This window comes from Blautia sp. NSJ-140, assembly GCF_022868965.1.
GTDB lineage: Bacteria > Bacillota > Clostridia > Lachnospirales > Lachnospiraceae > Blautia_A.
In genome coordinates, this window is sequence record NZ_JALIFS010000001.1 from 1 (window position 1) to 57,671 (window position 57,671).

48 protein-coding genes, 2 tRNA genes, 1 rRNA gene and 1 riboswitch (1 of these 52 running past the window's edge) are annotated in these 57,671 nt (G+C 46.2%); of the genes, 6 read left to right on the forward strand and 45 right to left on the reverse strand.

All coding sequences use genetic code 11. The features are described from left to right. The 9 genes from MUB50_RS00005 to tsaE form a co-directional block, all read right to left on the reverse strand. Positions 1-117, reverse strand: a 16S ribosomal RNA gene (locus tag MUB50_RS00005); the annotation flags it as partial. Between the two features lie 244 nt (positions 118-361). Further along, a tRNA-Ser gene (locus MUB50_RS00010) sits at positions 362-450 on the reverse strand. A 138-nt stretch (positions 451-588) separates the two neighbouring features. Beyond that, a tRNA-Ser gene (locus MUB50_RS00015) sits at positions 589-674 on the reverse strand. A 167-nt stretch (positions 675-841) separates the two neighbouring features. After that, positions 842-1,546: a 2-C-methyl-D-erythritol 4-phosphate cytidylyltransferase gene (gene ispD, locus MUB50_RS00020; RefSeq protein ID WP_244791335.1), complete on the reverse strand. Its 705-nt coding sequence runs from the start codon at positions 1,544-1,546 to the stop codon at positions 842-844. A 21-nt stretch (positions 1,547-1,567) separates the two neighbouring features. Beyond that, positions 1,568-2,587 carry a tRNA (adenosine(37)-N6)-threonylcarbamoyltransferase complex transferase subunit TsaD gene (gene tsaD / locus MUB50_RS00025; protein WP_244791337.1) on the reverse strand — a complete coding sequence of 340 codons (1,020 nt, stop codon included), beginning with the start codon at positions 2,585-2,587 and terminating at the stop codon, positions 1,568-1,570. Between the two features lie 5 nt (positions 2,588-2,592). Continuing rightward, positions 2,593-3,504, reverse strand: a complete 912-nt coding sequence (locus tag MUB50_RS00030; RefSeq protein ID WP_118513248.1) for a ribonuclease Z — start codon at positions 3,502-3,504, stop codon at positions 2,593-2,595. Positions 3,505-3,581: 77 nt separating this feature from the next. Beyond that, positions 3,582-4,025 carry a ribosomal protein S18-alanine N-acetyltransferase gene (gene rimI / locus MUB50_RS00035; protein ID WP_015525920.1) on the reverse strand — a complete coding sequence of 148 codons (444 nt, stop codon included), beginning with the start codon at positions 4,023-4,025 and terminating at the stop codon, positions 3,582-3,584. Further along, the gene (gene tsaB, locus MUB50_RS00040; protein ID WP_118623614.1) at positions 4,022-4,747 is read right to left on the reverse strand and encodes a tRNA (adenosine(37)-N6)-threonylcarbamoyltransferase complex dimerization subunit type 1 TsaB; all 726 of its coding nucleotides are present in this window, start codon (positions 4,745-4,747) and stop codon (positions 4,022-4,024) included. Before tsaB ends, rimI begins: the two co-directional genes overlap by 4 nt. Then, a complete protein-coding gene (tsaE, locus tag MUB50_RS00045) occupies positions 4,744-5,184 on the reverse strand; it encodes a tRNA (adenosine(37)-N6)-threonylcarbamoyltransferase complex ATPase subunit type 1 TsaE (protein WP_015525922.1) in 441 nt (146 codons plus the stop codon). The genes tsaB and tsaE overlap by 4 nt, the downstream gene beginning before the upstream one ends. Before the next feature lie 93 nt (positions 5,185-5,277). Here tsaE and MUB50_RS00050 point away from each other — a divergent pair, with 93 nt between their 5' ends. Further along, positions 5,278-5,796 carry a peptidylprolyl isomerase gene (locus MUB50_RS00050; RefSeq protein WP_118623612.1) on the forward strand — a complete coding sequence of 173 codons (519 nt, stop codon included), beginning with the start codon at positions 5,278-5,280 and terminating at the stop codon, positions 5,794-5,796. Between the two features lie 105 nt (positions 5,797-5,901). On the opposite strand, the gene MUB50_RS00055 is transcribed toward MUB50_RS00050, so the two are convergent. Continuing rightward, positions 5,902-6,558, reverse strand: a complete 657-nt coding sequence (locus MUB50_RS00055) for a YigZ family protein (protein WP_118513143.1) — start codon at positions 6,556-6,558, stop codon at positions 5,902-5,904. A gap of 179 nt (positions 6,559-6,737) precedes the next feature. Between MUB50_RS00055 and MUB50_RS00060 the strand changes: the two genes are divergently transcribed. After that, a complete protein-coding gene (locus tag MUB50_RS00060) occupies positions 6,738-9,347 on the forward strand; it encodes a transglycosylase domain-containing protein (RefSeq protein WP_118623610.1) in 2,610 nt (869 codons plus the stop codon). Positions 9,348-9,524: 177 nt separating this feature from the next. Here MUB50_RS00060 and MUB50_RS00065 read toward each other — a convergent pair whose 3' ends face one another. The 4 genes from MUB50_RS00065 to ftsH all read right to left on the reverse strand — a co-directional run bounded on the left by MUB50_RS00065 (position 9,525) and on the right by ftsH (position 15,590). Then, the gene (locus MUB50_RS00065) at positions 9,525-10,460 is read right to left on the reverse strand and encodes an ROK family glucokinase (protein ID WP_118623608.1); all 936 of its coding nucleotides are present in this window, start codon (positions 10,458-10,460) and stop codon (positions 9,525-9,527) included. Positions 10,461-10,473: 13 nt separating this feature from the next. After that, entirely contained in the window at positions 10,474-11,421 is a 948-nt protein-coding gene (hprK, locus tag MUB50_RS00070; protein ID WP_021651515.1) for an HPr(Ser) kinase/phosphatase, read from the reverse strand. A gap of 110 nt (positions 11,422-11,531) precedes the next feature. Beyond that, complete coding sequence (gene uvrC / locus MUB50_RS00075; protein ID WP_118513146.1) at positions 11,532-13,379, reverse strand: excinuclease ABC subunit UvrC; 1,848 nt, start codon at positions 13,377-13,379, stop codon at positions 11,532-11,534. A gap of 72 nt (positions 13,380-13,451) precedes the next feature. After that, positions 13,452-15,590, reverse strand: coding sequence for an ATP-dependent zinc metalloprotease FtsH (gene ftsH, locus MUB50_RS00080; RefSeq protein ID WP_244791339.1), 2,139 nt, complete (start codon positions 15,588-15,590; stop codon positions 13,452-13,454). A gap of 175 nt (positions 15,591-15,765) precedes the next feature. On the opposite strand from ftsH, the gene MUB50_RS00085 reads away from it, so the two are divergent. Further along, positions 15,766-17,250 (forward strand): DUF1846 domain-containing protein, encoded by a 1,485-nt coding sequence (locus MUB50_RS00085; protein WP_244791342.1) that lies wholly within the window; start codon positions 15,766-15,768, stop codon positions 17,248-17,250. A 130-nt stretch (positions 17,251-17,380) separates the two neighbouring features. Here MUB50_RS00085 and MUB50_RS00090 read toward each other — a convergent pair whose 3' ends face one another. The 4 genes from MUB50_RS00090 to MUB50_RS00105 form a co-directional block, all read right to left on the reverse strand. Continuing rightward, complete coding sequence (locus MUB50_RS00090; protein WP_244791344.1) at positions 17,381-20,665, reverse strand: SbcC/MukB-like Walker B domain-containing protein; 3,285 nt, start codon at positions 20,663-20,665, stop codon at positions 17,381-17,383. Beyond that, the gene (locus MUB50_RS00095; protein WP_244791346.1) at positions 20,662-21,810 is read right to left on the reverse strand and encodes an exonuclease SbcCD subunit D; all 1,149 of its coding nucleotides are present in this window, start codon (positions 21,808-21,810) and stop codon (positions 20,662-20,664) included. The genes MUB50_RS00090 and MUB50_RS00095 overlap by 4 nt, the downstream gene beginning before the upstream one ends. Further along, on the reverse strand, positions 21,807-22,847 hold the full coding sequence (locus tag MUB50_RS00100) for an aldo/keto reductase (RefSeq protein WP_138277118.1): 1,041 nt from the start codon (positions 22,845-22,847) through the stop codon (positions 21,807-21,809). Before MUB50_RS00100 ends, MUB50_RS00095 begins: the two co-directional genes overlap by 4 nt. Before the next feature lie 161 nt (positions 22,848-23,008). After that, positions 23,009-24,805 carry an L-fucose isomerase gene (locus tag MUB50_RS00105; protein ID WP_015525941.1) on the reverse strand — a complete coding sequence of 599 codons (1,797 nt, stop codon included), beginning with the start codon at positions 24,803-24,805 and terminating at the stop codon, positions 23,009-23,011. Positions 24,806-25,163: 358 nt separating this feature from the next. On the opposite strand from MUB50_RS00105, the gene MUB50_RS00110 reads away from it, so the two are divergent. Further along, positions 25,164-26,012 carry an AraC family transcriptional regulator gene (locus MUB50_RS00110; RefSeq protein ID WP_118513156.1) on the forward strand — a complete coding sequence of 283 codons (849 nt, stop codon included), beginning with the start codon at positions 25,164-25,166 and terminating at the stop codon, positions 26,010-26,012. Positions 26,013-26,625: 613 nt separating this feature from the next. Here MUB50_RS00110 and recQ read toward each other — a convergent pair. After that, on the reverse strand, positions 26,626-28,455 hold the full coding sequence (recQ, locus tag MUB50_RS00115; protein ID WP_244791348.1) for a DNA helicase RecQ: 1,830 nt from the start codon (positions 28,453-28,455) through the stop codon (positions 26,626-26,628). Between the two features lie 435 nt (positions 28,456-28,890). On the opposite strand from recQ, the gene MUB50_RS00120 reads away from it, so the two are divergent. After that, positions 28,891-29,217 carry a hypothetical protein gene (locus tag MUB50_RS00120; protein WP_118623596.1) on the forward strand — a complete coding sequence of 109 codons (327 nt, stop codon included), beginning with the start codon at positions 28,891-28,893 and terminating at the stop codon, positions 29,215-29,217. A gap of 111 nt (positions 29,218-29,328) precedes the next feature. Here MUB50_RS00120 and MUB50_RS00125 read toward each other — a convergent pair whose 3' ends face one another. The 16 genes from MUB50_RS00125 to MUB50_RS00200 all read right to left on the reverse strand — a co-directional run bounded on the left by MUB50_RS00125 (position 29,329) and on the right by MUB50_RS00200 (position 44,651). Then, positions 29,329-30,552: a cob(I)yrinic acid a,c-diamide adenosyltransferase gene (locus MUB50_RS00125; RefSeq protein ID WP_118623594.1), complete on the reverse strand. Its 1,224-nt coding sequence runs from the start codon at positions 30,550-30,552 to the stop codon at positions 29,329-29,331. Between the two features lie 487 nt (positions 30,553-31,039). Then, a complete protein-coding gene (locus MUB50_RS00130; protein ID WP_244791350.1) occupies positions 31,040-32,191 on the reverse strand; it encodes a 1-propanol dehydrogenase PduQ in 1,152 nt (383 codons plus the stop codon). Between the two features lie 136 nt (positions 32,192-32,327). Beyond that, positions 32,328-33,092, reverse strand: a complete 765-nt coding sequence (locus MUB50_RS00135) for a DeoR/GlpR family DNA-binding transcription regulator (RefSeq protein WP_244791352.1) — start codon at positions 33,090-33,092, stop codon at positions 32,328-32,330. Between the two features lie 72 nt (positions 33,093-33,164). After that, complete coding sequence (locus MUB50_RS00140) at positions 33,165-33,713, reverse strand: BMC domain-containing protein (RefSeq protein ID WP_015525948.1); 549 nt, start codon at positions 33,711-33,713, stop codon at positions 33,165-33,167. A 16-nt stretch (positions 33,714-33,729) separates the two neighbouring features. Then, a complete protein-coding gene (locus MUB50_RS00145; protein ID WP_244791354.1) occupies positions 33,730-35,058 on the reverse strand; it encodes a 4Fe-4S dicluster domain-containing protein in 1,329 nt (442 codons plus the stop codon). Positions 35,059-35,062: 4 nt separating this feature from the next. Beyond that, positions 35,063-35,329, reverse strand: coding sequence for a EutN/CcmL family microcompartment protein (locus MUB50_RS00150; protein WP_015525950.1), 267 nt, complete (start codon positions 35,327-35,329; stop codon positions 35,063-35,065). 67 nt (positions 35,330-35,396) lie between these two features. Beyond that, positions 35,397-36,008: a phosphate propanoyltransferase gene (locus MUB50_RS00155; protein WP_373152625.1), complete on the reverse strand. Its 612-nt coding sequence runs from the start codon at positions 36,006-36,008 to the stop codon at positions 35,397-35,399. Positions 36,009-36,149: 141 nt separating this feature from the next. Then, positions 36,150-36,428, reverse strand: a complete 279-nt coding sequence (locus tag MUB50_RS00160; protein ID WP_005427721.1) for a BMC domain-containing protein — start codon at positions 36,426-36,428, stop codon at positions 36,150-36,152. 72 nt (positions 36,429-36,500) lie between these two features. Further along, positions 36,501-36,842 carry a BMC domain-containing protein gene (locus MUB50_RS00165; protein WP_021651544.1) on the reverse strand — a complete coding sequence of 114 codons (342 nt, stop codon included), beginning with the start codon at positions 36,840-36,842 and terminating at the stop codon, positions 36,501-36,503. 43 nt (positions 36,843-36,885) lie between these two features. Beyond that, positions 36,886-37,161: a propanediol utilization microcompartment protein PduA gene (gene pduA, locus MUB50_RS00170; protein WP_015525952.1), complete on the reverse strand. Its 276-nt coding sequence runs from the start codon at positions 37,159-37,161 to the stop codon at positions 36,886-36,888. 84 nt (positions 37,162-37,245) lie between these two features. Next, positions 37,246-37,560 (reverse strand): BMC domain-containing protein, encoded by a 315-nt coding sequence (locus MUB50_RS00175; protein ID WP_015525953.1) that lies wholly within the window; start codon positions 37,558-37,560, stop codon positions 37,246-37,248. Positions 37,561-37,584: 24 nt separating this feature from the next. Further along, positions 37,585-38,814 (reverse strand): zinc-binding dehydrogenase, encoded by a 1,230-nt coding sequence (locus MUB50_RS00180; RefSeq protein WP_118513162.1) that lies wholly within the window; start codon positions 38,812-38,814, stop codon positions 37,585-37,587. 18 nt (positions 38,815-38,832) lie between these two features. Continuing rightward, positions 38,833-40,221 carry an aldehyde dehydrogenase family protein gene (locus MUB50_RS00185; protein ID WP_021651547.1) on the reverse strand — a complete coding sequence of 463 codons (1,389 nt, stop codon included), beginning with the start codon at positions 40,219-40,221 and terminating at the stop codon, positions 38,833-38,835. 33 nt (positions 40,222-40,254) lie between these two features. Beyond that, positions 40,255-41,136 (reverse strand): class II aldolase/adducin family protein, encoded by an 882-nt coding sequence (locus MUB50_RS00190; RefSeq protein WP_118368607.1) that lies wholly within the window; start codon positions 41,134-41,136, stop codon positions 40,255-40,257. A 186-nt stretch (positions 41,137-41,322) separates the two neighbouring features. Continuing rightward, complete coding sequence (locus tag MUB50_RS00195) at positions 41,323-42,114, reverse strand: glycyl-radical enzyme activating protein (protein WP_118513164.1); 792 nt, start codon at positions 42,112-42,114, stop codon at positions 41,323-41,325. 11 nt (positions 42,115-42,125) lie between these two features. Continuing rightward, positions 42,126-44,651, reverse strand: a complete 2,526-nt coding sequence (locus MUB50_RS00200) for a glycyl radical protein (RefSeq protein ID WP_118623588.1) — start codon at positions 44,649-44,651, stop codon at positions 42,126-42,128. A gap of 354 nt (positions 44,652-45,005) precedes the next feature. On the opposite strand from MUB50_RS00200, the gene MUB50_RS00205 reads away from it, so the two are divergent. After that, positions 45,006-45,722, forward strand: coding sequence for a phosphatase (locus tag MUB50_RS00205; protein WP_118623586.1), 717 nt, complete (start codon positions 45,006-45,008; stop codon positions 45,720-45,722). A 108-nt stretch (positions 45,723-45,830) separates the two neighbouring features. On the opposite strand, the gene MUB50_RS00210 is transcribed toward MUB50_RS00205, so the two are convergent. From MUB50_RS00210 to MUB50_RS00255, 10 genes are all read right to left on the reverse strand, one after another. Beyond that, the gene (locus MUB50_RS00210; RefSeq protein WP_173723397.1) at positions 45,831-46,118 is read right to left on the reverse strand and encodes a cysteine-rich small domain-containing protein; all 288 of its coding nucleotides are present in this window, start codon (positions 46,116-46,118) and stop codon (positions 45,831-45,833) included. A gap of 267 nt (positions 46,119-46,385) precedes the next feature. Then, a riboswitch (cobalamin riboswitch) is annotated at positions 46,386-46,555 on the reverse strand. Between the two features lie 231 nt (positions 46,556-46,786). Next, positions 46,787-48,229, reverse strand: coding sequence for a C40 family peptidase (locus MUB50_RS00215; RefSeq protein ID WP_118513167.1), 1,443 nt, complete (start codon positions 48,227-48,229; stop codon positions 46,787-46,789). Between the two features lie 282 nt (positions 48,230-48,511). Beyond that, positions 48,512-50,002, reverse strand: coding sequence for an N-acetylmuramoyl-L-alanine amidase family protein (locus MUB50_RS00220; RefSeq protein ID WP_118623584.1), 1,491 nt, complete (start codon positions 50,000-50,002; stop codon positions 48,512-48,514). Positions 50,003-50,286: 284 nt separating this feature from the next. Continuing rightward, entirely contained in the window at positions 50,287-51,273 is a 987-nt protein-coding gene (locus tag MUB50_RS00225; RefSeq protein WP_110104065.1) for a diaminopimelate dehydrogenase, read from the reverse strand. A 193-nt stretch (positions 51,274-51,466) separates the two neighbouring features. After that, entirely contained in the window at positions 51,467-52,114 is a 648-nt protein-coding gene (locus MUB50_RS00230; protein WP_021651556.1) for a J domain-containing protein, read from the reverse strand. Next, positions 52,108-52,956, reverse strand: coding sequence for a DUF5685 family protein (locus tag MUB50_RS00235; protein ID WP_118623582.1), 849 nt, complete (start codon positions 52,954-52,956; stop codon positions 52,108-52,110). Before MUB50_RS00235 ends, MUB50_RS00230 begins: the two co-directional genes overlap by 7 nt. A gap of 1 nt (position 52,957) precedes the next feature. After that, the gene (locus tag MUB50_RS00240; protein ID WP_118623580.1) at positions 52,958-53,371 is read right to left on the reverse strand and encodes a hypothetical protein; all 414 of its coding nucleotides are present in this window, start codon (positions 53,369-53,371) and stop codon (positions 52,958-52,960) included. 73 nt (positions 53,372-53,444) lie between these two features. Beyond that, positions 53,445-54,647: a class I SAM-dependent rRNA methyltransferase gene (locus MUB50_RS00245; protein ID WP_015525970.1), complete on the reverse strand. Its 1,203-nt coding sequence runs from the start codon at positions 54,645-54,647 to the stop codon at positions 53,445-53,447. A 232-nt stretch (positions 54,648-54,879) separates the two neighbouring features. Beyond that, positions 54,880-56,568: a DUF1002 domain-containing protein gene (locus tag MUB50_RS00250; protein ID WP_118623578.1), complete on the reverse strand. Its 1,689-nt coding sequence runs from the start codon at positions 56,566-56,568 to the stop codon at positions 54,880-54,882. A 247-nt stretch (positions 56,569-56,815) separates the two neighbouring features. Continuing rightward, positions 56,816-57,671, reverse strand: the 3' portion of a protein-coding gene (locus tag MUB50_RS00255) for an ABC transporter ATP-binding protein (RefSeq protein ID WP_118623576.1). Its footprint extends 248 nt past the window's final position; 856 of the gene's 1,104 nt are visible here — the last part of the coding sequence; its start codon lies beyond the right edge, outside the window; it ends in the stop codon at positions 56,816-56,818.

The window sequence follows — 57,671 nt, forward strand, 5'->3', positions numbered from 1 at the left end:
CGCCACTAGAATTAAATTAAATCGACCGAAGTTTCAATAAAGTAATTCCCGTTCGACTTGCATGTGTTAAGCACGCCGCCAGCGTTCATCCTGAGCCAGGATCAAACTCTCTGATAAAACGTTTGATTCATTTACCCAAGACAACCGTTTGGCTATCTCTCGTTTTTACTGATTTTGGTTCGTTAGAACCGTTCTTAAAAATGTAAAGAAATTTTCGAGAATCGTATGTGTTTCACTGTTTAGTTATCAAGGTTTGTTGTGTCTGCCTCTCAGGCAGCTCGCTTATTTTATCTCATTCTTAACTGTTTGTCAAGAACTTTTTTAATTTTTTTGAAGTATTCAGTCTCCAGAAAAATTAAAACGGAGAAGGAGGGATTTGAACCCTCGCGCCGCGTTAACGACCTACTCCCTTTCCAGGGGAGCCCCTTCGGCCAGCTTGGGTACTTCTCCAAATTGCCCTACTTACTAAGTAGTTCTGATATTCATCTCTGTCATTCTCAGCGACAGGTGATATTATATCTCGTATGTTTTATATTGTCAAGTACTTTTTTAACTTTTTTAAAAAGTTTTTATTTTGTATTTGACAAGCGGAGAGAGTGGGATTCGAACCCACGCGCCCTTGCGGACAAACGGTTTTCAAGACCGCCTCGTTATGACCACTTCGATATCTCTCCATATAATGTTTTTCAACATTTTTTGTGCTGTTTTGTCAGCGCATGTTGTATTCTATCATCAAATATCCCCCCCTGTCAATAACAAATTTGATATTTTTTTCAAAAAATTGGACATATAGCTTCAATTTCTGCTATATGTCCATATTTACTGGGATTTTCACCCGGTTCTACTCTCTGTTTTCCTTCAAAAATGCCTCCGCAACCACCAGATCTTCCGGTGTTGTGATCTTGATATTGCGATAAGAACCTTCTGAAAAGCGGATCTTCACCCCGGTCTCATGTTCTGCTACCATGGCATCATCTGTGATTCCGGTCATTTCCTTCTGCCGAATACTGGTATATGCGCCATAGATCAGCGAGTACTGAAAGATCTGCGGAGTCTGGACGATCCATACACTGCTGCGATCCGGAGTTTCACTGACATTCCCATCCTCATCTGCGATCTTAACTGTATCCTTGGAAGGCATGCCTGTAACACTGGCACCTGTCTGTGCCGCTGCCATAAGTCCTCTTTCAATGATCCCATGATCAATAAACGGTCTGGCACCGTCATGGATCAGTACATACTCTGTGTCTTTACACGCACAAAGTCCTTCATAAACGGAATCGTACCGTTCTTTTCCGCCGGATACTACAGCAGAAACCTTTGTAAAACCATATTTTTTCACGATTTCTTCTCTGCACCAGGAAACATACTCTTCCCCTGTTACCAGGATCACATCCCTGATCAACGGACTTTCCTGGAAACAGCGCAGAGAATAACAGAGCACCGGCATCCCGTCAAGCTCTATAAACTGCTTCTGTATTTTACTGTGCATTCTCTTTCCCTGACCTGCTGCCAGAACAATAGCTGTATTTCTGCACTCTCCCATGATCAATTACCCCGGATTCTTTTATCTTTCGCCAAGCTTCAGGTTCGGAACCGCATTCAGATCCCAGCTGTGGCGTGTTCCCCTGATATATTCATAGTAAGCTGCCACTCCGATCATCGCTGCGTTATCCGTACAGAAGATCGGTGACGGACGGTAAAATTTGTATCCATGTTCTGTACACGCTTTTTCCATAGCAGTGCGAAGTGCTCCGTTGGAAGCAACACCTCCTGCAATAGCAACCTTTTTCATGCCAAAATCAGCTGCTGCCTGCATGGTATGCTCTACCAGTACATCAACAACCGCCTTCTGGAAGGATGCCGCGATATCTGCACGGTTTACTTCCTCACCTTTCATTTTTGCCCCGTTTAAATAATTAAGAACTGCGGACTTCACGCCGCTGAAGCTGAAATCATATGGATTTTCACCGATTTTTGCACGTGGAAACTCAATAGCATCCGGATTTCCTTCCTTTGCCAGCCTGTCGATCTTCGGACCTCCTGGATATCCGAGCCCAATGGCACGTGCAACCTTATCAAATGCCTCTCCTGCCGCATCGTCTCTGGTTCGGCCCAGGATCTCAAACTGACCGTAATCCTTCACAATAACAAGATGGGTGTGTCCACCGGATACAATGGCACAGAGAAACGGCGGTTCCAGATCCGGATGCTCAATATAGTTGGCAGAAACATGTCCTTCTATATGATGCACGCCTACCAGCGGCAAGTTTCTTGCATAGGCAATGGCCTTGGCTTCTGCCACACCTACAAGAAGTGCACCGACAAGCCCCGGTCCATAGGTTACACCGATAGCATCAATATCATCCAGAGTGACGTTTGCCTCGTCCAGTGCTTCCTGGATGACCTGATTGATCCTTTCTATATGATTTCTGGAGGCGATCTCCGGTACAACACCTCCATACAGTTTATGGATCTCGATCTGTGAAGAAATCACATTTGATAAGACAGTCCTTCCGTTTTTTACAACGGAGGCTGCCGTTTCATCACAGGAGCTCTCAATACCAAGAATTAATGTATCTTTCATTTTTTTCAGTCCTCTTCAAAATTCAGTTCCACACTCTTCCCGTCTTTTCCCGGCCATGCCTTCGGAAAGATCTCACGTACTGTATCCATGTAATCATCCGGACGTACCAGAGAAGGGCTGTAATGGGTCAGCCACATTTCCCCCACTTCCGCATCACGGGCAAGAGTAGCCGCTTCACGAAACGTCATGTGTTTGTAGCCTTTTGCCTTTTCGATCTTGTCATCTTCACCGTACATTCCCTCACAGATAAAAAGATCGGAGTCTTTTGCATTACGTAAAATAGACTCTGTCGGTCTGGTATCTGTGGTATAGGTAAGCTTGATCCCTTTTCTCGGCGGACCAAGCACCATATCCGGTGTGTAGATCCTTCCTTCATCCTCAACGGTCTGTCCCTTCTGCAGCGGATTCCAGAATTTCAACGGGATCTCATGCTCTCTGGCACTGTCAGGAGAAAATTTTCCCTGACGCAGGATCTCAAGGGTATATCCATAGCATGTAACATTATGGTTCACCCGAAATGCAGTGATCCGGTAACCATTCAGTTCCAGAACTTCCTCCGGTTTCGTGATCTCGATAAATTTAATTTCAAAGGGCAGCTCCGGTGCGATCACACGAAGTGCGCTTACCACACGTTCCAGTCCTCTTGGGCCTACCAGAGTCAGCGGTTCTGTGCGGTCTGCATTTCCCATAGTCAGAAGGAGTCCCGGAAGTCCGCTGATATGATCCCCATGATAATGGGTAAAACAGATCACATCAATAGGCTTGAAGCTCCAGCCCTTTTCTTTAATGGCCACCTGGGTGCCTTCCCCGCAATCGATCATCAGACTGCTGCCGTTATAACGGGTCATCAGTGCAGTAAGCCATCTGCGTGGCAGCGGCATCATTCCTCCGCAGCCAAGTAAACAAACATCTAACATATTTTTCCTCTTTTCCTGTTCTGTGGCAAAGTTTAGCATACTTATCCCGTACAGACAAGTACCTCTCCCGGGTAAGCCTATTCAGAAACTGCAGTGCGTGTCATAAGAACAGCATCCTCTGTGGGATCTGTATAGTATCCCTTTCGCAGGCCATCCCGCACAAATCCCTGACGTTCATAAAGCCGGATCGCAGTCTCATTTCCTGCCCGGACCTCCAGATGGATCATGGTGATCCCACGCTCTTCTGCCAGACGGATCATGCTTTCCATAAGGAAATTTCCGATTCCCTCTCTCTGACGGTCTCTGCGGACAGCCACATTGGTCACATCCCCCTCATCCAGCACCGTAAGAAGACCGCAATATCCCAGGATCCGGCCCTTTTCTTCCACAACAAGAAACATCCCATTCTCTTTCATAAGAAATGTCAGAAATCCCTCTTTTGTCCAGGGGACTGAAAAAAGCTCCTCTTCGATCTCCATAACCTGATCCAGGTCATCCACAAGCATTTCTCTTAAGATCATGCGTTTTCCCCTTCTGATCCTTTTTTCAATTTCTGGGCACGCTCCCGCTCAGCCTGTGAGACGCGGAGATAATCCGGTTTATGCTCAGCCGCTGTCTCGGTTCTGCCTTCTTTATAATAAAGGATACCTAGTGCACCTACAGCACCTGCTCTCTGTCTGGAAAGATGAGCCGGTGCAAAAGAAAACGGTACAGTAAGCTTATCTGCGATGGTATTTTTAAATACCGGGACTCCGTCTCCGAGGAATGTTACGGCTTCTCCCATATCATTCAGCATGGAAAGAAGCTCCTCGATTCCCACTGCCATCTGATCCTTTACCGTCATGAGCCTGTGATCCTCGTAACGGTAGATTCCCGTATAAACCTGCTTTCTTCTGGCATCCATGATCGGACAGATCAGCCCGTTTACATCATAAAGATTATAGGCCAGTGCCTCCACTGTCGGAATCCCGACCAGTGGTTTGTCAAGGGCAAGTCCAAGTCCCTTGGCTGTGGCAGAGCCAATACGGAGTCCGGTGAAAGAGCCCGGTCCCTTGGCTACCGCAATAGCGTCAATAGTCTTCAGATCCAGCTCTGTCATCTTCACGATCTCATCCAGCATGGGAAGAAGAGTCTGGGAATGTGTTTTCTTATAATTAACTGTATATTCCGCTACCAGTGTATCATCCTCCACAACGGCTACAGATGCCACGATTCCGGAACTGTCCAGTGCCAAAACTCTCATTCTGTCTTTTCTCCTCTCTCCTCAATGGTGATCTTTCTGTATTCAAAACCCTTCTCAAGATCTTTTTCAATGGTAACTTCGATCCTTTTTTCCGGCAGGATCTCCTCAATGAGCTCCGCCCATTCGATCAGACAGATTCCCTGCCCGAAAAAATAATCATCGTATCCGATCTCTTCCATTTCTTCCAGATCCCCGATACGATATACATCAAAATGATAAAATGGCAGACGTCCGTCTTCATATTCCTGGATAATGGTAAATGTAGGGCTGTTTACAGGTTCTGTAATTCCAAGACCTGCTGCCACTCCCTGTGTAAACACGGTTTTTCCAACTCCGAGATCGCCTGTCAGTGTGTAGATTTGTCCCGGTTTCGCATTCATTCCGATCGTTCTTCCGACCTCGAATGTTTCCTCAGGATCATGCGTTTCTATGACCATATTTTCCACCTTTTTCTTGCACAATTATTCTTTGCATATTATAATAGAGCGAACAGCGAAATACAATACTTTTTGAAAAGGAGTGCGAAAACTATGGCAAATCCTATCGTTACCATCACAATGGATAATGGCGATGTAATGAAAGCGGAATTATATCCGGAAGTTGCCCCAAACACAGTAAATAACTTCATCAGCCTTATTAAAAAAGGCTTTTATGATGGCCTGATCTTCCACCGTGTCATCAACGGCTTTATGATCCAGGGTGGATGCCCGGACGGAACCGGTATGGGTGGCCCGGGATACAGCATCAAGGGTGAGTTCTCTCAGAACCGTTTCAAAAACGACCTGAAGCATACACCAGGTGTTCTCTCCATGGCAAGAGCCATGAATCCGAACTCTGCCGGAAGCCAGTTCTTTATCATGCACAAGGCTGCTCCGCATCTTGACGGAAGCTATGCTGCATTCGGTCAGATCATTGAGGGTATGGATGTTGTAAATGCTATCGCAGAGACAGACACGGACTACAGTGACCGTCCTCTTGACGAGCAGAAGATCAGCTCCGTGACTGTTGATACCTTTGGTGTGGATTATCCGGAACCGGAGAAATGCTGACAGGCATAATTTTCTGAAATAAAAAAAGCCCCGCGAAGAGCAGACTGTAACGCAGATCCTCTGACCTCTTCCCGGGGTATTTTTATACCGACATTCTCTTTTCTTTTACTTTTCGAAGGTTTTCACTTCTCCGTTTACTTTTGCAAAATACAGCTCTGCATCCTTCTCAAGTCCGGCTCTTCCGTTTGTTCCCTCTGTGATCGTCTTCTTTACCTCTTCGATCTGGTCATCCGGCACCAAAAGTTTCAGGACAACCTTATCGGTATATTCGGAATCCAGGATCGGCAGACTTCTTTCTCCTGCGATATACTGGATCTTTCCGATTCCTGTATAATCCGTCGTCACCTGAAGGGATATCCCATGATGCTTTTCAATGACGGTACTTGCCGCCAGTCCTGCCTGGACTGCACCGGAATATGCCCGCACAAGCCCTCCTGTCCCAAGAAGGACACCTCCAAAATATCTGGTCACCACAATGGCCGCATTATAGATCCCAGCTCCCAGCATCACATCCAGCATAGGCCTTCCGGCTGTTCCGGATGGTTCTCCGTCATCACTGCATCGGGTGGCTTCCCGGTTCATCCCTACGGAATATACATAGCAGTTATGACGTGCATCCCAGTATTTTTTTTTCATTTCTTCAATAAAGGCAAGGGCCTCTTCTTCAGTTTCCACAGGACGGACGGTTGCGATAAAACGGGATTTTTTTTCCACAAGTTCGCCTTCGCCGCCTTCGTATATGGTTTTATAATGTTCCAGCATGGTTTACGCCTCCGTTATCTGTATCCAACCCCTCTGTTTCAGGCAGAGTTTTCTTCATTGTATAATAATTATCTTCATTGCACAATGTATAAGATATCATGAATTGTGAAATTTTTTTTAAGGCTTTATTTGGCTTTCCATATTTGTTATAATAAAACGGATTATAAAGGAGGAATATTATGAACTACGGAAAAAGATCCACTTCCAAGAAGCGGAATGCTCTGATCTCCCGTACTTCCATGCTGGAAAAAAGAGCACATGTTTCGTTTATCCGGGTTTTATTTACAGCTCTGATCGCAGTCTGCGTCATGGTTGTCTGCCTTGGTATCGGCTCCTTCCGGGGCGTGATCGCCGGAGCACCTGACGTCAACGATGTGGATATTTCACCTCTCGGATATGCAACCTTCCTGTATGATGACCAGGGAACACAGATCCGACAGCTTTCAGCCCCTACATCCAACCGTCTTCCGGTCTCCCTGGACCAGATCCCGGTCAGTCTGCAGCATGCAGTGGTAGCCATTGAGGATGAGCGTTTTTATGAACATAACGGTATTGATGTCCGCGGTATCGCACGTGCCGCAATGAAGGCGGTCACCACCGGTAACTTTTCCGAGGGTGCCAGTACCATCACACAGCAGCTTCTGAAGAATAATGTTTTCACTGACTGGACCAACGAATCCACACAGCTGGAACGTTTCACACGTAAGTTCCAGGAGCAGTACCTTGCTGTCCAGATTGAAAAAAAATATGACAAAAATGTGATTCTTGAGAATTACCTGAATACCATTAACCTGGGTGCAGGTTCCTACGGTGTACAGGCCGCTTCCAAAAAATACTTTAACAAAGACGTATGGGATCTGAATCTTTCTGAATGTGCCACACTTGCCGGCATCACGCAGAACCCTACCAAATTCAATCCGATCACCAATCCAAAAGCGAACTCCAAGAGACGTAAGGAAGTCCTGGATCACATGCTGGATCAGAATTACATCTCACAGGATGAATATAATGCAGCACTGAATGATGACGTTTATTCCCGTATCCAGGCCGCACAGCTTGAGAACACCGAAGAAGAAAGTACTGTTTACACGTATTTCGAAGATGAGGTTACCAATCAGGTCATCAGCGACCTGATGAACATTAAAGGATATACCAAGACACAGGCTACCAATCTTCTTTACAGCGGTGGTCTGAAGATCATGACAACCCTGGATTCCAACATGCAGCAGATCCTTGATGAGGAATATGCGAACCCTGATAACTATCCGGCCAATGTTCAGTATGAACTGGATTATGCACTGACTGTACAAAGTCCGGATGGAAAACAGACCAACTACAGTAAAGAAATGCTGCAGCTGTATTTCCGCGATCAGGATCCGGAATTTGATCTTCTCTTTGATTCTCCTGAGGAAGGTCAGCAGTATGTGGATCAGTACAAGGCCAACATCCTAGCAGACGGAAGCACCGTAGTATCTGAGCGTGTAAACTTTGCGCCACAGCCACAGTCTTCCATGACTGTCATTGACCAGCATAGCGGTTACGTAAAAGCCCTGATCGGAGGCCGTGGCGAAAAAACAGCCAGCCTGACCCTGAACCGTGCCACTGATACGACCAGACAGCCTGGTTCTACCTTTAAGATTGTTTCCACCTATGCACCGGCGTTAAACGAAAAAGGCGATACACTTGCTACAACCTTTATGGATGAGCCTTACGAATACCCAGACGGATCTCCTGTCAACAATGCCTCAAGAAGCTATGGCGGTGAGACCACCATCCGTAAAGCGATCCAGAATTCCATCAATGTTGTAGCTGTTAAATGTCTGGAACAGGTTACCCCGGCTCTCGGCCTTAAATATCTGGATGATTTCGGTTTCACCACACTGGCTCACGGAACTGAGGCAGATAAAGATGCCAACGGAAATATCTGGAGTGACGCCAACCTGGCTACTGCTCTTGGCGGTATCACCAAAGGTGTCAAGAACGTGGAGCTTTGTGCTGCATATGCAGCCATTGCCAATGGCGGAAACTATATCAAACCGATCTATTATACACAGATCCTTGATCATGACGGAAATGTTCTGATCGAGAACTCCTCCGTTTCCAGATCTGTGATCAAAGACAGTACTGCTTATCTTCTTACAAGCGCCATGGAAGACGTTGTAAAAAAAGGTACCGGTACCGCCTGCCAGCTGGACAATATGACTGTAGCCGGAAAAACAGGTACTACAGAGGACTACAATGACCTGTGGTTTGTAGGCTACACACCGTACTACACCTGTGCAGTATGGTCCGGCTATGACAACAACGAAAAAATTCCGGAAGATGCCCGTAACTTCCACAAAAACCTCTGGAAAAAGGTTATGACTCGTATCCACGAGGGCCTGGAGGACAGAGATTTCGATATGCCTTCCAGTGTGGAAAAGGCCAGTGTCTGCGCAGAAACCGGTCTTCTTCCCAGATCCGGATGCCCGACTATCACAGAGTATTTTGATATCTCCAGTCTTCCCACCGAATACTGCGATCAGCATTTCTACGGCAGCAGCGATTACGATGAAGAGGACTATTATTATAACGAAGATACGGACGCCGATACCGATGCAGCAGCTGAAGCGATTCCAAGCGCAGCTCCGGACAGTACTGACAATTCCGATGATGGTTCCGATGACGGTTCCGATGACGGTTCCGAGAATACCGGTGATGATACTGACAATTCCGGAACAGACGACAACACCGGTGGCGATGATGGCAGCGATGACACCGGCGAAGATCCGGTAGAATATTATGAATGACCTCCAGCATACGTATCTTTCATAAACACCATATAAAAAAGTGGTTTCCTGAAATTATGGAAACCACTTTTTTTACTTTTAATAACTTCTTACTGTCTCGCAGTTTATCAGTACAGGCAAGTCCCACCCCCTGCTTATTGCTTTTCGCAATTAAAGCAGGTGACTTCCCTGGTTCGGTTAAAGTACCATCCTGGCTGCACCGTAGATTCCTGCATCATTGCCAAGTGTCGCGATCACGATAGGAGTATCCTTGCAGGATTCAAAAGCATACTCTCTGTAATATTTCCGGATACAGTCAATAAGCGGCTGTCCGGCCTTGGAAACTCCTCCACCGACAACAATGGTCTCCGGATCTGTCACACAGCAAATAATGGCAAGAGCACCACCCAGCTGCTCTCCGACCTTTTCCATGGTTGCTACAGCTACCGGATCATTCTCCTTAAATGCGTCCAGAACTGCTTTTGCGGAAATCTCTCCGGCATCTCTGAGAACACTGTTCTCACCGGAAGCTGCAAGCTCTTTTTTTGCCATGCGGACAATTCCGGTCGCAGAAGCATACTGTTCCAGACAGCCCCTGTTTCCGCAATTGCAGGCCTCTGTTTCATGATGATCCACATTGGCATGTCCGATCTCGCCGCCGGCACCATGATGTCCGGTCACGATCTTTCCGTCAATAATAATACCACCGCCTACACCTGTTCCAAGTGTGACCATGATCACATCAGAGGAACCTGCTGCAGCACCCTTCCATGCCTCTCCCAATGCCGCTACATTGGCGTCATTTCCGGCTTCAGCATGAAGGCCTGTAAGTTCTTCCATCTCTCCAACAACATTCTTATATCCCCAGTAGAGATTTACTGCACATGATACTTCTCCTTTGGAGTTTACCGGTCCCGGAACACCGATTCCGACGCCTTCCACATCCTCTTTGGAGATACCCTTTTCTTCCATCTTGGCATTTACTGCTGCTGCCACATCAGGAAGGATCTGATCTCCATTATTTTCTTTACGGGTGGGAATCTCCCATTTCTCAACAAGAGTACCATCCGTGCGGAAAAGTCCGCATTTTACAGTTGTTCCACCTACATCGATTCCAAAACAATATGTTCTCATTTCTTACCCTCTCTTATTCTTCGTCATCCGGATTTTCTCTTTTTTTCGCAAGATTTGCCTGTACACGCTTGTACAGAGCCTCTGCCGCATTGTATCCCATCTTCTTCTGTCTGTGGTTGACAGCCGCTGCCTCAACGATGATCGCCAGGTTACGGCCCGGACGGATCGGAAGAGAATGGCATACCACCTTATTTCCAAGGTACTCTGTATACTCCTCATGCAGTCCAAGACGATCGTATTCCTTGTCTCTGTCCCACTCCTCAAGCTTGATCACAAGATCGATAGACTGGGTATCCTTAACGCTCTCAACACCGAACAGTGTTTTTACATCGATGATACCGATACCACGAAGTTCGATAAAGTGACGTGTGATATCCGGTGCAGATCCCACCAGTGTTACGTCACTGACCTTACGGATCTCAACAACATCATCACTGACAAGACGATGGCCTCTCTTGATCAGCTCCAGGGCTGCCTCACTCTTACCGATACCGCTCTCACCTGTGATCAGGATTCCCTCGCCGTAAACATCAACCAGCACACCATGAATCGAAATACATGGTGCAAGCTGCACGCCCAGCCAGCGGATGATCTCTGCCATAAAGCTGGAAGTTGTTCTTTCTGTCACGAATGTCGGAACATTATATTTAACAGCCAGATCGATCATATCCTGAGACGGACGAGTCATGGTACTGAAAATGACACATGGGATCTTGCTGGAAATGAAACGTTCATATTTAAAACGTCTCTCCTCCTCATTAAGCTGCATCAGATACGTATACTCTACATATCCGATGATCTGAACTCGTTCATTGGCAAAATGCTCCAGATATCCGGTAAGCTGAAGCGCAGGTCTGTTGATCTCCGCAGTCTTGATCACGATGCCTGACAGGTCGATCTCCGGAGTCAGATTATTAAGCTCCAGTTCCTGTACCATCTTTGTCAACTGTACACCCTTCATACTTTTGTCTCCTTTTCGCTGAAAGTTTGCATTCTCACTGCCGTTTTACCGGGGCGTGAGACACCTTATCTTCAATTATACACAATCACTGCTGAAACTGCAATGCAGCATCAGGATTTATGAAAAAATTCATAGACCTGACGGGCGCTTCTGGCATTCATGCTCTCTGTCTGTGCCAGTTCTTCCTCCGATGCATCCCGGATATTTTCCACAGATTTAAATTTACGCAGAAGGGCTTTCCTTCTGGTATCACCGATCCCCGGGATATCATCCAGGATAGAATGGACCTGTTCCCTGCTCCTGAGGGAACGATGGTATTCAATGGCAAACCGGTGGGCTTCATCCTGGATCCTAGTGATCAGGCGGAAGCCTTCGCCGGATGTATCAATAGGGATCTCCACATTGTTGAAATACAGGCCTCTCGTCCGATGATGATCGTCCTTGACCATACCGCAGACCGGGATGCTTATCCCAAGCTCATTCAGCACCTTCATAGCAATATTTACCTGCCCTCTTCCACCATCCATCAGGATCAGATCCGGAAGCCTTGCAAAGCTGTCAAATTCGCCGTTACTCTCATGAGTGAACCTTCGGGTCAGAACTTCTTCCATGCTGGCATAATCGTTGGGGCCCTGTACCCATTTGATCTTGAACTTACGGTAATCACTGCGTTTGGGACGACCTTTTTCATAAACTACCATGGATCCCACAGACTCAAAGCCACTGATATTTGAAATATCATAGGCTTCCATGCGCACCACATTTTTCAGTCCCAGCCATTCTTCCACCTCGTGAACAGCTCCGATGGTTCGTCCTTCCTCCCGCCTGATCCGTTCTCTGTCCTTGGCAAGTACCATACGGGCATTTTCCAGGGCAAGTTCTACCAGCTTTTCCTTTGTTCCCTTCTTCGGGACCCGGATGTGTACCTTCTGCTTTCTTCTTCCTGACAGCCACTCCTCTATGATATTTGCATCTTCGATCTCACACTGCAGCATGATCTCAGATGGGATAAATGGCGTTCCCGCATAAAACTGTTTCAGAAAGCTTGAAAGGACCTGCGCCTTTGTATCGCCTTTTGCCACACGGAGATAAAAATGATCTCTGCCGATCAGCCTGCCATCCCGGATAAAAAACACCTGGACAACCGCATCCTGATCCCTGAGGTCTTCACTGTCATCCATTGCTACTGCAATGATGTCCCTGTCCTCCTGCCCGTAGCCGGTGATTTTCTGCCGTTCCCCGATCTTCCGGATACTGCTGATCAGATCCCGGTATTCCATAGCATCTTCGTAGCGCATTTCCTCCGAAGCTTTCTGCATTTTTTCCATCAGCTCACTAATGGCGTCCTGAAAATCTCCATTCAGAAATTTGATCACCTTATTGATATTCTTTCGATATTCTTCCTGGCTGATATACCCCTGGCAGGGTGCCTTGCACTGTTTCATATGATAGTACAGACAGGGCCGGTCCTTTCCGGTATCTCTCGGAAGACTGCGGTTGCAGGAGCGTACCTGATACAGTTTCCGCACCAGTTCGATCACGTCCTTTACTGCTCCGCCGCTTGTATAGGGACCAAAATATCTTGCCTTGTCCTTTTTCATTCTCCTGGCAAAAAGCACTCTCGGGTATGGCTCATGAACTGTCACCTTAATAAACGGATAGCTCTTGTCATCTTTGAGCATGGTATTATATTTTGGACGATGCTCCTTGATAAGATTACACTCCAGCACAAGGGCTTCCAGCTCAGAGTCCGTAATAATGTACTCAAATCTGGTAATATGTGTAACCATCCGTTCAATCTTGGCACCTTTATTACGACTGCTCTGGAAATACTGGCGCACACGATTCTTCAGACTGATGGCTTTTCCCACATAGATGATCTCGTCTTTCTCGCCATGCATGATGTAAACTCCCGGTTTTGCCGGCAGTTTCTTTAATTCTTCCTCGATTATGAACATAATTTATTCTCCTGTTTTACCATTGCAGTAACAATAAAACCGGGATTTCTCCCGGTTTTATGATGATCTGTTTTATGCCTGTGATCCCGGCTTTTCTTCTGTTTCTCCATGATCGCTATCTGTTTTCTGAACAGATTCTTCTGTTTTCTCCGGTGCCTGCATATTCTCTGTCAGTTCCTGCCCGGATATCTCAGTTCTGCGCGGAACCGATTCTGTATTTTTTGCTGCCTCGTTATTTTCTGCAATCAGTTCAATGCCCCGTTTATCGGATACTTCTTTTTCATCCTCGGAAAGTACCAGATCATCCAGATTCTCCGGGATATCCAGGCCCTGCTGAACTGCACGGAAGATCTTCATGAACTCTTTACCTGTAATGGTTTCCTTGCGGATCAGATATTCCGCGATCTTATCCATCTCTGTTCTGTGACTTCCAAGGATCCTCTTGGCTTCCTCATAGGAATGGTGGAGAAGCTTCATCACCTCATGATCGATCTCTGTTGCGGTATCATCACCACAGTTCAAAACTGCTCTTCCGCTGAGATACTGGTTCTCCTGTGTAGCAAGTCCCATCAGTCCGAACTTCTCAGACATACCATACTGTGTGATCATGGCTCTGGCCACCTTGGTAGCCTGCTCAATATCATTGGCAGCACCTGTAGTAACTGTGTCAAAAACGATCTCCTCTGCAGCACGTCCACCAAGATAGCCTACCAGCATAGCTTCCAGCTCTTTCTTGGTGTTAAGATATTTTTCTTCCTCAGGTACCTGCATAACGTAACCCAGGGCCCCCATGGTACGGGGTACGATGGTGATCTTCTGTACAGGCTCCGCATCCTTCTGGAGTGCATTTACCAGTGCGTGTCCGACTTCATGGTAGGATACGATCCGACGTTCCTGTTTGCTTAAGATACGGTCCTTCTTCTCTTTTCCCACCAGAACTACCTCTACGGATTCCTCCAGATCCTTCTGTGATACAGCTTTACGTCCCTTCTTGACTGCAAGGATCGCAGCCTCATTGATCATATTGGCAAGATCAGAACCTACCGCACCGGAAGTTGCAAGTGCAATAGCTTCAAAATCAACGGTGTCATCCAGAAGCACGTTCTTGGCATGTACCTTCAGGATATCCACCCTTCCTTTAAGATCCGGTCTGTCAACGATCACACGTCTGTCAAAACGTCCCGGACGGAGAAGAGCCGGATCAAGAACCTCCGGTCTGTTGGTCGCAGCAAGGATCAGAAGTCCCTTGGATGTATCAAAGCCATCCATCTCCGCAAGCAGCTGGTTCAATGTCTGCTCTCGCTCATCATTTCCGCCGCCATAGCGGGAATCACGGCTTTTACCAATGGCATCGATCTCATCGATAAATACGATGCACGGAGCATTCTTCTTGGCTTCCTCGAAAAGGTCACGGACACGTGAGGCACCCACGCCCACAAACATCTCCACAAATTCTGATCCGGAAAGAGAGAAGAACGGCACCTGCGCTTCACCTGCAACTGCCTTGGCAAGTAATGTCTTACCGGTTCCCGGAGGGCCTACAAGAAGTGCGCCCTTAGGCAGCTTGGCTCCGATGGCTGTATATTTTCCGGGGTTGTGAAGAAAATCCACAACTTCCTGGAGTGATTCCTTGGCTTCATCCTGACCTGCCACATCCTTAAAGGAAACTCCCGTTTCCTGCTGCACATAGGCCTTGGCTTTGCTCTTGCCTACGCCCATGCCCATGATCCCGCCGCCTTTGTTCATGCGGCGCATGGAGAACATCAGAAGTCCGAATAGAAGCAGTGTCGGCAGAACCACGCTCAGGATCATCGCAACAAACTCACCAAAAACATCCGGCGGATCGGTCTCAAACTTGATTCCCTTTCCTTCCAGTCTCTTGGTAAGTGCTGTGCTGTCTTCGGTCTTCGTGGTGTAATAGCTCATATCCTCGTACTTGGAATTCTTTTTCTTGGGTACGATCGTCAATGTACTGGACTGGATCGTTACTTCTTTAACCTGGTCCTTATCCACCATATCGATAAATTTATCATAGGATATCTCACTGCTGTTATCCTTCAGCATATTGGTAAACAACGCGAAGCACACCAGTGTGACCAGGAGGCATATCAGAAAAGCCAGGATCGACTGATGATTTTTACCTGATCCCTGCCTGGGATCTTTATTGTCAGGTCGCTTCCCGTCCTGATCATTATTCAATTGATTATTCATTTTTTTCCTCCTCTTGTCATTTCTTTATTATAAAGAGAAAAACCATATAAATCAACTGCGAGATTACAAAAATACCATCAAAAAAACACCGCACTGGATATTGCCAGTGAACGTAAAGTTGTAGTATACTGTTCCCAGTGAATTGGAAAATTAAATAGGAGAGGAAATCAGACAAATGAAAATAGGTTTTGATAATGACAAATATCTGAAAATGCAGTCAGAACACATCCGTGAAAGAATCGGTCAGTTCGGCAACAAGCTTTATCTTGAATTCGGCGGCAAACTGTTTGACGACTACCATGCATCCCGCGTTCTTCCGGGTTTTGAACCGGACAGCAAGCTCCGCATGCTGATGCAGATTTCTGATCAGGCGGAGATCGTTATTGTTATCAGCGCCAATGACATTGACAAGAATAAAGTACGTGGCGATCTTGGGATCACCTATGACGAAGACGTTCTCCGCCTTATGGATGCGTTTACAAGCCGTGGCCTGTATGTGGGAAGCGTATGCATCACACAGTACTCCGGCCAGGAAAGTGCCGATCTCTTCAAAAAACGTCTGGAGAAGCTGGGAATCCGTGTCTACAAGCTTTACCTGATCCCCGGCTATCCAAGCAACACTTCCTTCATTGTAAGTGACGAGGGTTACGGAAAGAATGATTATATTGAAACTACCAGACCTCTGGTCGTGATCACAGCCCCGGGACCAGGAAGTGGAAAGATGGCAACCTGCCTTTCCCAGCTTTACCACGAATACAAACGTGGAGTAAAAGCCGGCTATGCAAAATTCGAGACCTTCCCGATCTGGAACATTCCTCTGAAACATCCGGTAAACCTTGCCTACGAGGCTGCCACTGCAGATCTGAACGATGTCAACATGATCGACCCGTTCCATCTGGAGGCTTACGGCAAAACTACCGTCAACTATAACCGTGACGTAGAAGTTTTCCCTGTTGTACAGGCCATGTTTGAGAAGATCATGGGCAGCTGCCCTTATAAATCTCCGACAGATATGGGTGTCAACATGGCAGGTAACTGCATCGTTGACGATGAAGTATGCCAGGAGGCTTCCCGCCAGGAGATCATCCGTCGTTATTATAAGAGCATGAACGCTCTGGTTTCCGGCTCCGGCACAGAGAATGAGGTACGTAAGATCGAGCTTCTTCTCCAGCAGGCTCATGCAGAGATCACTGACCGTAAGGTTGTTCCGGCTGCCCTCGAAAAGGAAAAAGCAACCAATGGCCCTGCTGCCGCTCTGGAACTTCCCGACGGAAAGATCGTATGCGGAAAAACCTCCGATCTTCTCGGCGCATCCGCTGCTCTTCTTCTCAACGCCCTGAAAGAGCTGGCAGGTGTTGATCACGATCTCCATGTGATCTCCCCTGATGCCATCCATCCGATCCAGCAGCTGAAGACCAAATATCTTGGAAGCAAAAATCCACGTCTTCACATTGATGAGATCCTGATCGCCCTTTCCATGAGTGCTACAACCAGCGATGCCGCACGCCTTGCCCTGGAACAGATCCCGAATCTCCGTGGATGCCAGGCTCATACTTCCGTAATGCTTTCCGATGTGGATGTGATCAGCTTCCGTAAGCTTGGTATTGAGCTTACCTGCGAGGCCAAGAAGGAACAGAAGAAAAACTATCAGAAAGACTGATTCTCTGATAACATACCTGCTGTATAAATAAAAAGCTATATAAGAAGCCCCGGCTCGGACGATACATATATATCATCCCGGCCGGGGCTTTTTTATCTTATCTTTATCTTATTTTTATCTTATTTCTGCGTTACTGTATCCGAATGCTGCTTCCCACACCTTCTCCTCCACATTGCTTGGTAACGATGATCTTATTATCAATTCGTTCCTTCAGTTCGGAGACATGGGAAATAATTCCTACCAGGCGTCTGCCGTCTGCAAGGCTGTTCAGCGCTTTTAATGCCTGCTCCAGAGACTCCTCGTCCAGAGAACCGAATCCTTCATCCACAAACATGGAATCCAGCCGGATTCCCCCGGCTGAAGCCTGGATCTCATCGGAAAGTCCCAACGCCAGGGATAAAGATGCCTGGAAGGATTCCCCACCGGACAATGTCTTTACACTTCGTTCTGTTCCGTTATAGTGATCAATGACATTCAGATCAAGACCTGCTTTTTCTTTCTGATTTTTGCTTTGTTCCTGGCGTTTCAGCTCGTACTGACCGCTGCTCATGGTCATAAGACGGAGATTGGCTCTTCGCAGGATCCGGTCAAAATATGCCATCTGGATATAAGTTTCCAGCTCGATCTTTGCCTTTCCGTTCAGTTTTCCGTTGGCTGTATCCGAAAGATTTTTCATCCAGACATATTCTTTTTCAGCCGCAGTCATTTCCGTCTGACGTACCTGCACTTTCTGATATATTTCCTCATTTCCCTTCTGAACAGAAAAAAGTGCTTTTCGTTTTTCCGAAAGCTGTGTTTTCTCTTCCCTAAAACGGCTGTACTGCTCTCTGAGCGCATCCTCATCTACTTCTCCGATTTCTTTTTTCTGCTCCTCAAAGTTTTTTACAACCGCTGTTATTCTTTCCTTTTCCGCCCGGATCTCCTGTAATTTCTGTTGAGCTCTTCTGCTGCTTTCTTTCAGCTCTTCATACAGCTTCCTCTGTGTTTTTATTTCCTGTTCCAGAGATTCTTTTCCACCTTCTCCGAGCTCATCGTTCAGCTCATCCACTTTCTGTGCTTTGTTCTTCCTCTCTGTTTCCAGACGTACGATGTCCTGTGCAGCTTCATTGATAACTCTTCCCAGTTCTTTCAGAGTCTTTTCTCTTTCTATGATCAGCTTCTCAAGATCCTGTTTCTGTTTTGCTTCTTTTTCCTTTCCCTGAACTTTTTCTGACAGGCAGCTGAGCATATCCTGTATCTGTCTTTCAAATCCTGCAGCTGTGTTGTCCGTCACTTCTCCATTTCCTGTCACCAGACTTTTCTGAATCAGTTTTCGGATCTCTTCTGCTGTTATCTGCTGCTGCTTTTTGTTTTCCACGTCTCTTGTCTGAAGACCGGCCTGTTTTCTGTCACATTGATTTTTCTCTTCCTGTAACTGAACGATCTCTGTTTCCAGCTTTTCGATCCACGTTTCTGTTTCGTTCTTCTTTTTTTTACGTTCTATTGCTATGCGAATCTCTTCCTCGCTGTCTGCCAGCTGCTTTTCACATTGGTCCTGTTTTTCTTTCAGCAAAGGGATCAGCTTTTTCCATTCCGTCTCATGTAAAAGCTCTTGTGCCTCCCTCTGGATCTGATGCCATAATGTTTTCTGGCGTTCTTTTCGTTTTCCTGCTTCCACACTCTGCGTATTTGCGTCATTCTCCAGTCTGTCCAGCTTTTGTTTCTCTCTGTCCAGGATTTCCTGATCCACAACCTGTCCTTTGGGAAGTATTCCCGGACGCGGATGCTCGAAAGAACCACATACCGGGCACGGGCAGCCCTCTTTCAGTTCCTGCGCCAGGAGCCCTGCCTGCGCGTCCAGAAAACTCTGAAACAGTTTCTGGTAAACTTCTCTCTGTTTTTGTACTTTTTCAATGGAAATCTTATATTTTTCCTGCTGCTCTTTCGTGGCATTATAAGCCCCTTGAAACTCCTTGACCAGAGCAATCAGTCCTTCTAATTCTTTCTTTTTCCGAAGCCCTTCTGTCTTTTTCGTCTCTGCTTTCTGAAGTTCCAGCTCCGCGCTGTCCAACAGCGCCTTGTCTTTCTTTTGCTGCTCCAGCTCTTCCTTCTGCTGCGTTTCTTTCCGGATGATTTCTTCCTGCCATCCATCTATCTGTTTCTGTTCTTTTTTGATCTCTTCTTCCGTCAGCAGACAGCTGTCATAGCTTCGTTTTTCACTGTCCAGTTTATTGTACTCAAACTTATATTTTTGTAGTTCTTCTCCTGCATTTGCCAGTATTGAAAGGCGTTTTTTTTCTTCCTCATCTTTTTTCTGCAAAAGCTGCTCTTCGGAAATATCCTTCTCTTTTTTTTCACTGACTGTTTCGAGCTTTCCTTCGATTGTTTCCAGCTCTTTTTTCAGCTTTTCCAGCTCCTGATATTTTTTCAGCTTTTCTTCTTTTTCACGGATCCTGATTCCAAGCTCTTCACATCTGTGATCTGCATCTTTATATTTTTCCGCTTCTTCTACTGCAAGCTGCAGAAGTGGTGTTAATTCTTCCAGATCTTTTTCCGCTTTTTTCTTTTTCAGCTCCAGATTTCGTTTCTGAGCCACGAGATTTTGTGCCTCTTCTGCTTTTCGTATATCCAGATTAAGCGAGTCTTCTTTTTCCCGGAGCTCTTTTTCCTGTGCTTCACCATATTCCAGAAACTGCTTCAGAAGTTCCAGACTCCGCTCCAGTTTTCCCTCGAATTTTATCTTTTTCAGTTCGTCAAATTCCTCTGCCTCCTGCCATGAAGCAGTCTCCGTTTTCACTCCATCCAAATACTGGGCAATACTGCGGCGCATTTCATCATATTCCTTATATCTGGCTATTGACGCATCCTTAAGTTTCATCTGAACCTGCTGATAAAGCCCTGTATGAAAGAGCTGTCGGAAGATTTCTCCTCTCTGTGTAGTTCCTGCCAGAAGTAATTTCTGAAAATCCCCCTGTGCGATCATTGCGATCTGTGTGAACTGATCATAACTCAGTCCCAGAAGCTGTTCCACTGCCGCAGTAACATCTTTTGCCTTTGTCACCGGCTGACGTTCATCCGGATAGATCAGCTGTGCCTCAGCTTTCCTAAGAGTCTGTCCGGTGCCTCTTTTTTTCGGAGCCATATATTCCGGACTCCGGCGCACGTGATAGGTTTTTCCCTGATAGGAAAAAACAAGCTCTACAAAAGTCTCTGTGAAATCTTTTGCATACTTACTCCGGAACATGGCTGATTCCCTTACTTCTCCACTGGCTCTTCCATATAACGCAAAGGTGATCGCATCAAAGATCGTGGTTTTTCCCGCTCCGGTGTCACCGGTGATCAGGTAGAGACCTCCCTCTCCAAGCTTTGAAAAATCAATCTCTGTTTTGTCCGCATAGGGCCCGAAGGCACTGATGGTCAGTTTTTCCGGTCTCATTGTTTCACCTCCTGGATCTTACGGATCAGGTCTTCGGAATATTTCCGCTGTTCTTCATTCATGGGCTGGTTATTCTGCAGTTCAAAAAATTCCTCAAAATATTCCAGCTCGGATTTCCTTTTCACCGTTTCTGTACCTGCGATCTGCTGGTTTTCTCTTGTGCGTCGGTTATCATATTCCAGTCTCATCAGATTCGGATAAATAGTACGGAGCTTCTGCATTCCATCTACGATATCTTCTTCATCTGTCAGCGTGATCTGCACATAATCCTCTGTATTTGTGTCCTGATAACTGGACAGTGATGTGATCTCCATGTATGTGCCTTTCAGTTTTCGCATATCCCGAAGAGGCTTCAGCGGAATCTCCCTGATCTTGAGATTTCCTTTTTCCAGAAGCTCCACAACTGTCACGGATTTCTGCTGTCCTGCCTCGGAAAAAGAATATTTCAAAGGCGTTCCGCAGTAACGGATGTGCTCGCTTCCCACATTCTGAGGACTGTGGATATGTCCAAGTGCCACATAGTCAAAATCCCGGAACGCATCTGCCTCCACCTGGTCGATACCTCCAACGGAAATCTCTTCAGAATCGCAGCGCATGGCACCTACCACAAACTGATGGGCGATCAATACATTTCGATGACGTTTATCAATCTCCATATGTGCAACTGCCGCCTGCACTGCCTCCTGGTAGGTACGGATCTCATCCGCCTCTTCTTCTCCTTCCAGTCCGTGCCTCACAGTTGCCGGACGCACAAATGGAAGCAGATGGATCCACACTTCTCCATAGCTGTCCGTTAAACAGTACTTTTCTGTTTTTCCATCGTATACCGGGGACATGCAGATCCCGCTGCTGCTCATGATCTGTGAACCGAAAGCGATTCTTTCCGCACTGTCATGATTTCCGCTGATGGCATACACCGGGATCTTCCTTTCTGCCAACTGCGTAAGAAACCGGTCAAAAAGCTGCACGGCTTCCGCAGACGGAACCGGTCTGTCATAAAGATCCCCCGCAAGAAGAACCCCGTCCGGTGCTTCTTTATCAATGATCCTCAGGATTTCGTTCAAAATATATTTCTGATCTTCGATCATGGAAAACTCATTGACACGTTTTCCCAGGTGAAGGTCTGATAAATGGATCAGTTTCATCGATCACCTCCTGCACTCACCCAGCCTCCGAACAGTTCCGGTGCAAGGTCGATCTCACAGGCATCCAGCACATCTTTTAGCTGTGAAGGATTGCTGACGCCGGTTACAGGTACAGTCTGGAATGGCTGATGGAAAAAGTATGCCAGAGACAGGGACTGCAGGCTGTGGCCGGTTTCTTTCTGCAGCTTTAACAGCTTCAGATATGTGCGAAGGTTTGTCTCGTTCCAGTAGGATTTTTTCATGCTTTCTGAAAGACCTGTGATCTGTGATTCTTTCTCCCGCATCCAGGATTCATCCATCTCTGCTTCTGTAAAGTAAAGCCCCATTTTCTGAAGTTTTGAAAAAAATCCCATTGCAGTGGAAGAAAACGGAACGGCAGCAGCGCCTATCTCACAGTGCCACTGATATTCTTCTCTGGAAAATTCCACAAGTGTAGGATCAGGATTTGTGTTTCCTCCGGGATTGATTTCTGCAAGACTCCACTGATTGGATACTGCTGTGATCCCTGAAAGATTTCGTTCTCTCAGACACCGGGCAATTTCTTTCAGCCTCTCTGTGCGGTAATTGGAAAATCCATAATAACGGATCCTGCCTTCTTTTTTCAATTCTTCCAGAATATCCACGATTTCCTCCGCCGGTTTCTTCGGATCGTCTCTGTGAAGCCAGTAAAAATCTATCTCATCTTTTCCCAGTGTACGGCAGCTCTCATCCAGATCCATGCGGATATCTTCTTTGTTCACTCTGCTGCGGCCCGGATCCTCAAAGGAATAGTGCGCGCCCTTCGTTGCCACAATAACTTTTCCCTGCATGCCACTCTCTTTCAGCCATTTTCCTATGATCTGCTCACTGCAGTTTCCATGTCCTTTTAGCCATTTGCAATAGACATTTGCCGTATCAATAAAATTTCCACCTGCGCGTACAAATGCGTTCAGAATCTCAAAGCTTTTTTCCAGGTCTGATTTATCTCCAAATCCTGCTGTTCCGAGACAGATGGGACTGATATTCAGATCTGTGTTGTTCAGCTGTATATATTTCATCTCCGTAACCTCCCGTGTTCATATATATCTTTTTCTATTATAACTTTTTTCCTTAGATCCGAACAGTATATTTCCCAACTATCCATACGCCATAGCACAAAAAAATCCTCCGGCACATACATGCCGGAGGATTTGATATTCCGTTATCTTAACAATATGATTTATTTGTAAAGTGGTCCATAATTCTTGCAAGCGCGGAAGTCTGCACCCTCTTTTTCCATACCGAATGCGTTCCAAGCTGCCGGACGATAGATATCCTTCTCAGGAACGTTGTGCATGGATACCGGGATTCTCAGCATAGAGCACATTGTGATCAGGTCTGCACCGATGTGTCCGTAAGAGATCGCACCGTGGTTAGCACCCCAGTTGTTCATTACATCATAAGCTGTTTTGAACGGTCCCTCTTTGCCATCACATCTTGGAGCGAACCATGTACATGGCCATGTGTAGTCTGTACGTTTCCAGAGCTTGTCAGATACCTCTTCCGGAAGGGCTACTGTCCATCCCTCTGCGATCTGAAGAACCGGTCCAAGACCTTTTACAAGGTTCAGACGGATCATAGTTGCAGGCATCTGAGCACGAGTCTCATAACGGCTGGAGTATCCGCCTCCACGGAAGTATCCGTTGTCGGCCATACACCACTCTGTGTTGTCCATGATTGCTTTCTGGTCTGCCTCTGTAACATCCCACCACTGTTTCATAACTGGTGTTCCGTCAGCCTCTTTGGCCTGTCCGTTAGCATCCAGGCAAGCAGCACCGGAGTTGATCAGATGAAGGAATCCGCCAGCTTCTTTGGCAACACCCTCAAGGTCATATCCTGTAGCTTTCTTAACTGCCTCCGGGCTCCAGTATGTACGAACATCAGCGAAGATCTGAGCACGTCCTGTAAGGAGTTTCATGAACAGCATTCCAAGTCCGTTGAGAACATCGTTCTCTGTAGCAAGAATGTACGGCTCACGAGCGCCATTCCAGTCGAAGGATGTGTTCAGCATAGCCTCTGCGAAGTCACCGTTCGGGTAGAAGTCTGTCCACTGTCTCTGGCCCTGGAATCCAGCTGCAAGAGCATTGTGTCCGATTGCTTCCTCGGAGAATTCCGGAGCAAGGTTATCACAGCCGTTCATCAGCTCTTTGATGATAACTGCCATCTTAACAACAAACTCGAACTGCTCCTCTTTCTTCTCTGGTGAGAACTGAAGCTCTTCCGGGTTCTTGTCCCAGCCGATCTTGCAGGTCTCTTTTGCCCATTTGAGAGCTTTCTCAAACTCTTCGTGATCGTAGATACCCTCTGTCATACGACGGATGATCTCTACCTCATCAACAGACTCAACTCTCATTCCGAGATAGGACTCGATGAAATCAGAATCGATGATGGATCCGCCGATACCCATTGTTACAGAACCGATCTGCAGGTAGGATTTACCTCTCATGGATGCAGCTGCAACTGCTGCGCGGCCGAATCTTAACAGTTTCTCTTTAACATCTTCCGGAATGGATGTGTCGTCAGCTTCCTGAACGTCATGTCCGTAGATACCGAATGCCGGAAGCCCCTTCTGTGCATGTGTAGCAAGAACGGATGCCAGATATACAGCACCAGGTCTCTCTGTTCCGTTGAATCCCCATACAGCCTTGATAGTCTGTGGATCCATATCCATAGTCTCAGCTCCGTAGCACCAGCATGGTGTAACTGTAAGAGTGATATCTACACCCTCTTTACGGAATTTATCCGCACATGCAGCGCTCTCACCAACACGTCCGATGGTGGTATCAGCAATAACAACTTTTACAGGCTCACCATTTGAATATTTCAGGTTCTCCTCGAAAAGCTTTGCTGCGGATTTGGCCATGTTCATAGTCTGGTCTTCCAGAGATCCTCTTACATCGAGGGCTCCTCTACGTCCGTCGATGGTTGGTCTGATACCAATAACCGGATAGCTGCCTACTAATCTGCTCTTTGCCATAGTAACAATTACCTCCTAAATTTATATTCACTATTATAACTTACAGGTTTTTCAGGTTCTGACAACATTACTGTTCACTCCGCTCTCAGCAACACGCTTCGTGATGCACAGAATCTATGCTGATCGCATAAATCCGCACGGTATGTCTCGGGTTTTCTGTGGCCTTCGCTCACAAAAAACACCTCGCAGAATATTACCAATGAACAGTAACCCGACACCCCCTGTCCGAACTATGCTTTTATTATACGATTGCATCTTTTAAATTACTTGTGTTATAATAGCAAAAAACAGTACAATATTCACTTTTTCGTATAAGTTCCTAAAAAATCTATAAAATTTAAGAAAGAAGGGTTGTATTTTGCACGATCTTGGAAGAAATGAAGACAGACTTCGAGGTACCTATGAATTTCCTTTTGAATTCCACCACATTGACAGCAGCCATCCACGCTATGTCATGTCCTACCACTGGCATGTGGAATGTGAAATCATGCGTGTATTACAGGGCACTCTCACCGTCACTTTAGACGAAAAAAGTTTTACAGCCAAAGCCGGAGATGTAATTTTTGTCAATAGTGGAGTTCTGCATTCCGGAATTCCTCAGGATTGTATCTATCAGTGCATTGTTTTTGATATGAACATGTTTCTGAAATTTAATTCCGTCTGCACAGAATATATGCAGAAGATCAGCCACCAGGAGCTGCTGATCTATCACCATTTCACTGAAAAGCAGCCTGATATCCGGAGAGCAGTGAACTCTCTTTTTGATTCTTTCTGGCAGAGGAAGCCAGGATATGAGCTGGTTGTATTTGGACAATTTTACCACTTTTTCGGATTGGTTTTTGGTAATCATTACTACCTGGAGAGCCTGCGGAAAACCAGACGAGATTACAAGCGCATTGTCCAGCTGAAGCAGGTCGTAGAATTTATTGAAAAGAACTATGCCAGCCCCATTACCCTGCAGGAGCTTTCCGCTTCGGTTTCCATGTCTCCCAAATATTTCTGCCGGTTCTTTTCCGAGATGACTCATCAGACACCAATGGATTACCTCAACCGCCAGAGGATCGAACAGGCCTGCTGCCAGCTGGCTACCACCGATGATTCCATCACGGAGATCGCCTACCGGAATGGCTTTAATGATCTGAGCTACTTTATCCGCACCTTCAAAAAGTACAAGGGGATCACCCCCGGCAAATATAAAAGACGCTGAAATATTTTTCCACGTCCTAATGGCACATATCAGAGCATTACATGACAAAAAGCAGGATCTCGCACATATTGCGGATATCCTGCTTTTTGAGGATGGGCTGTTGTATGTAAATACAGTCTTTTCGGCCTGGCGGAGAACAGTCATGCCGGAACGGATTCCCGTTTTGCAGACGGGCTATGTTCATGTCTTTATGAATACATGCTACTCTTCTGTATAAGAAAAAAAGCCGGCAGGGCAGATTTTCTGCATGAAAAAGCCGACGCAGATCGTGAAGAAGTCTGATCTCTGTTCACTCAGTGACCAGCACCTGATTATGTCTTAATTGAAAGCGGATACGATCATCCACCTCACTGCTTGCTTCTGACCGACGGATATCTCACACAGTCGGTCCATCTACTCGAAGGGATTCCACTGCTGCATAGAACTCTGCTTGCGAAATGCCTGTACGCTGCACCGGAACATGCAGCAGAAATATGATACAGTTAAAAACGATCCGGCCGCACTATAGCCGCCGGATGTTTCCTGCTTGTCTTATTCTAACAAATGCCTATTTAAAATGCAAGAAATTTCAGAACATTTCGCTCTTCATTTTTCGACGGCAAAAGTCTCTTTCCTACAGATTTTTCACCGCGTCTATAAACCTTTTTCCGTATTTTTCGTACTTATGCCTGCCGACTCCTGTCACATTCAGCATTTCCTCCTCGTTTCCAGGCTTCAGAATACACATATGGATAAGGGTTTTGTCGGAAAAGACCATATAAGGGGGAATTTTTTCCTCTCTGGCGATCTCCAGGCGAAGAGCACGGAGCTTCTGAAAAAGGGGCTCATCCTGTTCTCCCAGATCACCGACTGCAGATTTCGGAAGTCTGCTCCGTTTCTCTTTTTTCTTCGGCTCCTGCTCTTTTGGCATTTTCATTGTGAGGATATGCCCCTCCTCCAGAAATGACCTGGAAGCGGCGGTCAGCTTCACAATAGTATATCCGTCATCCGTCAGATGAAGATATTCCTTCAGTACCAGATAATTAAAGATCTGCCGCAGACGGTGTGCCGGGATCTTTGCACAGACTCCATATTCCGGATTTCCATCCATCCCATACTGCCGGATCTTCGCCGTAGATGCACCACGCAGAGTATCCAGGATCACGTTCACCCCGTATCTCTGATCACTGCTTTCCACGCACCGGATCATTGCCCTGGCCTCCCGGCTCACATCCTGCTCTTCAAACTCGGTCTGGCAGTTCAGGCAGTTTCCGCAGTAGCTTTTTCCGTATTCCCCAAAATATTTCAGGATGTACTCACGCAGACAATCATGGGTAAAGCAGTAAAAGGTCATCTTCTTCAGTCTCTCCTGATCACGTTCCCGGACAAGGCGCCAGGCTGCCGCATCCATTTCCTGGTTATCCTGTCCTCTCTCGATAAGATACTGATTGGTAACCACATCCTTCCCGCTGTAAAGCAGGATACATTCCGCAGGATCGCCGTCACGGCCCGCACGACCTGCTTCCTGATAATAGCCTTCCATGTTCTTCGGCATATTATAATGAATGACATAGCGCACATCAGACTTGTCAATCCCCATTCCAAATGCATTGGTGGCTACCATCACACGACAGCGGTCATAAATAAAATCATCCTGATTGTTCCGGCGTTCCTCATCAGAAAGTCCTGCATGATATCTGGTGGCCATAATGCCGTCACGGATCAGCTTTCCGCAGACCTCCTCCACCAGTTTTCTGGTGAGACAGTAGATGATTCCACTGTCGTCCGGATGCTCCAGTATGTAATCGTGTACTTCCTTATATTTGTCTTTCGGTGTTTTCACTGCAAAATAAAGGTTTTCCCGGTCAAATCCTGTGGTTGTGCAAAAGGGATCCTGAAGTCCCAGAAGTCTTGCAATATCCTCCCTGACCTCCTTCGTGGCTGTAGCTGTAAATGCACTGATTACCGGTCTTTTTGGAAGCTGTGCCACAAACTCTGCAATCTTCAGATAGCTTGGCCGAAAATCCTGTCCCCACTGTGATACACAATGTGACTCATCCACTGCGATCATGGAAATATCCGCACTCAGCGCAAAATCCAGAAACGCCTCTGTGGTAAGCCTCTCCGGTGCTACATAGATGATCGGATATCGTCCTGCCTTTGCATAGCGTAAGGCTGTGAAATACTGCCCCTGCGTCAGAGAGCTGTTGAGGTATGCTGCTGAGATACCGGCCTGGTTCAGGCTTCTCACCTGATCCTTCATAAGGGATATCAATGGTGATATCACCAGCGTGATCCCCTTCATCATCAGTGCCGGTACCTGATAGCAGATCGATTTTCCTGCGCCGGTTGGCATCACTGCCAGAACATCTTTTCCTTCAAGAAGCGCATCGATCACTGCTTCCTGCCCTTCTCTGAAAGTATCATACCCGAAGTGGGTCTTTAAAAGTTCCTGTTTCGTCATAAATCGACATGATCCTTTCTGTTACGTTCCCACCGGAACTGTAACGCTTCTCTTTTTCATTGTCGAATCGCTGCTGTTTTCCGAATATATTATTTTAACATATTTACAGATAAATTGCCAATTGATACAAAAAAATCACAAAGCACGCTCTCCCTGTTTTTCCTGTTATAATGCTATAAGAGAAAGAATCTGTTTATACTGTCCCACAGCAGAGGACCATAAATTCACGGAGTACCCGGTTCTCTGTTCAGTAACAGCCGGAATGCTCATAAAAAAAGGGGGTTTGTTATGTGTAAAAGAAAAATAAAAACCATCGAAGCAATTTTTTTCCTGATACTTTTTTCCGTTATTGTGCTCCTGCTTCCCCAGGATGCCCACGCCAGAGTCCGGGTCGTGACCTAAGGAACCACTTCCACCATCCGTGATACCGACGGTGTGATCGAAGATGAGTTTTCAGACATTAATTTCCCGATCAACATCAAAAATGCAAAATCCAGCAAGCCTTCTGTACTCGCCATTTCCGAAAACTATCTTGTCCCAAAGAAAAAAGGGGCAGCCACAGTTACCGCAAACTTAAACGGTGTCAATCGTAAGATCACTATTACCGTAACCACACCGGCCGCCAAACCTACCGTCAAAAATCTGACACTGAACCTAAAGCCCGGAAAAACCATGACAAAAACCCATTTCATCCAGAACATGGTCCAGGCACCAGAAAAAAGGGATATCTCCGTTAAATGCCTGAAGCTTAACTGGAAATAATCCGTTTAAAAGGGACGTGCAGCAGTATTGATTCAAAAATCATTACTGTGACACGTCCCTTTTTATTTATGCTCTCTGAGCTGTCTATACGTTTTGTTTTTATCCTGTATCCTACAGTACCTCATTCAGCACCTGCAGTCCATACTCCGCGAGGCTGTTATCCTCTTCGCCGGTGCCGCCGCTGATACCGAGACCGCCGATGATGGTGTCTCCAACCTTCAGGGGCACGCCGCCTCCGAATATCACAATGTTGTCACTCATTTTTCCAAGACCATAAAATGTCTGGCCCGGCTGTGTCAGTCTGGAAAGCTCCATGGTGGACATCTTCACTGCCACAGATGTATAGGCCTTTTTTACGGCCATATCAAAACTTACAAGAAAAGATCCATCCATCACATGAACCGCAACCGGATTTCCATCCGGACTGCATACCGCAATTACAGAAGGCTTGTTTCTTCTCAAAGCTTCCTGCTCGATCCTCTCAATGAGTCGCTTGGCAGAATCCAGTGTGATACGCCCCTGGATACCCATACGCTTCAGCACTTCCTGGATCATCGCCGTGTTTGCTGCCATACTGTCATTCTGTGCCATTGCCGTATTTCCTCCCGCTGTTGTTGTCACAGTCCCATTCTGCGCATTAAAAGCCTGTACAGCACTTTTCTGCACCATCTGTGGCTCCTGTGCTCCTACATCCACCGCCGATGTACCCGCTACAACATCTGCACTATTCCCAACAGTTCCTGCAGCTTCTGTCACAACATTCGCTTCAGTCCCGGTAGTTTCTGATTTCGCAGCTCCCTGAACACCTTCAGAAGCTTCATTCTTCTCTTTGATCTTCGCTGCATCCACATACCTTGCCAGTACATAAAAATAATCTGACAGTCGGTTCATATATTTCTTGGCTCCGGTATCCGATCCAAACTTCACACTGACCAGCGCAAGCTCTCTCTCAGCTCTTCTGGCCACAGCTCTTGTCACATCAACCTCAGCCGCAACCCGGGAATCCCCCGGAAGAATCGGAAGCCTCTCTCCGGAAAAAATCTCTTTCATCCGGCCAATCTCCTCCTCCAGAAGCTCCGTCCGGTCTTCACTGACCTTAAACTCCCGATTATAAGGATCAGAAACCCCATCTATAATCTTCTTCAAAGTCTCCGAGATCTTCTCCAGCATCCGGACAACATCCACATCATCAACCAGAACCCGCACAAGCCCAATATGACTCATCAGCTCCTCAACTGACCCCATCAGACAAATCCGATCATCCGACTTTGAAACATTCTTCGTATGGGAAAGATCCGTCATCCCCTTATCACCATACCCGGTATAAACCTCCATCCCAGCTCAACCTCCCAGCAACTCCTGATAAATAATCCCACCCATATCAGACCAATTTTACAATCCTCAAAATGCTACGCATACCACACATACGTAAACACACACCACAATCATCCCGGCAAACCAGGCGCAGTGTCCACAAACGCGTCCACGTATTCCACGCAAACGTAACACACACCACAACCATCCCAGCAAACCAGGCGCAGTGTCCACAAACGCGTCCACGTATTCCACGCAAACGTAACACACCACAACCATCCCGGCAAACCAAGCGCGGCGTTCACAAACGCGCCAGTCTCCGTCAAAACGTCACACATTCAAGGCGCCCACGGCGCCCCATCGGCACAACGTTCAACCCGGAACAACCGCAGCATACAGGCACAAGTCAATACCCTTCCGCCCGTCATAGTCAAGCACTCTAAAAAAAGCCCGAGGGGTGTGCAGAGGGGCCGCGGCTTTGCGGCCCCTTTGCGGTTTTCATCTTTTATCAAAAAGACCAAAGTTTAGTATAAATCTTAATAATATCCTCTTTCTTAGGTACACGCGGATTTGCCGCTGTGCAGGCATCCGCAAGTGCCATATCCGCCATCTTATCAACCGCCGCAAAATAAGCATCCGGTGTGATCGTCTTCATCTCTTCGATGGTAAGCGGGATATTCATCTCTTTCTGCATAAACTGGATCCAGTTTACAAGAGATCTTACGCTCATAACTTCGTTATAATTGCTCAGTCCAAGAAGATGTGCAATATTGGAATATCTCTTTACTGCCGGAAGATATTCTTTCTGGCTTCTGCTGCGTTTGTTGATATTTGCATTATATTCAACAATATGCGGCAACAACATCGCATTAGCTCTTCCGTGAGGAATATGGAAAATAGCCCCCAGCTGATGCGCCATACTGTGTGTGATACCAAGTCCTGCGGCATTAAAGGAAAGTCCTGCCAGACAGGATGCTACATGCATTTTCTGTCTTGCATGCATATCATTACCATCAACATATGCACGGTAAAGATATACACCACAGATCTCAATGGATTTCTCTGCAAGTGCAGAAGTAAACTCATTGTGATTGATGCTGACATAAGACTCAATTGCATGAGTCAGAACATCCATACCTGTATCTGCTGTGATCGCAGGTGGAACACTGCGTACAAGCTCAGCATCCAGGATCGCCTCATCAGCTGTCAGGCTTTCTGAGATCAACGGATATTTCACATGTGCTTCTGTATCATTTACAACTGCAAAAGAAGTAACCTCGGAACCAGTACCACTTGTTGTAGGAATGGCAACCAGTCCAACCTTTCCGTAATTGTTGATCTTCAGGGCAAACTCACGGATTGCCTTGGAGGAGTCGATGGCAGAGCCACCACCTACTGCAACGATCGCTTCCGGTTGATACTGAAGGAATTTTTTGACTCCTTCGGCAATTTTTCCAACCGGAGCATCCGGAACAACATCACAGAAAATGTCAAATTCTTTTCCACCTGCCTGAAGCGGTTTTGTGATCATATCGATCATTCCGCTTTTTACAACAAACGGATCTGTGACAACAAGGACTCTTTTGTATGGAATATCTCTCAGTCTTCCCAGGGCATCAGCTCCAAAATGGATGGCTGTTTTCATTTCAAATGTATTCATAGAAACTGCTCCCTCTCGTCATACCGAAACACAGTTCTCTTTTGTCTGCCTGTGTTCGGATAAAGTAAAGCGGATCTCCGCATTCCGCATACACTACATGCTCATGAACAAGATCGTTTCACGATATATGTTCAATCTATTTCGGGTAGATGCATTCGATCTTATGCCTGTTGAAATGATCCAACCACTTTTCAGACGGTTTTTTGTCTGTGATGACCGTCTCGATATCCCGCAGCTGTCCTGCCACGGAAAAAGCAGTCTGATCAAATTTTGTGCTGTCTACCACCAGAATACGCATTTTTCCGGAATTGATCATGGCTTTTTTGGTTGTTCCAAAGGCTTCTTTGGATTCCATGATCCCCATATCCTCGTTTAATGCCTTACAGGAAAAGATCACCTTGTCCACATAATAAGAACGGATCACTTCTTCGGTTCTGGCACCAAGAAATGCAAGATACCCTTCCTTCATCACTCCACCGGTGGAAATAATATTCCAGCCGGATACATCCGAGAGCTCCAGAAGGATCTCCATAGAATTGGTAACAACGGTGAGACGTTCTTTTTCTTTCAGCGCCTTGGCCACAAAAACTGCCGTTGTGCTGGCATCCAGAAAAATGTGATCTCCGTCATTCACCATGGAAGCAGCAATCTCCGCCATTTTCTGCTTTCCCTGTACATTCTGGTTTTTACGAACATTAAATGGTAAATCAATACCGACATCTTCGTTGATCACCGCACCGCCATAACTCTTTGTGGCAAGTCCCTCTTTTTCCAGCTTGTCCAGATCACGGCGGATGGTTTCTTCTGAGACACTGTAAAGCTGGCTTAGTTCACTTACAACAACCCTTTTCTCTTCCTGTAATTTCTCGAGAATCAGATTTCTTCTCTCTAATGCTAGCATAAGATGCCTCCTTTTCAGATGTCATTGCAGGGATACCCTTCAAAAGGATATCCCTCAGATATAAAGACAATATTAAAGGATCGTATCGATCATTCTCTTGTCCGGATGAGCGATCACTGAGGAATCCATGTACATTCCTTTTTCAGCTACCAGCTCTTTTGCTCTTTCGATAGAAGCCTCCACTGCAGAAACCTCGCCGGTAAGAAGCATGTATGATTTACCGCACATACCCTTGGCGATACGAAGCTCGATCAGATCAACGATAGCTGTCTTAGCTGCCTGATCTGCCGCCTCGATGATAGATGCTGCATCATAGGTCTCAAGAATTCCCAGGGCACTGATCTCCTCGACCTGTGTGGTTCCGTAGATTGCCGGGAAAATGGACTCATGTGGATTGCCCAGTACAAAACTGTCAATACATTTGTCCTCGTATGTTGTTACAGCTGTGTCTACAGCAGCTTTTACTGCGCTTAAATCTCCGGTGATAATTGCAATATATTTTCCCGGACATACTGTCTGCGCCTCCACGATCTCTACTTCAGATGTCTTAACCATGGCATCTGCTGCAGTGATACCAGCTGGTGTGGTTTTAAACTCAATCATTCCGATTGCTCTACTCATTTTGTGCACGTCCTTTCTAATTTCTTGCAATTACAACATGGCGGTCTGTCACTTCTGTAACCTTACCGCTGATGGTTGCATGGATTCCGACACTTAATCCCTGTGCAGGCTGTGCGATCATCTGGCCTTCTGTTACCATATCGCCTACATTTACGATTGCCTGTGCCGGTGCACCGATATGCTGGCTTAAGAGAACCTTTACCTTCGATACGTTTACAAGTTCTTCCTGAAGCGGTGCATCCTTGTCATATCTGGTAAGTCCCAGACGTGCCATCAGACGCTCCTCAGGAACCTTGCGGTATTCTCTGGACTCCTGAACCGGCTTCGGCTGAACACCCTGAGGTGGTCTGATTCCTGCCTTACGAAGTCCACCCTTCATATCTGCAAGCAGTGTTCTCGGAGCCAGGCTCTGCGGACACGCATACATCTCGCAGACACCACAGGAGCTGCAGAATGCAGAATTGATATAAGGATTTACATTTCTGAAATCCTGATTGGATGCTGCCATCATGAACATTGCCGGATCGATCGGGTGTCCCAGATTGTGTCTCGGGCAAAGATCTGTACATGTATGGCAGTGGCAGCAGATGGATGCTGCTCTCTTCAGATCTATAGAAGAAGTCCGCTGCTTCTTCATGACAATAACATGGTCCTTTGGAAGAACCAGGATTGCGTTCGTTGTTTTTGTAACCGGATCAGAACCGTTTCCGATACGTCCCATCATCGGGCCGCCTACGAAATATACAGGATCTTTCACAGTTGTTCCGCCTGCCTGGGCAACAACCTCTTCCAGTGTGCATCCCAGTGGAACTTTCACTGTAACAGGATTCTCAACTTCTGCAACAACGGAAACATATTTGCTTGTAACCGGTTTGTGTTCTTCTACCGCGCGGTATACATTGTAGAGTGTCTCTACATTGAATACGGCTACTCCCTGCTCGATTGGCAGTCCTCCTGGCCGTACCACACGTCCGGTTGCCTCATAAATAAGAACAACCTCATCACCCATCGGATAAACCTCATCCAGAAGATGGATCTTAACCCTCGGGAATTCTTCAATATGCTGATTTAAAGCATTGATCGTCTGTACATAAGACTTTTTGATTCCGATAATGGCCTGGGAAGCTCCTACCGTCTCCGCAACCATATCGAATGTTTTCATGATCTCGTATGCGTGCTTCTCCAACAACTGTCTGTGAAGTTTCAGTAATGGTTCGCACTCTGCACAGTTCATGAGAATGATTTCTGCTTTGTCTGTCAGCTTCATGTATGTAGGGAAACCTGCTCCACCTGCTCCGACAACACCATTCTCCTGCATAATTTTCTGTAATTCTTTGATATCCATGGCGTTACTCCAATCCTGCACCGTCATCTACGATTCCGACGATTGCGGCATCTACCGGTGCTGTTTCTACGCCGCAGCCAATTCTTGCTGCGCTTCCTTGTGCCACCAATACATATTCGCCGATTCCCGCACCGATGATATCGATGGCAACAATCTGGCTGTGCTCGGCTTTCATATGATGCACCGGCTCCACGATCATGAATTTATTTCCTATCAGTTTTTCACTTTTTCGTGTGGAAACAATACTTCCAACTACTTTGCCTACGATCATATGAGCCTCCGTTTTCTCTATATCCTCCACTGGGGATGCCAGAAACGGCATCCCCGAAGGAGGAATATTATTTGATTATGGTAACTGTATTGCCTGTGGCAATTCTTGCTGCATTTGCTTCATCTGTATCAATATGCATTTCCAGTGTAAAGCTGTCATCAACACGGATCTTAACCTGATTAAAGATCGTTCCGCGCTCATTGTCAGCTTTGACGGAAACAACATCACCATCATGTACACCCGCAGCCTGGGCATCCTTCGGAGCCATGTGAATGTGACGCATAGCCACAATACATCCCTCTTTCAGATAAATGGCACCTTTCGGTCCGACGATGGCGATCGGTGCACTTCCTGCAAGATCACCGGACATACGTACCGGAACCTTCATTCCCAACTTGATCGCATCTGTTGCGGAAACCTCAACCTGTGATTTACTGCGGACAGGTCCGAGGATCCTTACATTCTCGATCGCACGGAGCTTCAATCCCACAATGGTAACTGTTTCATTGGATGCAAACTGTCCGCCCATCAGATCCTTTTTCTTTGTGAGCTGATAGCCTTCTCCGAACAGTGCCTCCACATGCTCCTGTGTCAGGTGAATATGTCTTGCGGAAACTCCGATAGGAACAACGAAACCATTGCCCTTGTCTTCGTTTTTGTTGATCGCATCGATCACCATTTTTGTGATCATTTCAATATTATTCGTTTCCAAGAGTACACCTGCTTTCTTTCGGTTTCATGACTGAACTTAACTCAAAACACACCGGCCGGAAGCCTTAATGGCCCTCAGGCCGGTGCGTTTTGGAACTGATCAGTTAGATTATTTAAGAACCGGAAGGATTTTCTCAACGTCTGTATGAGGTCTCGGAATTACGTGTGTAGCTACAAGCTCTCCAAGTCTGGATGCTGCTGCACTTCCGCTCTCTACTGCAGATTTAACTGCTCCTACATCTCCACGAACCATAACTGTTACAAGACCGGAACCGATCTTCTCTGTTCCTACCAGAGCAACGTTAGCTGCTTTACACATCTGGTCAGCTGCCTCGATAGCTGCTGTAAGTCCTCTTGTCTCAACCATTCCTAATGCTTCCTGTGTCATGATCATATCCTCCTTGTGGATTATAAATGCTTTATTTGTTCTGTTTACTTCTGACTATTTTGGTGCAGCAGCTTATTTTTTGCTGCTGTTTTTGCTTTCCAGTGCTTCTTCCGGATTTTCCTGCTGTTTCTTTTTCCATCGGCTTGCACTCAGCTCAACCAGTTTGACGATTTCCTCGTGGGGATTGGCAATTACCGCATAGCTGGCAGGCTTCTTGATAGCCTGTTCTACTGCTGCATTGACAGCTGCTGTAACTGCTGATACATCGCCTTGTACGATCAGGGTCACCAGTCGTCCGCCCAGCTTACGCTCCCATGACGCCAGCTCAACGTCTGCCGTTTTGCACATGATGTCCAGGGCATTGATTGCCGCAACTACACCAGTGATTTCTATAAATCCATATGATTTTCCCATGAGCGAACTCCTTAACTAATTTCTATTCCTCTCAAAGCCTGAATCAGAGCTTTGGAAGGATTTTCTCTACGTCTGTATGAGGTCTCGGGATCACGTGTGTAGCTACAAGCTCTCCAAGTCTGGATGCTGCTGCGCTTCCGCTCTCTACTGCTGCTTTTACAGCGCCTACGTCTCCACGAACCATAACAGTTACAAGACCGGAACCGATCTTCTCTGTTCCTACCAGAGCAACCTCTGCTGCTTTTGTCATTGCATCTGCTGCTTCGATCGCAGCTGTGAGGCCTCTTGTCTCAACCATTCCTAATGCTTCCTGTGCCATGATTCTATCCTCCTGAATCCTATTCGTTACTTTTTTATCATATATGATTCCGACACTTTTGTAAAGTTAAGTTGCGGAATCCTCTCAATCTTTATCCAGGGCGCTGATCTTCAGCATTTTCTGTGTACCTGGTTCCGGGTTGGGGATTATGTAATGCTGTACCACACCTGTCATGCTCTCTGCGACCTTCATGCCGGCTTCTACCGCTGCTGTGACATCTGACACGCTTCCGCGGTACTTGATGCAGACAAGAAGCGGTACTGGCAGGCTGTCCGCATTCGCCGGTTTATTCTTATCGAATACCTCCAGGTGGACATTTGCAGCCTTGCACCCGGCGTCAGCTGCCACAAAGGCTGTCGCAAGTCCGAAGACCTCCAGAATTCCTACAGCTTCTGCCATGTTGCTTCTCCTTTCCCGTTAAGGTTATTTGTTAACAACCGCGATCTTAAGACCTGTCATTGACAGGTTCTTCTCAAGTGCCTCGTTGATCTCTTCCAGCGGATACTTGTCAGTGATCAGCTCAGACATTGGAAGTCCGATTGCTTTTGCTCTCTTAAGGAAATCAAATGTTGTTGCATAATCTCTGAGGTTGTATACCCAAGAACCAACAAGGTTGATCTCTTTGGAGCAGAGGTCGAAATGCGGGTTGATGGTTGCATCTCCACCGTTGATGAAGAATCCAAGCTCGCAGAGGCCGCCGCCGTTGCGGATGAATTTGTAGATATTGGAATGAGCATGAGGATTTCCAGTACACTGGAAAGCGAAATCTGCAAGATGTCCGCCCTGAGCCTCTTTCACAGCCTCAGTAAGTGCCTCAACACCCTTGAAGTTCATAAAGTTTACAGTTGTAGTTGCGCCCATTCTCTTGGCGAATTCAAGACGCTGCTCGTTTCCGTCTACTGCACAGATGTTGTGAACACCCATTGTATGAAGAACGGCGATACAGATCAGACCGATCGGTCCGCAGCCCTGAACAACAACTCTGCTGTTGAATTTCAGGATTCCTGTTGTTTTTGCTCTCTCTACTGCATGTACAAGTACTGCACATGGCTCGATGAGGATACGGGAATCAAGATCCAGATCACTTACATTGAAGAATGTGGAACCGAAGCTTCCGCCTCTGATGAAGATGTAATCAGCGAACCATCCGTTGAATTTAACATCATCGTCCGGAAGAAGTCCGTATACGTCAGCGCCGCCTACGTTTTTCTTGTTGAGGTCGAACATTGTGATTTCCGGATCATCTTTGAAGATCATACATGTAACGATCTTATCTCCGACTTTAACCGGTTTACCAGCTGTATCAACCTTAACGTTTTTACCCATTTTTACGATCTCGCCGGTTCCCTCATGTCCGAGAACTACCGGAATAAGACCAAACGGATCATTTTTGTACTCATGAGCATCTGTTCCGCAGACACCGCATCCCTCAACTTTTACAAGGATGTCGTCATCTCCAACTTCCGGAAGGTCATACTCCTGAAGCTCAAAATGTTTCTTCTCTGTCATCATTGCCACTCTTGCTTTTTTAGGAATTGTATTTCCTGCCGGAGCAGCCGGAGCGCTTGCAGCAGCTGCTGCAGGAGCGTTTCCTGTCATGCCGGAGAGAACCTGTTTAACGATTTCTTCGATATTTACATTGTTCATATCCATGATTTATGTTCCTCCTGATCAACGAATGCAAAGGCTGTCTGTCATTACGCAGCGTCTTCTCTTTGTGAATGTGCTTGCGCTTGTAAGTCCCTCACCGGTACGGCTTGCAATGGTAAATGTACAGAAGCCTTCTCCACCGAATCCAAGTGCGGAATAGGACGGGCCGTTCTTTACAAGGATTGCTGTGTCGATTGCTTTCGCATATTTTGTAATGTTATCAATATTCTTGGAATGAATATGTGCGGAATGACGGTTGCCATGCTCAAGCCATACAGCCTGCTCTACAGCGTCATCAAAATCCTTTGCTCTTACGATTCCGAGGATCGGCATCATAAGCTCTGTTGTGATAAGCGGATGCTCCTTCGGTCCCTCGAAGATAATGCAGCGGGTGTTTGCCGGTGCCTGAACTCCGATCATGGAAAGAAGTGTCTTCGCATCACGTCCTACACATTTACGGTTCAGCTTGCCGCCTGCAAGTACAGTTTCAACAAGCTTATCCTGCTCTTCCTTGGATGCAAGGTAGCAGTCATTTTCTGTAAGCATGTAGTGCATTAACTCATCAACTACGGAAGATACTGCAACAACTTCCTTCTCTGCGATACATGGAAGGTTGTTATCGAATGTACATCCGTTTACGATATCCTGAGCTGCCTTACGGATATCAGCAGTAGCATCAACCAGTGCCGGCGGGTTTCCTGCTCCTGCACCGATTCCTCTCTTACCAGAGGAAAGAACTGCTGTCACAACACCAGGGCCTCCTGTTGCTGCGATCAGATGGATATCTTTATGTTTCATCATAATATTGCTTGTCTCAAGGGTTGGTTTCTCAACTGTGACAGCGATATTATCCGGGCCGCCTGATTCCAGGGAAGCCTCATTTAAAAGATTGATTGCGTAAATAGAAGTTTTAACTGCTGCTGGATGTGGGTTGAATACTACTGTATTTCCGCCTGCCAGCATACCCATTGTGTTGCAGAGAACTGTTTCACTTGGGTTAGTGCATGGTGTGATCGCACCGATAACACCAAACGGTCCCATCTCGATCAGAGTCAGTCCTCTGTCTCCGGACCATGCAGTTGTTGTAATGTCTTCTGTTCCAGGTGTCTTGTCTGCTACCAGGTGATGCTTCAGGATCTTATCTCCCACATTACCCATACCAGTTTCCTCAACACCCATACGTGCCAGTACTTCCGCATTTTCTTTGATCTTCTTGCGGATGCAGGTGATGATCTTTTCTCTCTGATCCATAGACATTGTCTTAACTACCAGCTGAGCCTTCTTGGCTGCTTCGATAGCATCATTCATATCCTTGAAAACACCATGTTTTCCGGCCGGAGCATCTGCAATCTGCATCTTTGCCATAACTTCCTGTACAATTTCCTGTACCATATTCTCACTTATTGGCATGAGATTGTCCTCCTTAATTATTCCGTCAAAAGATTATTTCAGGCCAAGCTGAGCCATAACCTGTTTTGTGATCTGAGCAACAAGCTCTGCATCATTCTTTGCTGCATCTGCTGCAGGAGCTGCATCTTTATCACAATCACAGTCTTTTCCAACGAAATCATACTGATATCCTGGGAACTGTTTGTAGTCCTCACTGTGGCATGCACCACCGCAGTTGTGGCAGTTCTTGCCGTCTTTGTTCAGGCAGAGGCTTGCCGGATGTTTACCAGGCATACCAAATTTACGACGGATCGCATAGAGTTTCTCGATGTTCTCTTTGTCGAATTCCTTCGGTCCGCCAAGGAGCTTGGTCTGATACAGAAGCTGTGCGTAGAACTCTACAGACTCCATCTTCATGTATGCAGCGTTAAGGTCTGTGCTCCATGTAAGTGCTCCGTGGTTCTCAAGAAGTACTGCATCAAAGTATGGAAGGTATTTCTCAAGGTTGTCCGGAATCTCCATTGTGGAAGGTGTACCATACTCAGCGATCGGAACGCATCCAAGAGCGATAACTGCCTCCGGCATGATCGGCTGTGTAAGCGGAATACCTGCGATTGCGAAAGATGTTGCATAGATCGGATGAGCATGTACAACAGATCCTACGTCCGGTCTCTTCTCATATACTCTCATGTGCATCTTGATCTCAGATGATGGTTTGAATCCCGGGTTAGCCTGGATTACATTACCCTTGCCATCTACTTTACAGATGAACTCTGGTGTCATGAATCCTTTGGATACACCAGTTGGTGTGCAAAGATATTCATTCTCAGCTACTTTAACAGAAAAGTTTCCGTCGTTAGCTGCAACCATGTTACGGTTGTAAATTCTCTTACCGATGTCACAAAGCTGTTTTTTGATTTCAAACTCGTTTACCATGCTTAATTTCCTCCTTGAGCATTGGATTGCACTATTTTGTTTCTGAGAACATTTTACCCCATACCACAAAATAAGTCAAGGACAATCCGTTGTTTTGTGTTGGTTTCTTGTTGTTTTTTATGTTGTTTTTATTGTTTTTTATATTTTCTGTTTGCAAAGGATCTTTTTTCTGTAATCCCGTATCTCTCAGCCGCCGATCTGGCAGTCCAGGCCGCATACCGCATGCACTGCATTCTTCAGCATCTGCATATGTTCTGCTGTGGGCGGAAGGATTCCTTCCATTAAATAGGGTCTGCCAAGTCCTTCATATTTATCCTGTCCCAGCCTGTGATACGGAAGAAGATGGATCTTGTTTACGCCCGGAAGGGATGCTGCAAATCTTGCGATCGCCTGGATTTCTTCCACAGAATCATTAAATGTGGGGATCACCGGAACGCGGATCACCAGCCTGGTTTTTCCGTAGAGCGCAACCCTTCTTGCATTCTCCAGCATCAGTCCGTTGGCCCGTCCTGTGAATTCTTTATGTTTTTCCTGATTCATATGCTTGATATCCATCAGATATACATCCAGATAGGGAAGTACCTGTTCGATCTTTTCCCATGGGGCACAGGCCATACTTTCTACCGCTGTGTTGATCCCTCTCTCCTTTGCCGCGCGGAGAAGATCTCTGGAAAAGTCCGCCTGACACATACATTCCCCTCCGGAAAGGGTGATCCCGCCTCCGGAACGGTAATAATAGGCACGGTCCTTTTCCACCTCTTCGATCATTTCACGAACTGTCACGTCGCGGCCGATCACTTTATCTTCTCCCAGAACCTTCATGTTCTGGATCCGGTATTCCTGTGATTCCGGATTACAGCACCAGCGGCAGCGGAGAACGCAGCCCTTCAGGAACACGATGGTACGGATACCCGGTCCATCGTGTACTGAATATTTCTGAATATCAAAGATCCTGCCCTTTGTATCCAAATAGTCCATACGTTACTCCTTTAGAAGCCCTGCTCTGTTCTTCTGATGATATCATCCTGCAGAGATCTGGAAAGTGTAGTGAACAATGCGCTGTAGCCTGCAACACGTACAACCAGATGTTTGTACTTCTCAGGATGTTTCTGTGCATCCAGAAGTGTTTCTCTGTCAACAACATTAAACTGCATATGCATGCCCTTCTGATCAAAGTATCCTCGGATCAATGCCACGAATTTCTCCAGTCCTTCTCTTCCTGCAAGTGCTGACGGATGGAATTTCTGATTAAACAGTGTTCCGTTGGATACGATAAAATGATCCAGACGTGATACAGAAGTTGCCGCAGCTGTCGGTCCCTTCACATCCTTGCCGGCTGACGGGGAAACACCATCTGCTACCGGAGTATGTGCGTAACGGCCATCCGGTGTTGCACCGGTCTGTCCGCCAAGCGGAACATTTGCAGATACAGGATAAAGTCCCGCCTGATAATGTCCGCCTCTTGGGTTCATATATTTCTGAAGCGGTCTTGTGTAAGTATAAGCCACATCTCTTGCAAAGTAGTCCACATCCGGGATATCATTTCCAAATTTCGGAACCTCATCAATCATCTTGTGGATCTCTTCGAATCTTGCCTTCTTCTCCGGAGATGGCTCTGTTCCGAGAGCTGCTGTCATAACAGCTGTTGCGGTCTGCTCATTTACACTGATGCCATTCTCCTGGAGCTTCTGCATAACGATGGTGGTGATATCTGCTGCAGCCTGTGCATCGATACCCTTGCCGTAGTTCCATGCCAGAGCCTCCTTCAACTCCTCCATGGTCATCTTCTTTTCTTCATATACAAGCTTGCGGATCGCATACAGAGAATCTGCCATGTTTGCAATACCAAATCCCTGAGGACCTGTAAAGTTATAAACAGCTCCGCCTTCCTGAACGGATTTGCCTCGTTTCAGACAGTCATCCACCATACAGGAAAGGAATGGAAGCGGACATCTCTCCGCATGTGCCACATCAATGGCATTATCAGCATTTACAAGCAGGGAAATGAAATATTCCATCTGTTTCTTATATGCATCATAGAACTCATCGAAGCTCTTCATCTCTGTGACATCGCCGGTCTGGACACTGATCTGTACCCCTTTGTCCATACCATTGGAGAAAACCATCTCCAGCGGACGACACATGTTAAAGAATGCAGCGTCATGCCAGCCCTCTGTCTTACCTGCCTTCTGCGGTTCTACACAACCGATGATGTTATATTCTCTGGCATCTGCAAGAGAAAGGCCACGGTTCTGCAGTGCAGGAATGATAACCTCATCATTGTAATAAGCCGGGAGTCCGATTCCTGTTCTTGTAAGCTCTGCAGCCTTGATCAGGAATTCATGCGGAGATCCGTTCCATACTCTTACAGAAAGAGACGGTGCCGGAAGATGCACATGCATAGACGCCTGGATGCACATAAAGGAGAGATCATTGGTCACATCCTCGCCATCCTTGTTCTGACCACCTGCGATCAAGTTCTGGAAAAGGCTGTAGCCTGCAAAACCCTCTGCAGATGCAGCATCACGACATTTATTCAGGTCGTTTAATTTTACCCATATACAGTCCATCAGTTCCTGGGCAAATTCTCTGGTAAGATTGCCTGCTTCCATATCACTCTTGTAATACGGATACATATACTGGTCAAAACGTCCCGGAGAAATAGAATGTCCGCTGCTTTCCATCTGGATCAGCTGCTGTACAAACCAGAAGGACTGGCACGCCTCATAGAAGTTACGGGCGCCCTTTGCCGGTACGTGTGTACAATTGGATGCGATCTGAAGGAGTTCCTGTTTTCTGGTCGGATCCTGACACTGATATGCCATCTGTTCTGCGAGCTCGGCATAGCGATGTGCATAGTCAATAACTGCCTGACAGCTCATGATAACTGCTTCCAGGAAACGGGATTTCTTTGCGTAATCACCATCTCCTACATTACACTCATCCAGTTCCTTCTGAGCTTTGGCAATGATTCCTTCATAACCGATTGCCAGAACTTCTTCATATTTAACGGTTACGTGTCCTACACCATTGTAGAAATAGTTTCCGGGTGTAAAAATATTGTGGTCAATGGCAAGAATCGCTTCCGGTGCCATGTAGGAGGTTGCAAGCTCACTGGTAGTCTTACCTTTCCAGTATTTATGTACCTCACGGAGCTCCGCCTTGGTTTCCTCCGCAATATAAAATGGATCGGCTGTTCTGGTAGCCACTGTATCCAGCTCATCCTCCAGCCACTGGAAAGAATACTCCGGAAACGTCTGACATCCTCTCGGCGCCAAAGTGCTGCTTCCGACGATCAGCTCCTCATCACGGATGATGATTGGAATGTTGTGCAGGATGTGGGCAAATGCCTTGGCCCTGCGGGTGATGATCGGCTCGTCTTCTGTTGCTTTGTAAGACTCTGTGATCAGTTTTGCTCTGGCAGATTCGATCACCGGCATCTTTGCATAAAGATTATCTACAAGATGTGTGATCCTGTCTGTTTTCGGAACATCTGCTATATGAAATTTCTCCATGATTCTCCTTTCTCATAACCGGTTGTTTCTGGTGATCTGTCTGCCTCTGCGCTTCCAGAACCGCTCCTGTCCGGCTATGTGCTCATGTAGTTTTATTATACCTTACCCCTACTTCGATGTCAACGAAATCCAACATGTGTTTCTAGCTGTTTTTGTGGTTTTTATTGGTTGCACCCTGTTGATTTTATTTGTTTTTTGTATTTTTATGTTTTTCTCTATTGACTTTGCTTTTCTGCTCTGCCATACTTGGATTTATATAGAAATTCCTTTGTTTTTCAAAAAAAATTTATGTAAAGCGGACATTCGCATTCCACTCTGTTACATGTTCTCAAACAGTAAAAGAGGTGTATTTTTATGTATCTTTCTGATATGCATACCCACTCCATCGCCAGTGGTCACGGCACGGAATGTACCATCACCAACATGGCACGTGCAGCTGCTGAGAAAGGTCTCCGGCTTCTCGGGATCACTGATCACGGTCCCGGCACTCTTGCAGCCGGAACTTCCTCCTATTTCCGCAGCCTTACCTATTCTCCTAAAAAACATTTCGGTGTGGAATTACTCTACGGAATTGAACTGAATATCCTTGACCGCAGCGGAACGGTAGATTTAGACCAGGAATTATTATGTAAACTTGATTACGCCATTGCCAGCATGCATGCCTGGAATTACCGCTGCGGTACCAGAGCCGAAAACACAGAAGCTTTTATCAATGTAATGAAAAACCCCTGTGTGAAGATCCTCGGACATAGTGATAACACTCATTACCCGGTTAATTATGATGCGCTTGCAAGGGCTGCCAGGGAAACCGGCACGATCTTTGAGATCAACGAAGCTTCTCTTGCACCTTATGGCTATCGTGGCGACACAAGAGAAAACTGTTTCGAGATCCTTCGATGCTGCCGCAAATATGATCTGCCGCTGCTTCTTTCCAGTGACAGCCATGGCCCGGAGCATATCGGAGATTTTACCTATGCTGCTGAGTTTGTTCATCAGGCCATGTTTCCAGAACAGCTGATCCTCAACAACCAGCTTCCCAGACTCAAGGTTTTTCTCCAAACCAGAGAATGATCTTCTGTATTTTTTCCGACAGATAACAGCTATTGTCCACCCCAAAACAAAACAGGCCAGTTCAAACACAGGAATATACATTTTCCTGTATCTGAACTGACCTGTTTTTTATTTTTCCCGCTGCTTCCGTACAATTTCCGCAAGCTCGCTATATTTACCTGTAACATATCCGAAGTTCTCTCTTCTGTGAGGAAGCTTGCATTCGGTGCAGTCTTTGATGCCGCTTTCCGTAAAGCGAAAATTACCACCACATTTATCTCCCAGTGCATATAAAGGACAATAGCAGAACAGACAGTTGAAGTTCTCCGGATCTGCTCCTTTATGGCATGGAAAGTACTCACAATTTTTGTGGCTGAAGTAAGAGTATTCTTTGCCTTCCCAGTATGGCTTCTCCATGGCTCTTTTCTCCTCTCCTGACATAACCACGCATAAATTTTCCTATAAAAAAAGAGGTAGCGATGCCACCCCGGGGTAGAAATATAATCCGTTCATGAGTGCGCGGAGGGAACGAATGTATCCGGAGTAGTATCGCCTGCCATTTAATCATGTATAATTCATATGAACAGGCGCATTCCATAAAAAAATGCCTACTCTCGTAAAAAAGTAGACAACGTCCCAGGGGTGCGGAGTCCCTGAAATGGTTGTTACACTTTACACGGAAGTTTAACCTCGCCATAACAAGCAGGTTTCCTGGCTCCGGGATCATGGCTCCTCTCTCCTTCTCATACATACGTACAATGGACTATGAGATTTGCTCCTCCGTTACAGTGACCGGATCGCTCAGGTTTCACACCTGATTCCCTTTTCTGCGGACCTCTGATAATCAATACATAACTGTCAGCCATCCTCAGCACTTGCTATGTTCAATATGGAATTATACTGACATCATAATAACATCCTGTTAATTATATGTCAATACTATTTTCAATATTTATATATTTATGAGCATATTTTGTTGCTGTTTACTCCGTTCCATGGGTTTTCAGTGTTTTTTACGACATAAAAAACAGCCCGACAAACTGCTGTCGGGCTGCTGTGTTTTTATTTTCTGTTGTACGTTCTTATTATACAAGACGTCTTACAGATACAATTGTTCTGTATGTAGCATCATTGCTGATCTTGATCCCGTCCTGAGAGTTCGATGCATGAACGATCTGGCCATTACCCATGTAAATAGCCACGTGTCCGCCATAGCAGATCAAATCTCCCGGCTGTGCATCTGCGTAGGATACTTCTGTACCTGCATTCTGCTGCTCATAGGATGTTCTCGGAAGGCTGACTCCGAAGTTCGCATAGACACTCTGTACAAATCCGGAGCAGTCTGCACCATTGGTAAGGCTTGTTCCGCCCCATACGTAAGGATTTCCTACAAACTGTGTGGCATAATTCACAACAGAAGATCCTGAACCGCTGCTGTAAGAAGAACTGTCACTGTCTGAGGATGTGTCCTCTGCACTTTCTTCGGATGCATCTGTGCTGTTATCGTAATCTGCGTCTGCATTATCCTCTGTATTCTCAGTATCCCCGGACGCATCATCATTTTCACCATTGTCTGCATCTTCATCCACATGCTCGGTGTCATCCTCTGCAGTATCCTCATCTGTATTCTCGATCACGTTGCCGTCCTCATCGTACTGTACATCTTCGCTCTCGTCCGCCTCATCCTGCTGTGCTTCCTGCTCTGCCTGGCGTCTTGCTTCCTCTTCTGCCTCAGCCTGTGCTCTCGCTGCTGCTTCAGCCTCGGCCTGACGTCTTGCCTCTTCCTCTGCTGCAATACGCTCAGCCTCTAATCTCTGAAGCTCTGCAGTCTGCTCTGCAAGAAGGTTTGCATAATCTGTAGCCTGCTGCTGTGCGTAGGCGATCTCATTATCATAATCTGCGGATGTGGCACGCTTCTCATCCAGCTGTGCCTGCAGGTTCTGGGACTCTGCTTCATATTCCTGCTTCATCCCCTCCAGCTCTGCCTTCTCCTGTGTGTACTGTGCTTCCAGGTTTGCCACCTGCTGGATCGTATTGGAATATTTTTCAAGGCTCTTACGGTCCTGCTCATAAGTCTTCTGTGTGTACTCTGCTCTTGTAAGAAGGTCAGACAGGTTCTCTGCATTCAGCATCATCTGGAACCATGCATCGTCTCCACCCTTCTCATAGAGATACTGGATACGTTTCTTCATTGCCTCATACTGTTTCTGCTTGGCATTTTTGGCCTTCTCAAGGTTGGTCTGTGTAGATGCAATGTCGGCTTCCTTATTGGAGATATCTCCTTCCAGTGTCTGGATCGAAACCATCACGTTTACAAGATTGGCATCAAGAGTTGAAATCTCGCCTTCAATCTGTGACTTCTGTGAGGAAAGCTCATCCAATCTGGAATAAGTCGCATTCAGCTGTTCATTGGTCGCATCCATCTCCTGCTGAAGTGCTGCCTCATCTTCTCTTGTTGCGCTTACGCTGACTACCTGTGCTCCGCTGATGATGAGCGCCAGTGTCAGACATAATATCCTTTTCTTCATGACTGTTCACCCTCGCAATCTGATTCTAATTTAATACAGCGGATCTGACCATCCGCTTCGTTGGTTTTTTTGTAATACTTTTGAAATATCTTGTTTCAATCTTTTTATATATTAACACAGTGTTATTTGGATTGCAAGGATTTTCTATTAATTAGTTTAAAACTTTGTAACATTTATTAATGATTTTGACATCAAAAAGGAGAACCTGTGATATCTCAGGTTCTCCTCGCATGTTTCTTATAGTCATTTATTACATATAAATTTCTTTCCGCGTATTTCCGATCAGAAAAGATCTGCAAGGATCTGGTTGGCTGTTTTCTTCAGATATCCGTTGGGATCGGAAAGTGTGCTTCTGTTCCATCTGAAGTATGCACCGTTTCGGATATAATTACCGCTGGATTCATGATAATCATATTTGCTGACTCCAGGATACCTGGACATGTAAGTTTCTGCCAGCTTGATCGCCTGGCTTCCGTAAGTTCCGCTTGGTGTCGGTGTTCCGGAAATCTGTACGCCGGCATTAGGTGTACAGTGGAGAATCACAACACTCTTATCAGAACACTGTCCGAGAACGATCCAGGTATGTCCGCTGTTGTATCCGATATCTCCCGGATAAAGCTTCCAGTTTGAGCTTGCCAGCTGAGACTGGGAAACGATGGTTCCCATTCCCTTACCGGAATATAAAGATCCAATATCTCCGGAAACAGTAGTATACTGGGGTCCGCCGGATCTGCTCTGCATGATCTGATATACAGACCATCCTACAAAGCCGGAGCAGTCAAGGCCCTTCTGTTCTGTAGCTTCACTGAGATCCATATAATATCTGTAATTATAGGAGCTGGAATTGCTGTCATACCACTGTTTCCATTTTGGACTGATGCCCTTTCTGGTCGCATCTGACCAGTTGTGGCCGCCGCCCCATACGTAAAGAGTCTTTCCTACCGGAAGTAATGCATTGGCGAGGAAATTCTTGATGGTCCTGGAGCTTGTAACTGTAGCAGTACCCGGGTTGGTATCCAGGACACCATTGCTGCCAAATGTATACTTCTTGCCATCGATCGTCTTCGTTCCCGTAGCCATGACACCGGTTGACGGATCAAAATAATATTTATATCCTTTTTTGGAATTTGTGACCCATCCGGTAGCCATCACGCCGCTCTTGCTGTAAAAATAATAGGTATTGCTGCCGATCTTCTTAAAGCCCTTATACATAGCTCCCGTGTTTGGATCAAAATAACGCTTCTGCTTTTTCTTATTCGTTGCCCAGCCCTTTGCCATAAAGCATTTGCTGGTAAAATATCTGGTCACATTCTTCTTGTCTGTAAGGAATACGCTTCTTGCAGCAACACCACTGCCGCTGTAGAAATAATATTTCTTATTACTGATCGTGGCCCATCTCGTTGTCATATATCCGCTGGTGGGATTAAAATAGCGGGTATTGTTCTCTCTGTCTGTAAGCCAGCCTGTTGCCATATAGCCCTTGACACCGTTAACATTATAAAAATATCGTTTGCCCTTGGAATCCTTAGCCCAGCGCTTCATCTGCACGCCTGTGGATTTATTAAAAAAATATTTCTTCCCGTTCAGTGTAAGCCAGCCTTTTACCTTCTGGCCATTCTGATAATAATAGGATTTTCCTTTTTCGGTCTTAAAGCCGTTCTTGGCCGCAGCTTGTACATCGGTTGCCGTTGTATGTACAGTTGCTCCGGCTGCAAAGAACATCAGAACAAAAAAAAGTCCCCAGAGTTTCCATTTTCTGCTTAATTTTCGCATACATACCTTCCTTTGATAGATAGATCATTGATATTTACTATTTCTTAAGTCCGGCTGATCGTAAACATTACAATTTTGTTACAATTTTACGTCCATATTATATAACATTCTTTACAGTCCGTCAACTCTTTCCTTTTCTTTCAGAAAAAATGTCATTCCGGTATTACCAATGTTGATTTTATGCAGAAAAAATCCCCGAAACATCAGAAATATTCACTGATGCTCCGGGGATATGATCCTTTATGCAGTTTTACTCCTGTCTGTTACAGATCTGTTACAGATCCTTACAGAAATTTTTTGCGAAGCTCTGCTCCGTCAAGGGCACTTAAATATGCAGGTGCAACATCAAATACTGTCTTGCAGCCCTTCTGTCCTTCCTGATTCATACGGTATGCAGCTCTTGCATAGGCAACGATCACAGAAGATGTGAACTCAGGATTGGAATCCAGCTTCAGGCTGTACTCGATCACATGGCTATTCTCATTGTTCCAGCCTGTTTTTCCACTGCGGATCACAAAACCGCCGTGTGGAATACCGCTGTGGTCACGATCCAGCTCTTCCTGAGAAATGAAATGTACCGTTGTATCATACTCGTCAAAGTAATTCGGCATGGTCTTGATCTCTTCCTCGATACGTGCAAGATCAGCACCCTCCTCAGCAACTACGAAGCACTCTCTTGTATGTTTCTGACGTGTGGTAAGCTCCGGATTTTCTCCGTTTCTTACTGCCTCAAGTGCAGCTTCTACCGGAATGGTGTACTGCTTTGCATCCTTTACGCCTTTGATGCGGCGGACTGCATCAGAATGTCCCTGGCTGACACCCTTGCCCCAGAATGTGTAGTCGTTTCCATTTGTAAGGATCGCATTTGCATACATACGGTTCAGAGAAAACATTCCGGGATCCCAGCCTACGGAAATGATTCCTACATGTCCACTCTCTGTTGCTGCCTTGTCAACATTTGCAAAATGCTCCGGGATTTTCTTATGTGTATCAAAGCTGTCCACAACATTGAAATATTTTACATACTCCGGTGTCTGAACAGGAAGATCTGTCGCACTTCCTCCACAGATGATCAGGACATCGATCTCATCTTTCAGCTTCTCTGCGTCTTTTACAGAATAAACCTTTGCGGTCTCTGTAAGGATCTTTACAGTCTCCGGATCACGTCTGGTAAATACTGCAACCAGCTCTGTATCCGGATTATGCTTGATGGCGCACTCCACGCCGCGTCCCAGGTTTCCGTAACCTAAAATACCAATTCTTATACTCATAATGATTTCCTCCTCTTTTTCTCTGCAGTATGTCATTTTCCGGACAGCACTGTGAATTTCTGTCAGAAAAATTCCTCTGCGATCTATATCGCAAAACGGATCTGCCTGATCCGCCTTACAATCATATGGACATGCTGCCTCAGGATATTCCGATTCTCAGTTCCGGGATATCGATGACCGCTTTGTTTCTGCATCAGCAGCAGAAAAAGCCGCCCGGCCAGCACATGAAACAAGCCATGGTCCTACAGCAGGCATCACACATATCTCCTCCTGCGGTCGGCATTCCCCCAAAGGGATCCTGTCGCTGCTGATACCAGCCGCCACCGCCTTCCATTCTCTGGAGCAACATACGGTACTGCATATTATCCGGTTCCTGACGGACTGCCTCACGGATCTGATCCAGAGCTGTTACATTATTTCCCATTCCCATATTTGCCATAGCAGCCAGGTAATACCATTCTCCATTTTTCTGACCAAGAGAATCCAGTACATTCATAGCTTCCTGAAAATGACCGCTCTGCACATAATTGGCGGCCGCCCTTCTGCGCATACTTTCCTCATCCTGATAGGCACTGGAACCGGCATTTCCGTAATTTCCAAAACCACCGTAATTTCCGTAGCCACCATAACCATTCTGGGAACTGCTTCCGTACTCACGCTCTTTCATGATCTGTTCGTAAGCCTGCTGCACTTCTTTGAATTTTTCTTCGGCCTGATCCTTATTTGGATTATTGATATTGGCATCCGGGTGATACTTTCGGCTCAGCTTCCGGTATGCCTTTTTTATTTCATCATCAGATGCGTTTCTGGGAACTCCCAGCACGCTGTATGGATCTAACATCTTTTCTCTTTCTCCCGTTCTTCCCTGCGCTTCTGTCCGATTGCCGCAAAGCGGCACCAGACGCCGGAATATAAAATATTTCGAAGGATATCTCCGTATCGGATGATCGGCAGCTTTTCAAATTCTCTGCAGCATTCTGCAAGCATCATCATAAGAAGCCGGCGTACCTCTTCCTCGAACCCTTCTATCTTATATTTTTCAAGGAAAGGATTGTAATTTCCGTTTTCTGCATCTTTTTCCACATCATCATAAGCATCCAGGATGTAGATAAATTTTCCGAGATAAAATCCCAGACGGCGCAGGGACGATTCCCAGACATCCTTACGGAAGGCCAGAATCTCTTCCATGATACGTCCGGAACACCCGGCTACACGGTCCACATCGGTTTCCCTCTGTTTTTCCAGGGAAGAAAGCTCCTCCAGTGCGCCTCGGATCCTTTGGATCTTCTCCGGATAATCAGACATATGCATATTTCCGCAATTCTTCAGAATTCTTGCATATGCATAGTGCAATGGTTTGTGTTCATCCTGCCAGTCATCCATACATTTGTAATAAGTAAGGATCACATTCATATCCGCACAGTACTCAGTTACTGTATTTTTACGTACCGGCTGGGGCTTCAGCGGATGGACCACACACCTGGAAGTTCCCTTCTTCGTTGGCGGTTCATAAAGGGCACTTAAAAGAAGGACCGCAAATGTCATATCATAAGTCAGTGAAATCTGTCCCGGTATCCCGTATCTCTCCCGAAGTTCTCTGCAAAGGCCGCAGTAAAAAGAACGGTACACATCAAAATCCTTGAATTTTATTTCCGGTTTATTAACGGTCACATATCCGAACATGTCAGCTCCTTTTTACGAATTTTGTGTGGCATTTCGGACATTCAATCTCGATCTTGCCCTTTCCCTTTGGAATACGTATCTTCTGTCCACAGCCCGGACAGCTGTAGATGTGATGGGTCTTTCTCTGCTTCATCAGATTCTTTTCTTTATTGAAGCGAAAACGGAACTTCGACGTCATCTGAAGGAATTTCTGATTTTCGGCATAACGCTGCTGGATATTTCTGGAAAAAATACGTATATATGCATATACGATCGCTGCGACCCCGAGAATGTCAAGAGTGCTGCCGGCAGTTCTGCTGAATATATTGGCAAACATTGCCAGAATGATCAGAACCAGTGCAGCTCCCATGGTAAACCTGGAAAGATCATCCACTCCATAACGTCCCTGCATAAATTTATTGAATTTGTCTCTCATATGATCTGCATCTCCTTTTCACTGCCATACGGCACTGCCAAAAAATTTCCGTAAAAAAATCCGGAGGCAGTTCCTAACGGTCATTGCATACCTGGAAAATGTAGAATTTCAGATAATAGGATTCGTCAGCTGACCAGAGGATCGGATGATCCGGTGCCTGTGTACGGTACTCTACCTGGCGCAGTCTCTTATGGACATTCTTCGCTGCCTGACCGATGGTCTGTGTAAACAGCTCATATGTCATAAAATGAGAGCAGGAACAGGTTGCCAGAAATCCGCCGTCCTTTACAAGACGCATTGCACGGAGATTGATCTCACGGTATCCCTTGATGGCATTTTTTACAGAGCTTCTGGATTTCGTAAATGCCGGAGGATCCAGTACCACAACATCAAATTTCTCTCCCTTCTCCTCAAGCTCGGGAAGAAGCTCAAAAACATCCTCACAGAGGAATTTCACTGTTCCGTCCAGGCCGTTCAGACTGGCGTTTCGTCTTGCCTGCAGAACTGCAGTTTCCGACGCATCCACACCGAGAACACTCTGTGCCCCTGCAATTCCCGCATTCAGGGCAAAAGAGCCGGTATGTGTAAAGCAGTCCAGAACCTTCGCCCCCTTGCAGAGCTTCTGGATAGCAAGACGGTTATATTTCTGATCCAGGAAAAATCCGGTCTTCTGCCCGTCCCGGATATCTACTTCATATTTCACACCGTTCTCTTCAATCTGAACAAGTGTCGGAAATTCTTCTCCGATAAATCCCTTGGTAAGTTCCATTCCTTCCTGGCGGCGTACCTTTGCATCACTTCGCTCATAGACTCCACGGATCCGGATCCCATCCTCAGCAAGAACTTCCTTCAGTGCATCTATGATCGTTTCTTTAAGACGGTCGATTCCCAGTGCAAGAGACTGTACAACAAGCACATCTGAAAACTTATCCACAACAAGACCCGGAAGAAAGTCTGCTTCTCCGAAGATCACACGGCAGCTTCCGGTATCTACTACCTTCTTACGATACTCCCATGCGTCGCGGACACGTTGTTTCAAAAATTCCGGACTGATCTCTGTACGCTCATCTCTGGTAAGCATACGGACTGTAATCTTGGAATTGGTGTTGATAAATCCTCTTCCCATCGGATATCCGTCAAAGTCCCGGACCAGAACGATATCTCCGTTCACAAAACTTCCCATGATGCTTGCGATCTCATTGTCATATACCCAGAGGCCTCCTGATTTCAGGAATCTGCCTTCGCCTTTTTTTAATGTTACTACTGCCAGGCTCATAAATTCTACCTTTTCCCTTTCTCGTTTCCCTGTCACGGTTTGCGATGTATGAGTCCACAAAACCGATTTACGGTCAATTTTATCACAGAAAAATCCATTTTTCCAGTGCTTACACAAATCCTTGTCGTAAATCACAAAATTTTCATGATATCTTTCCGGCACGACAAAAAAATACCGCAGCAGAGGTTGTTTTCTCTGCTGCGGCGTATTCATCTCTTTTTCTGCTGATCTTTTATTCTGCTGCGGATTCCTCGGAAGCGTCCGTGTTCTCGCCGTAAAGACCTGCCAGATATTTCATGGTTTCTTTATAAAGTGTCTGCTTATCTTCCTGGGGAACATCTGCAAGAATAGCAGCTGCCACGTCTGTGGCATCTGTGTCATCCTGGGAACTGTCAATACCGAACAGCTTCTTCAGCTTCTGATCCATCATATTCAGCTCTGTACTCTGATATTTCTCTGTACCATCTGCCTCATAGGATTCTGTACCATCCTTCAGAATGTCATAATAATCCTTCTCAACAGTTTCTGCCACACTCTTCGCTGTCTGCTCATCCAGTATTACAGTTGCCACTGCCTCTGTATCTTCCGTTGCAGCAAGAAGGGATTCTGCATCGCCCTCATACTCGCCTTTTACAAAGAGGACAAATTTGTCATAATTGTTCTTTGCTTCTTCGCTGAGCACAGAAGTATCGTTTTCTGCACTGTCTGCCTGGTCTGAGCTGTCTGTACTTTCTGAAGATTCTGTGTCTTCTGTTGCTTCCGGGATTCCGGTTTCATCGGATGCACTATCATCTGTGCTGTTCTCGTCAGAAGCACTTTCGTCTGTGCTGCTCTCGTCCGATGCACTATCATCTGTGCTGCTCTCATCAGAGGTACTTTCGTCTGTGCTGCTTTCGTCCGAGTTTTCCTCATTGCCATAGGTTCCGTCGTCGGTAGCATCCGGAATTCCGGTCTCATTGCTTGTATCCTGAGAATCTGCTCCTGTTTCTTTCTCAAGACCCGGGTCTTCTGTGGAGCTCTGGATCACATCGTCCCCAAGAATGCTGTCATTTACATTGTTGACGATATCATCTGAAGAATCTTCATCCACATCTACGGTGTCATCACTGCTCTCTCCATCCAGTGTATCATCAGAGGAAGAGGCCTGGCCTGTGGTATTGGCATCTACCTGCTCCAGTGTTTCCTTCACATCATCATAATTGTAATCCTGCTGTGCGATCTGTCCCAGAAGAGACACGATCCTGTCAATATCGTCCTGGCTTATGGAAATATTGTTCTGCTCAGCCACATTGATGACAATATTCTGGATTTCATCTGCATTCTGTACTCCGTTCTGGATCACATCCATCTTAGACTGATTTACAACTGTTGTCGCCTCATTTTTACCAACCTTATCTGCAAGTTCACCGGTGGTTACGATCTCCTGGTTGGCAAGCTTCGTCTTGGTCTCATCCAGCTTCTCTCCACTGGCCTTCTCATATGCCATCTGAATACCGGTAAGTGCACCTGTTCCGGATACTTCCATCGGGCAGGCAGCAACTACTTCACAATTCTTCACACCGGATGTGGAAAGTGTGGTTGCGATCATATTACCTGTCACCCAGTTCAGATTTGCTGTGCGGACCTTGATCCCGCCGGACTGTGTAGGCTTCACATAAGCACAGCTCAAAGTTCTGGAACCGATCTGGGACTGTGGCGCGATATTATCCAGGTGTTTATGCTCATCCTCATTTGTAATGGTCATCACCTGCACCTGATCGGAACTTACATTAAAATATTTCATCATTGTCTGCTTCTGAGCATCCGTAAGATCTGCTCCAAGTGTTACTACCTTCGATGCATCTGCAAATACGGGATTTACACTTCCTGCCACAAGGCATGCACTGCAGAGCAGAGCTGCGATCATGTTTCTTTTTTTCATTGATCTTCCCTCCATATATTTTTTCGAATTGATTGTATCTGCTTAACTTTTGCGGTGTAAAGCGGACATTCATCTCCATTACTTACATCTCCACGAATGTGAGCGCTTCACGATCTGTCATTCTTGTTGTATTATAACACAGCTGCAGAAATATTTGTAATTTATATTATATAAAAAAAACGCTGCCGGAAATTATATCTCACATTTCTGACAACGTTTTATCGCTTTTCACTTTTTCCCAGCGAACTTATCTGATCCTGTTTAATTTTCCGGTTTCTTTTGCTTTTTTCAACAATTCCCGGTTTTTTTCATTCATGATACCAAAATCCTTCAGCGGACAGTACACTTTTTCACATTTTCCCATGAACTCCAGCGCTTCTTCAAAGGCTGACTCTGAAATGCATTCAAAAGGCTTCTCCGTGATCACTTTTGCAGCCAGTTCTTTTGCCACCTGATAATCTGCATCATTGGTATGGAGAACTCCGGTCACAAAAGGAATCCCCTGTCGCTGCAGTTTCCGGTATACCGGAATCCCACTTCCATTTCCTCCGATCACAAATACCTCCGGTTTTCCGGCCGGAGGTTCCATTTCCACGCAGCCGAATTCTGCATTATAGCTCCCACGGGTGATGCCATAAAGTTTCCGAATATAATCTGAGGTAAAGATTTCCTCCGGTGCACCATATTTCTCAATGTGATCTCCATGAACACAGATCACCTGGTCAGAAATCTTCTGGGCAAGATCCAGCTCATGAAGGGACATGATCACCGTCATCTGTTTTTCCAATACCATCTTCTTCAAAATGGCAAGAAGCTCCAGCTTATGCCGGATATCCAGGAAGGAGGTCGGCTCATCCAGGATAATGATCTCCGGTTCCTGGCAGATGGCGCGTGCCAGAAGGATACGCTGTCTCTGTCCGTCACTGATGGCTGTAAAATCCCGGTCCTTCAGATCCCAGGCGTGAACCATCTCCATAGCGCTTTTAACTTTTTCCTTGTCCTCTGCGGAAAGTATCCCAAGAGTTCCGGTATAGGGATATCGTCCGGTGGATACCACATCCTCACAGGTCATAAGCTCCGGGCGCATGCGCTCGGTAAGTACT

Bases quoted from the DNA above. Each gene is read 5' to 3' on its own strand.
- ispD (WP_244791335.1), bottom strand. From the start codon at position 1,546: ATGGGAGAGTGCAGAAATACAGCTATTGTTCTGGCAGCAGGTCAGGGA.
- tsaD (WP_244791337.1), bottom strand. From the start codon at position 2,587: ATGAAAGATACATTAATTCTTGGTATTGAGAGCTCCTGTGATGAAACG.
- MUB50_RS00030 (WP_118513248.1), bottom strand. From the start codon at position 3,504: ATGTTAGATGTTTGTTTACTTGGCTGCGGAGGAATGATGCCGCTGCCA.
- rimI (WP_015525920.1), bottom strand. From the start codon at position 4,025: ATGATCTTAAGAGAAATGCTTGTGGATGACCTGGATCAGGTTATGGAG.
- tsaB (WP_118623614.1), bottom strand. From the start codon at position 4,747: ATGAGAGTTTTGGCACTGGACAGTTCCGGAATCGTGGCATCTGTAGCC.
- tsaE (WP_015525922.1), bottom strand. From the start codon at position 5,184: ATGGTCATAGAAACGCATGATCCTGAGGAAACATTCGAGGTCGGAAGA.
- MUB50_RS00050 (WP_118623612.1), top strand. From the start codon at position 5,278: ATGGCAAATCCTATCGTTACCATCACAATGGATAATGGCGATGTAATG.
- MUB50_RS00055 (WP_118513143.1), bottom strand. From the start codon at position 6,558: ATGCTGGAACATTATAAAACCATATACGAAGGCGGCGAAGGCGAACTT.
- MUB50_RS00060 (WP_118623610.1), top strand. From the start codon at position 6,738: ATGAACTACGGAAAAAGATCCACTTCCAAGAAGCGGAATGCTCTGATC.
- MUB50_RS00065 (WP_118623608.1), bottom strand. From the start codon at position 10,460: ATGAGAACATATTGTTTTGGAATCGATGTAGGTGGAACAACTGTAAAA.
- hprK (WP_021651515.1), bottom strand. From the start codon at position 11,421: ATGAAGGGTGTACAGTTGACAAAGATGGTACAGGAACTGGAGCTTAAT.
- uvrC (WP_118513146.1), bottom strand. From the start codon at position 13,379: ATGTTCATAATCGAGGAAGAATTAAAGAAACTGCCGGCAAAACCGGGA.
- ftsH (WP_244791339.1), bottom strand. From the start codon at position 15,590: ATGAATAATCAATTGAATAATGATCAGGACGGGAAGCGACCTGACAAT.
- MUB50_RS00085 (WP_244791342.1), top strand. From the start codon at position 15,766: ATGAAAATAGGTTTTGATAATGACAAATATCTGAAAATGCAGTCAGAA.
- MUB50_RS00090 (WP_244791344.1), bottom strand. From the start codon at position 20,665: ATGAGACCGGAAAAACTGACCATCAGTGCCTTCGGGCCCTATGCGGAC.
- MUB50_RS00095 (WP_244791346.1), bottom strand. From the start codon at position 21,810: ATGAAACTGATCCATTTATCAGACCTTCACCTGGGAAAACGTGTCAAT.
- MUB50_RS00100 (WP_138277118.1), bottom strand. From the start codon at position 22,847: ATGAAATATATACAGCTGAACAACACAGATCTGAATATCAGTCCCATC.
- MUB50_RS00105 (WP_015525941.1), bottom strand. From the start codon at position 24,805: ATGGCAAAGAGCAGATTAGTAGGCAGCTATCCGGTTATTGGTATCAGA.
- recQ (WP_244791348.1), bottom strand. From the start codon at position 28,455: ATGACGAAACAGGAACTTTTAAAGACCCACTTCGGGTATGATACTTTC.
- MUB50_RS00125 (WP_118623594.1), bottom strand. From the start codon at position 30,552: ATGGAGGTTTATACCGGGTATGGTGATAAGGGGATGACGGATCTTTCC.
- MUB50_RS00130 (WP_244791350.1), bottom strand. From the start codon at position 32,191: ATGAATACATTTGAAATGAAAACAGCCATCCATTTTGGAGCTGATGCC.
- MUB50_RS00135 (WP_244791352.1), bottom strand. From the start codon at position 33,092: ATGCTAGCATTAGAGAGAAGAAATCTGATTCTCGAGAAATTACAGGAA.
- MUB50_RS00140 (WP_015525948.1), bottom strand. From the start codon at position 33,713: ATGAGTAGAGCAATCGGAATGATTGAGTTTAAAACCACACCAGCTGGT.
- MUB50_RS00145 (WP_244791354.1), bottom strand. From the start codon at position 35,058: ATGGATATCAAAGAATTACAGAAAATTATGCAGGAGAATGGTGTTGTC.
- MUB50_RS00150 (WP_015525950.1), bottom strand. From the start codon at position 35,329: ATGATCGTAGGCAAAGTAGTTGGAAGTATTGTTTCCACACGAAAAAGT.
- MUB50_RS00155 (WP_373152625.1), bottom strand. From the start codon at position 36,008: ATGGTGATCGATGCGATCAACAAAAACGAAGACAAGGGCAATGGTTTC.
- MUB50_RS00160 (WP_005427721.1), bottom strand. From the start codon at position 36,428: ATGACACAGGAAGCATTAGGAATGGTTGAGACAAGAGGACTTACAGCA.
- MUB50_RS00165 (WP_021651544.1), bottom strand. From the start codon at position 36,842: ATGGGAAAATCATATGGATTTATAGAAATCACTGGTGTAGTTGCGGCA.
- pduA (WP_015525952.1), bottom strand. From the start codon at position 37,161: ATGGCACAGGAAGCATTAGGAATGGTTGAGACAAGAGGCCTCACAGCT.
- MUB50_RS00175 (WP_015525953.1), bottom strand. From the start codon at position 37,560: ATGGCAGAAGCTGTAGGAATTCTGGAGGTCTTCGGACTTGCGACAGCC.
- MUB50_RS00180 (WP_118513162.1), bottom strand. From the start codon at position 38,814: ATGGATATGAACAATGTAAATATCGAAGAAATCGTTAAACAGGTTCTC.
- MUB50_RS00185 (WP_021651547.1), bottom strand. From the start codon at position 40,221: ATGCCAATAAGTGAGAATATGGTACAGGAAATTGTACAGGAAGTTATG.
- MUB50_RS00190 (WP_118368607.1), bottom strand. From the start codon at position 41,136: ATGGTAAACGAGTTTGAAATCAAAAAACAGCTTTGTGACATCGGTAAG.
- MUB50_RS00195 (WP_118513164.1), bottom strand. From the start codon at position 42,114: ATGGACTATTTGGATACAAAGGGCAGGATCTTTGATATTCAGAAATAT.
- MUB50_RS00200 (WP_118623588.1), bottom strand. From the start codon at position 44,651: ATGGAGAAATTTCATATAGCAGATGTTCCGAAAACAGACAGGATCACA.
- MUB50_RS00205 (WP_118623586.1), top strand. From the start codon at position 45,006: ATGTATCTTTCTGATATGCATACCCACTCCATCGCCAGTGGTCACGGC.
- MUB50_RS00210 (WP_173723397.1), bottom strand. From the start codon at position 46,118: ATGGAGAAGCCATACTGGGAAGGCAAAGAATACTCTTACTTCAGCCAC.
- MUB50_RS00215 (WP_118513167.1), bottom strand. From the start codon at position 48,229: ATGAAGAAAAGGATATTATGTCTGACACTGGCGCTCATCATCAGCGGA.
- MUB50_RS00220 (WP_118623584.1), bottom strand. From the start codon at position 50,002: ATGCGAAAATTAAGCAGAAAATGGAAACTCTGGGGACTTTTTTTTGTT.
- MUB50_RS00225 (WP_110104065.1), bottom strand. From the start codon at position 51,273: ATGAGTATAAGAATTGGTATTTTAGGTTACGGAAACCTGGGACGCGGC.
- MUB50_RS00230 (WP_021651556.1), bottom strand. From the start codon at position 52,114: ATGTTAGATCCATACAGCGTGCTGGGAGTTCCCAGAAACGCATCTGAT.
- MUB50_RS00235 (WP_118623582.1), bottom strand. From the start codon at position 52,956: ATGTTCGGATATGTGACCGTTAATAAACCGGAAATAAAATTCAAGGAT.
- MUB50_RS00240 (WP_118623580.1), bottom strand. From the start codon at position 53,371: ATGAGAGACAAATTCAATAAATTTATGCAGGGACGTTATGGAGTGGAT.
- MUB50_RS00245 (WP_015525970.1), bottom strand. From the start codon at position 54,647: ATGAGCCTGGCAGTAGTAACATTAAAAAAAGGCGAAGGCAGATTCCTG.
- MUB50_RS00250 (WP_118623578.1), bottom strand. From the start codon at position 56,568: ATGAAAAAAAGAAACATGATCGCAGCTCTGCTCTGCAGTGCATGCCTT.